This is a genomic window from Arenibacter sp. 6A1 (genome assembly GCF_012272855.1).
Taxonomy (GTDB): Bacteria; Bacteroidota; Bacteroidia; order Flavobacteriales; family Flavobacteriaceae; genus Arenibacter.
Genome location: NZ_JAAXCQ010000024.1, coordinates 1 through 49628, shown reverse-complemented (window position 1 = coordinate 49628; position 49628 = coordinate 1). Strand labels below are relative to the sequence as shown.

The following is a 49628-nucleotide window of genomic DNA, read 5'->3' as shown; positions in this document are numbered from 1 at the left end:
GCCCCTACCTCATATAGTGGCAAAGTATCCTTATTAAACCCTGATCAAAGAGAAAAACTCGTTATCTTTAATAATGAAATTAATATCTAAAAACGGTCAACGCTAATCAGGGAAGTACATAGTTTTAAAATTTGGCCATGTGTTAGCTTTAAGAACGAGCGGTGGTAGAAAAGACTGTCTTATTACTGGAGTCTCCCTGACGGCACAAGCGAGCCCCTTGCCCAAGGGGGAACGGTAGCCATTACCACAGAGAGCTCCTATTTAGGGCCCACTAGAAATTTATTTACTATATTTTTTCGCTGCACTTGCCTGTCATTAAGAATATTGACAGGTTGATTAATTACGACCATTTTCATATGTCGATATCTATTGTTTTTTAATGGTCATTTGTCTTTACGACCAGTTTTCGGTCATGCTCATTTCAAAGCTTGTTTATGGGCAATCTTTCATCCAATTACTAATGCTCAATTGAAAAAGCGTTAGCTATTGCAGCGGCATCCTTTTTTAAGAGGCTATGGCCGTTTAAAAAAGATACAGCGGAAAGAGCGACCCGGAGGGGAACGCCCAAAATAAAATTATTCTCTTAAGAAGTGGTAATATCGGCTTATAGGGAAAGAAATTCTGCAACCGATTCCTTATCACTATTTTTGGAACAACCTTGTCTATAAGAATATTTAGACAAAGGTTGCTCCAGAACCTAGTAATCTTTTACAATAGTATTGTTCTATAAAAAGGGTTCCTTTCTAATAAAACGGTAAAAAAACGTAGCGTGTCGTATACCTTAATAAGTATAGGTACCGAATTCGCTTTCTATAGTAAGCTTTTTATCATCGCTCGCCTCTACTCTTCCAATAATTTGCGCATCTACACCAAAACTTTCGGAAATTGCGATTAAATCCTCAGCAATAGCAGGATCTACATATAGTTCTAACCTATGGCCACAATTGAACACTTGGTACATTTCTTTCCAATCGGTTGCGGACTGCTCTTGTATTAATTTAAACAATGGCGGTACCGGAAATAAATTATCCTTTACGATATGAAGGTTGTCTATAAAATGAAGGATTTTTGTTTGTGCTCCCCCGCTACAGTGTACCATTCCATGGATATCCTGAGCGCTATACTTGCTTAGTATTTTCTTTACAATCGGGGCATAGGTACGGGTTGGCGACAACACCAATTTCCCAGCATCCAATGGCGCACCTGGCACGCTATCTGTTAATTTTACATTTCCTGAGTACACCAATTCTTCGGGTACGGCGGCGTCAAAGCTCTCTGGATATTTCTCTGCCAAGTATTTAGAGAACACATCGTGTCTGGCCGAAGTAAGTCCATTACTCCCCATTCCGCCATTGTATTCCGTTTCATAGCTGGCCTGTCCTGAAGAAGAGAATCCCACAATAACATCGCCTGCTTTAATATTGGCATTGTCTACTACATCTGTTTTCTTGATCCTTGCGGTAACGGTAGAATCTACGATTATTGTACGTACCAAATCCCCAACATCGGCAGTTTCCCCTCCGGTAGAGCGAATGGTAATTCCGTGCGCTGCCAAATCGGTAATCAATTCTTCGGTACCATTAATAATAGCCGAAAGCACCTCGCCCGGGATCAGGTTTTTATTTCTACCAATAGTAGAAGAGAGCATTATATTGTCTGTAGCCCCTACACAAATAAGATCGTCGATATTCATGATCAATGCATCTTGGGCTATTCCTTTCCATACAGAAATATCACCAGTTTCTTTCCAATACATATAAGCCAAGGACGATTTTGTCCCTGCCCCATCGGCATGCATTACCAAGCAATAGTCGTCATCATTGGTAAGGTAGTCTGGTACAATTTTACAAAAAGCTTTTGGAAACAGCCCTTTATCAATGTTTTTGATGGCGTTATGCACATCTTCCTTAGAAGCAGAAACGCCTCTTTGATTGTATCTTTTACTATTGGATGAACTCATGATTAAAACTTTGCTGCAAAAATAGTTCAATCCACAAAAAAAGCCCACTAAATGTGGGCTTTTAATCCAAGAATTTAAAAATTCTTTATTATTTGATAAACAAAAGCTCTCTGTATTTGGTCAAAGGCCATATTTCATCGTCTACCAAGCGCTCTAACTTATCGCAGTGGTATCTGATTTCATCAAAGTAAGGTCTCACCTTATCACAATAAGCAAAGGCTTTTTCAGTAACATCGACCATATTGTTGGCTTTTTTCCTTTCCTCTACCATGGCATCGGTTTTTGTTTTAATAACGCCAATATGTTCTGAAATGCGGTTTACAATATCCAATTGACTGTTTGCCATTTTTTTATAGTCGGCCCCATATATTTCTTTTAGACCTACAATATTTTGTATCAATTTGTTTTGATACTCTACGGCTGCCGGAATTATATAGCTATAGACAAGCTCATTAAAGACCCTACCTTCAATCTGAATATGCATAATATAATCTTCCAACTCTACCTCATGGCGAACATTTACTTCTGTCTCACTTAAAACTTTCATGGATTCAAAAAGTTCTAAACTATCTTTAGAGGTAAGCACCTGAAGGGCCTGTGGCGTATTTTTATTATTGCTTAACTTTCTAGTTTTAGCTTCTTTCTCCCAAGCCTCACTATAACCATCGCCTTCGAACCTTATTCTTTTTGAAGTTTTTATATACTCTCTTAATACATTAAAAATAGCTTCATCTTTTTTAAAGCCTTTTTTATCGATTAAATGATCTACCTCCTTTTTAAAGTCCAATAGCTGTTTGGCAACGATGGTATTTAAATAGGTCATTGGTTTGGCACAATTGGCGGTAGAACCTACCCCTCTCATTTCAAATTTATTTCCGGTAAAGGCAAATGGGGAGGTACGGTTTCTATCGGTGTTATCCAATAATATTTCAGGGATTTTCCCTACCACGTTCAATTTCAATTCCGTTTTTTCTTCCGGCGACAATTTCCCTTTGGTAACCCCTTCTAGTTCATTAAGAACGGCATCGAGCTGTTGTCCGATAAAAATTGACATAATCGCGGGAGGTGCTTCACTAGCTCCTAGCCTATGATCGTTACTGGCCGAACTTATAGAAGAACGCAATAATTCTTCATAGGTATCTACCGCTTTGATGGTATTCACAAAAAAGGTCAAAAACTGCAAGTTCTTCATTGGGGTACTTCCCGGGCTTAATAAATTAACGCCGGTATCTGTTGCCAATGACCAGTTATTATGTTTTCCCGAACCATTTACCCCTGCAAAGGGTTTTTCGTGGAAAAGAATAGTAAAGTTATGTTTATCGGCTTTTTTAGCCATGATATCCATCAGCAATAGGTTATGGTCTACTGCCAAATTGGTTTCCTCAAAAATAGGCGCTAATTCGAACTGATTCGGCGCTACTTCATTATGTCTTGTTTTCACTGGAATACCAAGCTTGGTACATTCTATTTCCAGATCTTTCATAAATTCGAGCACTCTACTAGGTATTACCCCAAAATAGTGATCGTCTAGCTGTTGTCCTTTTGCGGCAGATTGCCCTACTAAGGTACGTCCGGTCAAACTAATATCGGGACGGGAGTCTGCCAAGGATTTATCGATCAAGAAATACTCTTGTTCCCATCCTAGGGTAGCGTTTACTTTGGCGACATTTTTATCGAAATATTTAGCTACTGCCGTTGCGGCTTCGTCTATAGCGCCCAAGGCTCTAAGCAATGGGGCTTTATTATCTAAGGCTTCCCCTGTATAGGCCACAAAAACGGTTGGTATACATAAGGTAGTACCATACAAAAAGGCCGGAGAGGTAGGATCCCATGCGGTATACCCTCTAGCTTCAAAAGTATCTCTAATTCCTCCGTTAGGAAAACTAGAAGCATCCGATTCTTGCTGTACTAGCTGTCCGCCTCCAAATTTCTCCATCCCACGACCATCTGATCTGAGATCAAAAAAGGCATCGTGTTTTTCTGCTGTAGAACCTGTTAGTGGCTGAAACCAATGCGTATAGTGTGTAGCTCCCATAGAAATTGCCCAGGCCTTCATTCCTTCGGCCACCTGATCGGCAACTTTTCTATCTATTTTTGTTCCAGAAACCATTGCTCCTTTTACACGCTCATACGCTTCCTTGGTTAAAAACTGCAGCATTCGTTCTTCATTAAAGACATAGGTCCCGAAATATTCCGAACGTCTCCCACTTTCCTCAATAGATAACTTTTCTCTAGTATAGCTTTTTGCTATGGCATCAAATCTTTGCTTTGACATAAGTGCTTTTAATTTTATTTAAAAAAATAACAATTCATTAAAATTGACAAATAATAATAATGATTTAATAAAATACCCCTATAAAAAAAGGGGTGTACAAAAAAATACAAGCAAATATACCATTAACCCCATTGAAAAACAGCACTTACTCAGAAAAATATTATATTTGTATCATATTAAAATCAACAAAACGTATCATGAGCAAATCAAAATTAGAATACATTTGGTTAGACGGTTATATGCCAACCGCAAACCTAAGAAGCAAAACTAAGGTAGAAAATGATTTTAGCGGGAAGTTGGAAGACTGCCCAATATGGTCTTTTGACGGTAGTTCTACCAAACAAGCTGAAGGCGGAAATTCGGACTGTTTATTGAAACCTGTATCTATATTTCCTGATCCAGACAGAAAGGACGGTTATTTAGTAATGGCCGAGGTTTTGAATGCTGATGGTACGCCGCACAAAACGAATTCTAGAAACATGATTGATGATGAAGACAATGATTTCTGGTTTGGTTTTGAGCAAGAATATTTTATTATGGACACTCATACCCAATTGCCATTAGGATTCCCTGTTGGCGGATATCCTGGTCCTCAGGGTATGTATTACTGTTCTGTTGGTGGAAAAAACACTCACGGAAGAGATATAGTAGAAGAGCATGCTGATTTATGTATCGCTGCCGGACTTAACTTTGAAGGTATTAACCAAGAAGTAGCTTGCGGACAATGGGAATTTCAGTTATTTGCCAAAGGAGGTAAAAAAGCAGGAGATGAAATCTGGGTTGCTCGTTACCTATTAGATCGTTTGACTGAAAAATACGGTTACTATATTGAGTACCATCCAAAACCTGTAAAAGGAGACTGGAACGGATCTGGTATGCACGCCAACTTTTCTAACACTACCTTAAGAACCTGTGGTTCCAAAGAAATTTACGAGAAAATATGTGAAGCTTTCAGACCTGTAACCAAAGAACACATTGAAGTGTACGGTGAGTTTAATGACGAGCGTTTGACAGGCTTGCACGAAACTGCCGCTATAGACGACTTTAGTTATGGTGTAGCTGACAGGGGAGCTTCTATTAGAATTCCGATTATCACTGTAAACAATGGTTGGAAAGGCTGGTTAGAAGACAGAAGACCTGCTTCTAACGGTGATCCTTACAGAATTGCGGCTAGAATTATCAAAACGGTAAAATCTGCCAAAATATAAGGACAACAAAAATTGTCTCTCTATTAAAAACCGCTCCTTTTGCATTTAAAGGAGCGGTTTTTTTATACCTTTTATTTTATAATTATATACACAAAACCGGCATATAACAGCAATAATACTATTCCGTCTCGCCATCCCAATCTCAGTCCTTTTGGAGTAAACATCAAGGGCAAAACCAAATTACCGCAATCAATGGTTAGAAAGATAGGCTAAAGGACAAAAGACCTGCTTCTATTACAAATCATCACAGATGTGTACTAGAATCCTCAAAACGGTACGCCCCCAAAATCAAAGAGCAACAAAAAACCGCTTCTTTCGCATGTAAAGAAGCGGTTTTTTTTATGATATCTTATAAAATCTATTTAATGGTTATATACACAAAACCGGCATATAACAGCAATAACACTATTCCGTCTCGCCACCCCAATCGAAGTCCTTTTGGAATAAACACCAAGGGCAAAATCAAAAATGAAATTCCCAACATCCAAAATACATCACTTGATAGCAAGCCCTGATCTACTACTTTTATGGGCGTTATGATAGCGGTAATTCCCAATACGGCCAATAGGTTAAAAATATTGGACCCTAAAAGATTTCCCAAAGAAATCGCCTTTTCCTTTTTTATGACTGCAATTACAGAAGCCGCCAGTTCTGGAATACTGGTCCCTACCGAAACAATGGTTACCGCAATAATCCGCTCACTTACCCCGTAAAAGGTGGCCAAACCAACCGCACCATTAATCAATAGCTCTGAACCTCCCCAAAGGGCAGTTCCTCCCAACCCTAGAAACAACACTAACTTATATAATGGAAGAGGAATATCGTCTTCTGGCATTTCATCTACAACGGCAGTTTTCTGAAAACGCAACAGGTATACCAAAAACAGGAATAGACTAACCACCATTACAATCCCTTCGGTTCTTTGTATCTCCCCATCGAAATATATAAACCCAAAAAACAATAGCGACGCCAACATCATTACAGGCCAGTCTGTGGTATAAAAACTTTTACGCACATCTATACTCCCCAGAATGATTGTGATAGCCAGAACCAACCCCAGGTTAGCAATATTAGAACCTACTACATTCCCCAAGGCCAAATCTGGAAATCCATCTAAGGCAGCATTTATACTAACAATAAGCTCTGGTGCCGAGGTAGCAAAAGACACCACCGTCATCCCAATTACAATTTTCGGAATATTTAATTTTAAAGACAAGGCCACCGCCGCCTTCAACAACCAATTTCCTCCTAACACCAGAAGGGTCAATCCTAAAACAATATATATTATATCTAGCATTATTAAATTTTTGGACAAATATAACGAAGTCTAAATACTATTACCCCTAGAAAAGCTTTTAGAAAAATAAATTAAAGTTGTAGTCCCAAGACTTGGGCACCCACTAGTCATTCGAATAATTCTTGCAGCAACCCTAGATAATTCACCATATTCGGGCCCTTTTTACTCTGCAGCTATACCTATCATCATTGGCCATCTTATAAAGGCTTAAGAATTTCCGTAACCAGCCAATTAATTAAGTAGCCTACTTTCTTTATATATTTGAAACTTAATCTAGAAGAACCTAATGAAGCTCAACTATTGTATAACAGCAATTTTAAAGTTAGCAAACACCCTAAAATAGGCACCTTATGAAAAAGACCCTTTTTAAAATTATAGCAAGGATTAATAAGTACCTACTACCGTCTTACAGCAAACAACAGTTAAACCTTGCCAAAGCCACAAAACTTCAAATGGCGATAATTGGATGGCGTTATTATATCACCACCAACGCTTTGGATTAGTATTGCATTAGGGAAGCCACTTCATAGCCCGGCAATTTCTCCCTTCCGTTTAAAAACTGCAGTTCCAACAAAAAGTTGCATTGCACCACTTCTCCCCCAAGACGTTCTACAAATTTACAAACGGCACTTGCAGTACCCCCTGTTGCCAAAACGTCGTCATGAATTAGCACTCTATCACCTTTTTGAATACCATCGACATGTATTTCTAACACATCTTGTCCGTATTCCAGATCGTAATTTTCGCTTATAGTATTAAAAGGCAATTTTCCTTTTTTTCTAACAGGTACAAATCCGGCATTTAATTGTGCCGCCAACATAGGTCCAAAAAAGAAACCCCTACTTTCCATCCCCACTACCTTATCGACCTGTTTGTCTTTAAGCAGTTCACAAAGCGCTTCTTTAGCTCCTTGCAAGGCAGTTGGATTTTGAAGCAGCGGAGTGATATCTTTAAAGGAAACTCCTATCTTCGGATAATCAGGCACTTCCCGAATAAATTTAAAATAATTCATTTTTTTTTGCATTCTTATTTGGTGGCAAAGGTAAAAAGAAATATATTTGCAGCCCGTTAGGGAACAAAAAATAAAAACGGCCTCGTGGCGCAACTGAATAGCGCATCTGATTACGGCTCAGAAGGTTACAGGTTTGAATCCTGTCGAGGTCACAAAATAGTAAAAAAGAAGGCGTAGTACCTACAGTGGAAACACTGTAAGTACTACGCCTTCACCGTTTTACAGCCACTTCGAAAAAACCGATTAACATGCAAGTAAGTTTAAAATACCTAGACTTTGTCCCACAACTTGTCCCACAGAATATGAATGGGAAACTTTCATACAAGATTAGAATCAAAAGCGACTACAAAAGGGCGGATGGTACCTGCGCGCTATATTTGGCCGTTTATCTAGATCAGAAGCGAAAAAGGTTGCCGTTAAACATTTCGGTGCCGCCCAAAATGTTCGATAAAAAGGCGCAACGTGTGAAAAAAGCCTTCAAATTCTCAAAGGACTATAATTTGTTAATTGAAAAGCTGCTGGCCGATTTAAACGCTATTGAGGTAAACTATCGTTTAAACGGGGATGTTATGACCTTGGAAAAAGTTATAGAAGACCTGCAACAGCCATCGCTGAGAGTAAACTTCAATACGTTTGCAGAAAATTATCTGGAGCGTACCAAAAATGCCATTAAGCATTCTACCTACAGGCAGCAAAAAGGGGCCTTATCTAAAATCAAAAAGTATAAGGACCCTATTCTATTTTCTGAAATAGACGAATCTTTTTTAACGGACTTTAGGAACTATTTAAAAAACGAACTTAAAAACGTCCCTTCTACCATAGAAGGAACTATTAAGAATTTTAAGAAGTATTTACACGCAGCCAACAAAAGAGGCATAAAGACCAAACTGGCCTTTTCTGATATTACCGTAAAAGCAATGACGGGCAATTTCACCTTCCTTACTCCAGACGAAGTAAAGATGATGCACGAATACTATATGAGCGATTTTGTAAACCCCACTTGGAAGAGCATATTGCAGCAATACCTGTTTTCTTGCTTTACGGGCCTACGCATTAGCGACATTGAGAATCTTACCCATGAAAACATTATAGATGATGTGCTTGCCTTTACGATGGTGAAGACTAATAAGTTTATACGCCTGCAGTTAAACGAGACCGCAAAAGGGCTTATTGGGCACCCGAAAGTGTTTTCAGGTTCCTACACCAGGGAATACATTAACCGCGAACTTAAAAAAATAGCGAGTGCCCTAGGGATTAAAAAAAGACTGTACTACCACAGCAGCCGACACACCTTTGCTACCAACTACCTTATCTCTGGTGGAAGTGTAGAAAACCTTCAGAAAATTTTAGGCCACTCTGAAATTAAGACCACCATGGTCTATGTACATATAGTGCAGAGTATGATAGATAAAGAGGTTAAGCTAATGGATTCTATTATTAAGTAGCTTAAAAAATAACCTCGCTCTCTACTGTAATCTCCAAATCTTCTTCGTCTCCAGAAAAGCTTCGGGTAATTTTCTTTATGATGTGCTTATTATCGTATTTAAACATGCCCGAGTCTATATTTAACTGGTCATTATCAGTCTTATAACGATCCGTAAATAAAGAAGTGTTCAACCTAAAGGCAACCCACTTTTTCCAAAACCTATTAAACACAGCATCCACCGTAAAAGAACGGCCAAACACCGACTGCGGAGAAATATTGTATCCGCCTTGCAGGCCATTGTACAACAAAAGTTTAAAAGACTCCTGGTCTTCTGTTACCTTGGCCGTTGTAAAAGTGTCGTGGGTAGCTTCCTTTAAGACGGACAGCCCCATATCTATGGTTTCTACATCGTTTACCGTGTAGTTGGCGCCTGCTACCAAGTTGCTCTTGGCGTCAATGCTTATTTTATCGTTTTTATCGTATTTAAGGGTGTAGATTTTTTTGTTGTTCATATTGATGCGCACCCCGTCATTCTCCAGATGGCTCATATTAGGGAACGCAATGTTTTTAAAATTGCTCTCCTGGTAATTAATAGTCACAATGTTCTTCCGAAACCTAATGTCTAAGTTTAACCAGTTTTTGATCTTATTAAGGAAAGCCCCAAAAGTCATTTCAGGGATAAAATCTGTCAGCTCAAAACTACTGGGCGGCATGTTTACCTTTTCAGGGGTAAAGTTCTCCAGGTACTTATCTATATAGATCAAAATCTTCTCATTTACCTTGTCCTGGACAAAATTTCCCGTCATCACAATGTTGGCAGAATCGAAGCCTACTTTTAAGATCTCCATAAGATACATGCAGGGCGCCATGACATTTCTATTGGACGGCACATTTTTACCGTCCTCTAAAACTAATGAGTTGGTTATAAAATTGCCATTTTCACCGATCTTGTTTATGATGCCTTCAAACTTGTCATAATTGCTTTTCAGCACAATAGCGTCGTCTATGATCATAGGGAAGTTGTACCGCGCCTCTGGCCAATGCTTTTCTAATTGGCTCTTTGCGTGCCCCAAGATACTTGGCACATCTACTGGCTCAAAAGGCAATTCTCGCAACGGAATCTCTAACAATTGTATGGCCGATTTTCCATAGTTTACAGTACCCTGAACCACGCCTCTAGACACGTAAGACAATAAAAGGTTTCCTTCTGCAAAATTGTTGCCGTATTGAAAATTACCCAAATGCTTCACCTTTCTGTTCCTAGAGTTATAATCTCCTATAAAGCCCAATTTCTTGCTGGTTTCATCGTCCAGTTTAAAACTAAAAGGAAGGGAGTAGTTTCGCAAAAAGGACTTGTGAAAGATGTTATTTTCTTCCACAAGTGTAATTCTTAGGTGAGACATATCTAGCTCAAAATTTTCACCAAAAAACTTAATCATACCGTCGCATTATCAAAGGTTAAACTAAAAGAGGGCTCGTTATCGTTGGTTCTGGAGCGTTGCAGTTTTCTTGTGGTAGGCACCACCTTAATAAATTCGCCATGTAACTGCAGGTATATATTGGTGGCCCCTAACATTTTGGACAGTCCGGTAATTTCTTCTGGAGAGTAGACCCAACCAGTGTCTATTTTATAGTCTGCCGTGGTGGTGTTCTTAAGCACCCTAGTCTCTTGGGTGTTGTGGTTCTTTCTAAAATCGAAGGTTTCTGCCCTATAGGAATCGTTTTCTATAATTTCGCCTTTGCACTCAAAAGCATCCCAAATGCCCCATTGGTTTTCCCAGAACACCATACAGTGATCTATGCCTTCTGGTACTATCTCTATATTAGCCGCAATATCTAACACAGAAACCTTTAAAGATTGCCCCGTCATTAGACTGGTTATTTTAGCTAGAGGCAAGGTTGCGGCATAAAAAGGATTGTTGGGACTACTCTGTAAATAACTGATTTCCTTATCTCCGGTAACCTCTATTTTGGTAGGCGATTGCCCATTAGCCAAAAAGCCAAAGGTTAAAATGCCGTTTTTGGTAAGATGACGGTTTAAAGGCATATCAGACAACCAATTGGTTGCTGGCTTATTTCCTTTTATGAATTTAATACCGTTAGAATTTACCACCTGAAACACCTGATCCGAAACAATATCCTCTTCGGTAATGGTCATATTTATTTCTGCCGGCAAATATGGAATATACAAAGAGACATCATTAAAGTTTCCTGGCAAATTTTGTTGACTGATAATTTTGGACGGAAATTGTCCAATTCTTCTACGTCCCGATCCCTGATAAAAAGGAACTGCAAATTCTCCCGTATAAACATTGCCGTTAAAATTAGAAGCCAAGGAGAGCGACAAAAAGGTATTCTCTCTCTTGGACGACAGTGCAATATTGTTCTCGTCCTCGGTAAAATATAATGTTTCCGGATCCAATAGTTCCTGCACCAGATCGTACACCTCTAACGTGACAAAAACATTCTTTACCAAACCATCTTGGGAGAAGGTTACCTGTGCAATATGGGTGCCCGGTGTAAGGGTTTCTGTGTTTTGAAGCGACAGTTCTATGTTTCCTACTCCTGCAGTTCCTGAAGCCAAGGAAAGACTAACCCATGTCTTATCTGCCACAGCCGACCAATTGCCCGAAGCGTTGTATTCAACATTCTTAATAGGCAAATACCCCTCCAAGGTGTATTCCATATCTATTGATGATGGATTTACATATAAGTAAGTGGTGCCAGTGTCTGCCTCTGATACGGTAAGGTTGACATTTACGGTTTTGGTAAACAGATTATCTGTAACGGTAATAGTGTCTGCGTGGGTCCCAACTGCCAAGCCCGAAGCTTCTACGCTTACCGTAAACTGACCATTGCCACTGCCCGAAGCGTTTGAAAGGGTTACCCAAGTCTTTGTTTTTACTGCCGTCCAAGCGCTTTCACTTGTAACAGAAACCACGGTAGGAGAAGGCACAGCGCCTCCTAAGGTATAGTTGTGGCTTATATTGCTAGGCGCAGCTGTTAGTTCTACGGTGTGCTCTACCGTTAGATTAATAGTAACCTGCCCTAGTGTGTGGTAAGTGAATTTTTCCCCATTTTCAGTGTTTTCGTAGATAGTCATTTTAAGGGTTACCACGGCAGAATACTGCCCTGCCGACAAATTCTTGGCTGTTGAAGCTACCTGTAGTTTAGCTTGCTCTGGAGCAGGTCTATAAATGTTAAGCCAGCTTGGTTGGTTGTCCCAATCTAAAAACCTAGCAACTTCATTTGGTCTTTCTCCAGGTTCTATATAAGACACATATTCTGATAAATAGTCGGTCGTTCCTTTCTTGTAGGTAAGGTTAACCGTATTGGGTGTAATTGCCATGTTTAGTTGATTTTAGCAGATTCTCTTGCGTTTTCTATTTCGAGGATTCTTTCTTGTAGCTGAATAATTTTATTATCGCCAATAAGAATAGGCCCTGTTTTAATGCCGTTGGTCAATGCCTGGTTAAGCATGTATAATTGTTCGTATAACTGCATAAGCAATTCGTTGTCCTGATCCCCTACTGCATCTATAGCAGGCAATGTAGATGGCGAAGTACTGCCACCGTTAACATAACCTTTACCCAGCATTTTTAAACGTTCTTTCTCTAGCCATTGAAAGGTTCTTGCATAGCGCGGATGCTGCGTCATAATCTTAGGACCTACCCATTCTTTGTCGTGCACTACTCCTGTCACGGCTCCGTACTGGTCGTGATACATGGCTTTGCTTCCGGTAGGTCCGCCTTCAAAAAAGCCCGTAGGCGTTATTTTCTTAGAGGCACTGGCAGCCGATTTAATGGCAGAAATGATGCCTACCGCCTGCGCTGCAAAACCAATGAGCAATGGAATGTTCTGAGGGAAACCAACCTTGGCAGTCTGTGCCGTACCTGCCGCAACGTCCGAAGCAGCACTTGCAGCATTGGTCGTTACCTTATTTTTTAACACTCCTAACTGAATTAAGGAATCCTTGGCGGCCATGAGTCGCTTTGCAGCCAACAAGGCTTGGCCTACCTTGGTTTCTTGCCCGGCAAGATCTATGGCGGCATTTATTATCTGTTGCTTTAATTTTTCACGAGCAGCCAATTGGTCGGCATAGTGCTTTTTGTCTCTCTTTAATTCTTCATCCTTTTTCTTTTTATCGTCATTAGCGGCCTTATCGTCCCATTTCTTGGAGATAGCATCGAGCTCTGTTTTCTTGGCGTTTTCTAAGCGCTTCAAAAGTTCTACTTCTCCATTGGCATCGGCTTCTAGTTTGGCATATTTAGCCTCGAGCTCTAATTCTTCCTTTAATTGGGCAGCTTCATCTTCCTCCAGGTCTTTTAAAAGTTCCTTTTCTTTTTGCTCTAAATCCCACAAGTCCAGAAACTCCGTCAACTTCTTTTTAGAGTCTATAATTCTCTGGTCTTCTTTGGTTAGTTTGTTTTTCTCTGAATTCTTATCATTGCTTTCTGCAGGATCGGCTTCCTCCTTATTGGTTCCTGTAGGGGTTGGCGTGTTGGGCGCAACACCGGTAGCATTGTCGGCAACCAAATCTTCTAGAGATATTTTTTTAAACTTATTTTCACCATTAAAGGCACCATACACGTCTAATACGTCGTTTTTTATTTTGTTCTTAAAATCTATAATGGTATTGCCTAAAGCATTAAAGTTAGCGGCATAACCACGTTTTATCCGGTCCCAATCCATCGTAAAAATCCCCCCAACGATATCTCTCAAACCCATAAAACTATCTTTAGCATTAGAAAGCAGGATACTTATGACATCGAAACTGTAAGTAGCGGCTATTCCCAAAGATTTTAATATAGCCGAGAACACACCACTCTGATTATTAAGATCTACAAACCAGTTGTACAGATCTACCCCCCATTTTAAAATAGAAAGAATCCCCTCTGTCACAAACAACTTGCTCTTTTCAATCATCAACCCAAAACCACCATCGGCAGAAGCAAACAATTGCGTGTACACCCCGGAGAGCTCCTTATTAACTTCTAATTGTTGTTTTTGAATTTCCTGTAGTTCTGTTAACGGTTTTTGTTGATCATTTAAGGCAATGTTTACGGCTTCAAAAATCTTAAGAGCACCACCAGCGTCTTCACCAGCGCCACGGAATAAATCTGCGGTTAATTGTTGGGCTTGCTGTGCGTTTAACCCTATACGGTCTGCCTCTTCGGCAATGGATGCCAAAGCTTCTTTTGGAGTCCGCGCGCCCGATTTAATATCGGCAAACAATTTGTCCGTGAAAGATTTTCCAAAGGCATTTATTAAAGAATCTCTAGACGACTTTGTTGCTTCATTTATAGACAGCGTAAATTCCTTAATTGCATCGGGAAGTTTATCCTGGTAAATAGAAAGATCTATCCCTGTACTTACTATATTGGCAAATTCCGAAGCAGAGAATCCTGCATTTTGAAAATGGACTGGATATTCTTTTAAACTATCTAAATACTCATCATTACTAAGCTTGCCACGGATAGCCCCGTCTTCTATAATATCAAAAGCTTCATCATAAGAAATACCAAAGCTCTTTGCCAATGATTTGGCCGTATTAATACTTTGACTAACATCTAGCTCAAAGGTCTTTGCCAACACTTCTGCACGTATACGGATAGCATCAACGGCTTCTCCTGTTTCCTGTGTAAGATCCTTTACCAGTTTATTGCTCTTTTCTACTTCTAGGTTAAAATTTACCCACGCCTTAACACCCAAGCCTATAGCTGCTATTCCGGCAATGGCTGCCCCTATCGGAGTAGCTATAAATGCCCAAGCCGCTTTGGCCATTCCTAGGATATTCCCTCTTATCCCCTCGAGACCCGCCTTGGCCGTCTCTAAGTCTCCAGACATAAAGCCGCCTATTAAATTATCCCAATGCCCTTTGGCTTCCTGCAGAGTATCATTGGTTCCGTTTATTTCGTTCTTAATATCGGCATATTGCGCCCGTGCCTTTTTAAGCTCCTCGGATTTTCTTATAAATTCTTCCGTACCAGGGGTTAGTTTTTTTAGATCTCTATAAAGTACACCTACTTGCTTACCTACTTGGTTTAAGGTCTTATTAACTTCCTTGCCGTTGATCTCAATATCAATTTTCCAAGCACCTTTCTTAGTTACCGCCATTATTTTACGATGATATTTGTGCCCTTAAAGGACAGAATTACTTCTTCCATTCTAATTTTTCCTAAGGCATCTACCAAGTATTCAAACGCTCCAGAATCTTCCAGACCCTCCGTGATAAACGGTTTTTGCTGCAGCATCATGGTATGTTCCCTAACAGAGTATTTGCCTCCTCGTTTTCGAAGCTTCTTTTCATGACTGGTACGCTTGGTATTTACCCCTTGCTGTAGTATATATCCGTGCCGTTGCATTCTGGTTATAATTCCGAATAGCCGAAGATCTCCCATTTTCTCCTCTGATTTGATCGATTTTTTTAAACCGCCCGTATCATCTAAGCCATACTCTAGCAAAAGCGAATGAACCCGAGTTTGAATCATCTTAGCGGCTACCTTTCCCGCTTTTTCTTCCTCGTCTCTAATTTTGTTGTAGTCTATTTTGGGACCTGACATGCCTTGTAATTTTAAAGCAATTTAGGAGTAGCGGAGAGGCGATACTAGGACATAAAAAAACCACCTGATTAGGGGTGGTTTTTGGTAATTGTAATACTAATAGGTACTAACCAAAAAGCGGAATTACTTTAGGGCTTTTGTGAATGCATGGCGATTTTAACCCTTCCTTTAAAATACGGCATTTGTATTCTAGGTTTTGGGTGAATATTTCCCTTACCGATAAGATGGTGGTAAAAGATAATTGTCCTTTAAGATAAAGTTCTTTTAATTCTTGTAACGCCTGCTCCCTATCTAAGGAAGACGCTGTTTTGAAAATCTCGTTGTTGCTGTGCATAGCTTTGAGTTTTAAAAATACCTACGAGTGGTGCACAGCAACAACGAAAGGAAGTTGAGAACGGACTTTCACCGTAACTCTCGTAGGATTTATTATTAAAAATATGTTTTTCGGGTATCATGAACCTCGTTATTTACTGTGCAAGACAAATATATATAAAAAAACCAATCAAATGATAGTTTAATGATATTTTAATGACATTTATAAATCTTTCCACTTAGAAATGTCCGGAACGGTAGGTATTTGATTTTTCAAGGTTACCTCGCATCGATAGCCAAAAAGCCCGTCTACAAATATTGGCCCCACTTTTACGTGGTGAAAACTATTCTCGTCTACCAAGCCGTACAGCCAATTTTTTACATTGTTATCATCCCTGGCCACACTCGCAGTAAACAGAATTCTATCTTCAACGTCAAAACAGATTTGTTGGCACGCATTCAACACCTGGTTCTGTGCCTGGTACTCGTCCAACATGCCCGAATTAGTGTCTGGCTTATCTAAAATGGTAAAGGCGGTTGAATTACCATGAAAGCGCTTAGATTTATCTCCGGAGCTTTGGGTTTCTACGGCATCTATAAGCATCACCGGCAACTCAACGCCCTTGCGCATTTTTCCCGTGAACTCTGCCACGTTCCAACGGTAAGAACCTTTAATATCTTGGTGAGCTTCCGCCAAGCTTTCTAGGAAGCTTACTATATCTAAAAATGAAATTCTAGGCATGTTTTGGTTGTTTTTTCTGGTTCTTAAATTGCTCTTCAAATTCGGAAAAGAAAGTGTATACATTGGTGTTTTTGGTCTCGTTATAGGTCCCGAATTTACCACCTGAGAAGGACAGTATTAATTTTCCCAATCCGCTACTGCTTACTTCTCTTTTTGTTTTATTCTTGGTTTTAGGGAATACAATAGGATTCATATTAACCAGATTGTCCCGGCTTCCTTGGTAGCACAAATAAATAGCCAAGAGGGTTTTGGGCGATAGTTTTTTGAACCATTTGGCACGCTCTTCCAGATCTTCCTTAAAAAAAGGCAATCGCTTATTGTCCGAACCTAATTCCCTATACAACACAGCGGCTAAATACTGCAGATATTCCAAGTCCTTAGTATTGTAAAAGCCAATAGCCAAATCATCTGCATGGGCAAATTCATCTATGGTAGCATTGGTCATCCTATCTGCAGGGGGGAACATCTTTCTGCCTTTTAATTTTTTGATAGGAACAAAGATGGTAAGATCTGTTTTTTCGTACACCCAAGCATAATGTTCCTTAAGGCCAGAAATGCCAATAGCTTTCAGGACCTTGTACACTTTGCGGTACTTGCGGAACTGCCACCAACGAACATCTACCAATACAAAGAAAATCATTAGGTCTATTGTTTTGGAAGATTTCTCGGTACCGAACAACCACGCCAATTTTTTAATTTGACGTGGCTGGAGGTCGTTCCACTTCTGCGGGATAGTTATTTTTATTGCCATTATTTCTTATTGTTTCCAAAGAGCCTTTTAAAAAAGCCAGGGCTTTTAGTTTCTGGCACAAATGAAGAGTCGGAATCTTGTTCTGTCTGGTGTATTTCACTATTCCAATTAGGATCTATGTTGATGTTTACGGGATCGGTCTTTTTGCCTTTAATCTTCCGAATTTCCGTGGTAACAGAATTGGTAATATTGGTGGTTTCCTTACGGATGGCCATCTCAATAATTTCCTTTTGCTGTTCTATCATTCGTTCTGAAGACTGAATAGAAATAAGGTACCCGGCAATAAGCCCGAATGTAGCGGCTATAATGATAAGGCCAAGATTTTCCGCGGTGTTCTTCCAGTTAATCATTTATTCGTTTATTACGGTTAGTTGAAATTCTTCTGGGACCACCTCTAGCATTTTCTTCATGGTTTCCTTACTGCTTACCACATCTCGATATCCATCCTTATTAATATCCGAAAAGCTTTTCCCTGCCAAAATACATCCCAAGGTATCGGTGTAGTAATTTCCAAAATGAATAAGAATAAGGGTGCGCCCTTCAACATCTAATATGTGATAATGATTTCCGTATTTTGCGCTATGACGCTTTACAACACGGTAGGTTCCATCGTTTATGCGGCTTATTCTGTTCTTATTGCCTCTGTCTGGTAATTCAAGAATTTTGCAGTCAAATATTTTATCCAAGCCTTTATAAACAAGCATTTCCCCAAGGGTTTGAACGGGCTCTTGCACCAGCCTCAGTAATTTCGCTTTTACTTCCATTTTATTTTACTTCTGTAATTTATGTTTATCAATATTTTCCAACATTCTGGTGACGGTTTCATTGGATATAAGCCCCACTATATTCATGTTTTTAAGGATGCTAATTACTTGAAATAAGAGTATTGGAAGTAGAATTGCCTCACTTAAAAAACTAGCAAACGGGAAGCCTTTTTCTATCACTAGCACCGTGGCCAATAATCCCCAAAAAGCTACCAGCCGAAAGACGGACTTAAACGTTTTTTGGGTTTCAAAATTCTTAAGATACAGCGCTTTTGCCATCCCAAACACGGAGTCCAAAATCACCACAGCCGCAATAGCCAAAAACTGGTATTTATGGTCCAGTAAATGGGCTATTAGATCTGATAGGATTGCTCCTATAGAGAAAGTGGCGAGGGTAAGGGTGGTTTGGTTAGGGGTCATTTGCTTAATAATTATCTACAAAAGGTCTTTTTTCAACTCCTTCAAATTGGCCTATACCATGCACATACTGCCAATCTTTTTGCAGAATGTCCTCCACTTTTCTTCCGCTCACATCCAAATCTTCGATGAATGTTCTATAAAAAGCCGCACCTGTGGGGGTTCCAACATTAGAATTAAACAATCCGAACTTATCCGCAGGAATAAACCCAGAAGACACAACACTTCCATCGCCTATGAAGTTTTTATTTAAATAAACCTTATTTTTTTGACCAGAGGTGAATTCTATTGCAAATTGGAACAACTCCCCTTCATTAATCGGTATTTGGTATGACCCCCCCCCAAATGTAGGAGTGAGAGTGTTATAGGTTATGTTGCTCCTGATGTTTTTAATAGAATAATCACCACCCGACACTGATCTTACAAGCTCGTTATTGGTGTCGTCTGCATTTATCTTTCTTCTTGCCCAACCAACCCATACACAATGCGGTTGATTGTTAACAAGATAACTCATTAGATCGGCAGCATTGAAGTACAGTCCTTGATTTTTGTTGACAGGGAGGTTTGGATTTTCCAAAGTAAATCCTTTACCATCTGTTAACGTTAGATCTATATCTGAGATTAAATTAACGCTTCCAGTTGTTGTTATACCTAATGGAATTGATGACTCTCTAGAGAGGTCGTATACTAAAGAATCTTTCCTAATGTTGAAATTATTAAGTGAACCCCTGTTCGAGAAATCGACATGAAAGAGCGTACCATTAACTACAAGAGCATCTCTATATAATTTTTTAGCTCCAGATGGAGCTGTTGTTCCTAATGATTTAATTACTAGTGTCATAGTGTCTGTGTTTAATTGTTTATATTATTTGATGTGTTTGTTAATTTCAGGGCTTCGCTTATACACAAGAACAGCCATCTTGTTGCATCTGTCGATTGCTTTACCGTGGCCTCCCTCAGACCACTTCCCCACTCTAGTGTGTAGAATAATTTACCCTGATCTCCATAATAATTTAGCGGATATGGTGGTACATCCCAAGCAGGCCCTAATTTTTCAAAATCCGAAAGTGAGAAAATTGAGGCATATTCTTTTATATTATCATAAAACTCTAAAGATCTAGGTGTTTCTAGAACTTTTGGATAACTTAAATAGTGATCCCTAGCAGGGGAATGACAATCAATAATAAAATCAAAATACTCGACGTCCGTTATTGACTTTAAGGCTCTGTTTTCGGGAAGAGAAAAAGGCATAGTCCCTTTTTCGTCATATACTCCATACTTAAAAACATCTCCCTGCTTAGATGTGAGAGTTGGTGTAAATGATTCCCAGTTGTAGTCTGCGTTTCTATTTGCATCTACCCACACTTGCAATTCACCCGTACCAGATTCATCACCTAAATCATCTGGCGCATCTACTATTATGGTGTTACCGTTAACCACTTCTTTTATAGTGTAAGCATTCCTAGGGAGTCCTACAGTGTCGGAAGTTGCCATTATACCTACAGTAGTCTTCCCTTCCAAACCTAACGAGGAAGTAAAGTAGGTATTGACGTTAAAGTATGTTGATGGAAAACTTAACTCATCTAATACAATTGTTACCTCGGATCCATTTTTTATCCAAGAAACAGGTATAGGGTCTGTCTCTGCGCTAGTTCTAGAGCCAAAAGGTCGCTCGCTCCAAGAGAGAGAATTTGGACACCTAACTGGAATAACCGTAAAATCTACATACCTTCTAAAATATTCTAATACGGGGCTTGTTGTCCAATCCTCGGTTATTATCTTCATAACCGAAAACAAGTGCTTTATATACATTTTTTCATTAGCATGTGTACCTGCCATCAGTAGCACCCTGTGTAGGGGTTTCCTTGGCTTAAAGTTATACCTATATATAGGCTTATCACCTGCCCCTGACCTACCTATCTCTGCTTTGGTTATATAAGGTTGAACCTCTGGGTTAGTGGGGTTGTCATTTACTAGTGAATCCCAATTTTCTATACATAAGTCATAGTCTATTAGCCACGAAGGATCCACTTCAACATTGAATGCTTCCTGAACTGGTGGATTATAAAATTCGCTTACATATTTAAGCTCTTTTGGAGGGACTTCTTCTCTGGGTGTGGCTTTGCTTTGAACGTATATAATATTTCTATAAAGATCTACTAAAGCAAAGCCTAAATCAGGTCTATCGATTTCTCCAGAATCTTTGACAAATAAATTTTCTGGATTATTTACAGTACTTTTTATATTGAAGTTTAAAGCTAAACCATCTTTATCCACCGTTACACTTTCTATATCAGGCCTATCAAACTCCTCGCCCTTTATAATTTCCTTCGACAAATCATTTAGTATATTGAGGTTTTCATCTACACTAATAATTTGACCATATATTTTAGCTAGATCAGGTCTGTCTACATTAAGAAATTCTTTTCCTTCATTCAGTAAGCGTGGTGCGATTTCTTCTTTATATGTATTAAATCCTGAGTTTACAACCACTTTCGAATAATTATCACCTTGCTTTACAATAGTAGTGGCTCCTTCGCTTAAATCAACAACCAAGCCGCCTGCATTGGCATAAGTACCGCTTTCTGTAGCAGAGTAATACCCATCTTCCGTAGGTGTGTCAGCAATAGCAAGCGTGCCTTTAAAGCCACTCACCGCACCATCAACCTTACCATCTACATCATTTACTTTCTGGTCAATAGTCTCAGCTAAATCTTTTAAAAAATTATCGTTGTCAATAAGCTTTTTTAAGTTGGTTCTTAGTCCAGCGCCTTTACCGTCTCCAGGAACAGTTCCTAATCCTATTTCGTCACTATATGCCATATTAATCTATATCACAGGTTACATCGTCACGGTCGCAAGTGATTGCTTCCGTGTCCGATTTTAATAAAAATACTTTGGTGCCTACGCCTTGGGAAAGCACGCTATAAACGTTTATCATATTACTAAATTCAATAATTTGACCATTTTAAAATAGGACAGATTTTACATACCAACGAGACCTTTTGTTTTAATCAACGGATCCACTTTTGCTACTTCTGGAGTAGTGTACTCTGGGAAGTCGGCTGTGTTTTCTTTTATGATATTTAAGGCCATTTTTAAATATTCCTCACCTTCTATTTGTTTGGATTTCTCGGTGTGTTCCAAGAAGTCGTTCCCTTTTGTATTGCTGTTAGACCCCGTGGTTTCATAAGGCAATAGATCAAACCTCATGTGCATTCCAGCTGCATCCATCACAAAAAGGCCGTTGTATACCGTCTTCATGATCGTGAAGGCCACAATGGATTGCTGCAATAGTTTCTTTACTTCTTTTCTGGTCTCCTCGGTTTGGTCTGACTTTAAATCACGCAATAGAGCATCCCCAATAACAGGTTTAATGAACTGGTCCTCGACCACCTTTATATTTGGGCGGAGTGCCAAAAAGGTTTGGCGACTATTAAAAATATGATAGTAGCTGTTGAAGGTTGCAGTGTCTTTTACGAGCAAATCCTTGTACACCGTATAACTTGCAGATGTGGTCCATGGCTCAAATTTTGCTGCATTCTCTTCCATGAAGGACAAGAGGTCGTCCAGAGCTTCATGGCCACCTCGCAAAAGGGAACGTTGCAATTCTTTAAACTGCTTATCGGTTGCAGTCTTGGTGTTTTCGCTATCTACGGTGTAAAAACCGTTGTCGCTAACTTGTAAAGCGCCAATGGGCATGTGCAAATAATAACCAAAATTGGCCACGGCCTCCTGTGCTAATGCTAGGGCCTCCCGTATAATAGGATCTGTAACTTCTGCCTCAAAGACTGCCAGTTGTGCCGTGCCAATAAATGGTTTTAAATAATTTCTTTCGGCCTTCCTAAGTGCCGGTTTAACATTGTCTATATCAATTGATCCGTTAACGGATAAATATTCCTGTAATGTTGGAGTGTTTTTTATGATCATATCTGTGCAGCTTTTTGGGTGCCGGTTGGATTCTTATCTAAAGTCGTTAGTACGGTGTCTTCAAAGGCTCCGGACAATGTTTGGTCCCAACCGTTGTATTCCTGAATAAATTCAAATGGCTCTAAAGTGGTGTCTCTGTTCGTCTTCATTAAGGCCGACAGGATAAACCATGCCTCGCGCTTATCTGATCCGGAACCTGCTCCCAATTTCCCTCCTGGTATTCCTGCACCAATCAAAGAAGGATCTACACCAATAGCGGTTAAAATCTCCTGATTCCCTGCCGATGTATCGTCCAAATAGGCGCCATCCTTCAGTTTGTTGTCTACAGCTGTAATTTTTAGTCCAGGCAAAGGCTGTCCGTTGTCATCTTTGTAAACAATAGACATAATACTTTTGCCCGCATTTTGGGAATCCCTTAAGGTAGAATCTAGTTCTTCTACAAAATTGGTTCTTATTTCTTGGCGCTTCTCTGGTGTAAATGTTTGCCAGTCCTCCTTATATTTTCGGTCAAAATATTCTTCACTGACCTCAATTAAGAATTTAATGTTCAACTGGTTCTCCAGGAACGCTTTTTTGAATTGTGGAATACTGTTCGCAATATCCAACCATCCGCTATTTTCCACAGATTGCCATTCGGCCTTAGGATAGTAACCTTCATCTACCAATGGGTAGAATATTGGACGCACAAAGTTTTGAATCTTATGCTTCTTGCAGTGCTCCCTTACTTCATCGGCAGACCAATAACTGTCTATTAACGGGACCTTTGCCACGTATTTTGAAGTAAGTTCTGGGTCTTGCCCCCATTTAGATGAGATGTATACATTTTTGATAAACCCCGTTTTTTCGTCCATCAATTCAAAACGGCATTCCGCTGTTTTTTGGCGCTTAGCCCTTGTAATCTTGGAGAAATCCTTGCTTAAAACATACTCAGGGAAGCCAATAGCGAAATATTCCAAATCCGTGATGGTTTCCTTATGAAAACGCTTCATTTGGTTGCGTTTAAAGAAGTTGTGTATCTCTGGGTATTCGTGAAGGCATTTTTGCTCTACGATTCGCTTGCCTTTTTCGTGCTTTTCGGAATATAAAATGAATCCAGAACCATAGTGTGCTTTCCTAGAAACACGCAAACCGGACAGCGCAGCACTGTTTTTGCGGATTTTAGCCAAGATTTTCTGCGGAAAGTCGTTGTTCTTTCCCCAACTGGCTACAAGGCCAACGGAATCTTCGGTGTAAATCTGAACGCTAGACACTTTGGAATCTGTTTTTTTTGCAGAAGCAAAGGAAACCAACGCCTTGGTGTCTCCTCCTGTAATTGCTATATCGCCATGGAATACTGTACTCATTAGTAGGTGATTTTTTTACCGTTAATGGAAATGATTAAACGGATGTGTATTTTTTTAATATCTCCATTTTGCAGCTCTAGATTTCGGGTTCTATTGGAAAAATGGTTTGGGTTTTTTGAGACAGAATCTATAGACTGAACGGCCTTTAACATATAAGATTCTCGGTTTTTTACGGGTTTGGGTCTCCTTTTCTTTACCTGATCATACGTGTAAAGTTTGCCGCCAGTCTTAGAATTTCTTTGTAGTGATCTAAAGGTTATATCGAAAGGAAAGGCATTCCCTGCCTTATCCTTTCGGTCTATGATTTCGATAGCCTCCTTTAAAGAAATTGTTTCTTTCATATTGCTAAATTCGGCCTCTTCCCATTTTTAAAATAGGACATAAAAAAAAGCAGTGTTACAGTATCAAAATGGCGGTATTTTACTCGGATACCATCATTTTTTCTGTAGGAAACGCCTATTTTCTTGCTATAACCCTCATTTTTTTGCGTATAATCTCATTTTTAAAAACACAACTACTTGCATTACAATTAAATAGCTATCAAAAAAAGCCCTGAAAATATCTTTTTCAGGCTTGTGGTACGACGGCCCCTAAGCAGAACGACAATTGCCGTGTCGGTTTTTAGCGATATATGAAATTTTGTTTTGAAATTTTAAACCGTCACCGGCAGATCCCAACGCTCTCTCTCGGGCTTCAATAAGTCTTTGTACAAAGCATAGATTGGTATGTCAAAGGCATCCGGTAGGTGGGTGGTATGCTCCTGCTTCATGGATGCATTGCGCTCATCCTTCTTTACCTTCTGCACTCCGTTAGGACCTTCGGTTGCTTCGGAGCGTTCCAGACCAATGATAAGATCTGGATTGTTTTGCTCGTTGATCTCTATACCAGGATAACGAGAACTACTTCCCTTCAGCATCATATTGAGCAAAATGTACTTATCGTTGTGCGGAGCTACCGGCTTTCGCTTGCTCTTGTCGTAGACCGTCCATCCTTTTGCTTGTAATAGCTTTACCAGTCTGTCTCCATAGGTTTCGTTGGTTCCCTTCATCACCTTGGCATTGCCATCATGGCCATAATAAAGATGCACCCTTTTAGATGGCAGCGCGCTGTAGTAATCGTCAAAATCATTCACCAGGTCTTCTACGTCTTGAGGCTGTTTGGCCCACATAGATTTTAGTACCCGGTATTTGTTGGGCAACTGCTGACTGATTACAGCAGAAAGGAATACACCCCAGTCAATGGACAATATCAATGGACGGCCCTTGTCTATATCATTGTCCTGTCTGCAGTTGAAAGAAGCCTGAGTATAACTTCCGGTGATGCTCTCCAGGTACTCGTTGTCATAGTCTGTATAGTAATGTTTGTCAGCCTTTAACTGCGGATAGAAGCCGTTAAGGATCTCCTTGGGTCTAATATTCAGTATCTCCGCATTGTAGATAAGATCCGAAGGGGATTCGTCCTTCATCTCCTCGAACCATTCTTGCCTAAGATTTAATTTATTGATAAGAGCAGATGCCTTTATAAAGGCGTACTTCTTAGGACGCTTCTTGGCTACTTCTTCCATGTCCGTGAACCAACGGCCCTTTTTGGTTAGCGGAGTAGACGAAGCATATATCTCGGCCCCTAATAGACTGGCCTTTTCAAATCTTGCTTCCTTGGCCCTGTTGGTAGTCTTTACGTTGTTGAACAATTTCTCGGCATCGAACAGAGCGGCTTCATCGCCCAAAATACCAAAGGAGTTAAGACCACGGCCACTATTGGGATTGTCTAACGATACCAGCTGAAAGATGGCGCCATTGCTAAAATGTATAATGTTATCCCACTTGTCTGGCGGATAAATGGGTTCTGCAAAGCCAAAACGAGCGCCATTCTTCCCTACCACATAGTCATAACCTTCATGTATGCCAAGAATAGAAAGACCTTTCTTGGTCGAGGGCAAGGTACGCGCCAATATCTGTTGGTAAGTAGAACCGACCAACGCAAAGGAGGCACCCGGCATTTGCTTCACCATCTCCTTCATAAAGAAGGCAAGTATAAAGGACTTGCCAGTGCCTCGCCCCCATTCCAGATAGATCTTTGTTTTCTTTAATACCGTCACGGCCAATACTGCAGCTAATTGGGCAGCGTTTAAAACAACTTCTTTGTAGCGACTAATTTTTCTCATTACTTATTTTCACTTTCATTATGAGCATCCATTTCGGCAAAGTCACGAGCTGGAGAACCATACTCTAAATCTTCATCTTCTACTTCTTCATGGTCCACGTCCTCTACCTCTAGGGTATTTAAATCTATTGTTCCGCCCGTCAAGGCCTTTAGGATAGCATCGGACACTTCTTTTGGGACCGACATTTTAATTGGTTTGTTCTCTAGCTTCTCAGGGTTGAAATTGATAGAATTTTCTTTGTCAACTTCAGCATATTTACCCATAAGCTCCAGAGCCTTCCCTATAGATTTTAGGTCTTTTGCTTTCACAGCCATTAGTAAGAATTTATGGGAATACTCCAAAAGTATAGCCAGAGAACCATCCCTATCTGCTTTCATAACATTGCCAAACAAACGTTCGGCATTTTTTAAATCTCTATAAGCTTGAGCGCGACTGATGTTGTATTTTTCCATCAATACATTGGCAGCCTGCTCCCTAGAATGCCAATTTTGGCGCAAAGCAAAGGCTGACAACCAACGGTCTTTTAGTTCCGTTTGCTTCTCTGTTAGTGGGTATTTTGCAGCGTCTTTATAATAGGCGTAAATCTTATCAAAGGAAGAGTCGCCTGTTTTTATTGTGGGTAAGTGTTCTATTGCCATAGTACAAACATGGCAATAGTCAATAGGCTAGAATAGGACAGAAAAAAAGCCCCTAGAAAGAGGCTTTTTTTATATTAGGGATATTTTATTAGAAGTTTTTTATTTCAGCTTCAACCATCCGCCAATAAGCTTTAGTCTGAACAATCATTGTTGTTAAATCATCAGAATTGCCTTTAATAGTTGGGTTTGTTTGCTGCACTTCGTTAACGCAAATTAATGCTAGTTTTTTAGACAATTCAGTTTTTTCTTTAGATTCCCAACCCTCTAATAAAGGCAAGAACTCCCATATTAATTGTTTAGCTTTTTCTTTTGGATCCATATCATTCATCTAATAACTGAAAATTCAAACCACGGCCAGTATCAACTCTATCTAAGCCTTTAAATGTTATAATGGTTTCATTTTTAAAACGAATGGAGCTATTGGAATTTTTCAATAATTCCAATGTTTCTTGCGCTACCTCCGTAACTTCTTCAAACCAAAAATTATTATCTGTAATTGTCATGCCTAAATTTAATCAATTTCCAAGAGGCACCAAACAAAATCTAAGCTGTCCTTTTTTTGAGGAGTATATCCAAGCTGACCAAGTAACATTTGAAGATCGTAATCATCTATACAACCTACAGGGAAAACTTGAAAGAGAAGCTCTAGAATAGCATGGTTATTCAATTGCAGTTCTGGCTTGGTATTATTTAAAGTGCCAGGGCAATAATTCGCTTTTATAAAAGCTTTAATTTCTAATGTCTTATCTATCATAATTTATGAATTAAGGCAGGCGCTGTCAGGCTCACTCAAACCAAATAGGCAGGGTAAAACCCCGGGACATTACTGTACACCGACACCTGCCTATATCTATATTAATAGCGTTCATTAGTATTTGTTTGAGTGATTCGACGCTTCAAATATACTATTTATCTAAATATATACGCCATTCAATTTCGCTCAAAGATTTACCGTTCTTTTTAACTTCAAATTCCAAATCATTATCTAACATATAACTTATCCATCGTCGAATATCTACATCGGCATAAATTGGATCTAATTCCATACCGTAACAGTTTCTCCAAGTTTGCTCACAAGCAATTAAGGTAGAGCCGGATCCTAAAAACAAATCACCCACAATATTCTTTTGTTTAGAACTGTTTTTTACTATGTACATTATAATTTCCAACGGCTTCATTGTTGGATGATCTCCATTCCTTAGAGGTTTATCAAACTCCAGTACAGTAGTTTGTTTTCGATCGCTATACCATGGATGGGCAGCCCCCTCTTTCCATCCGTATAAAATAGGCTCATGTTTCCAATGATAGTCTTGACGCCCCATCACCAAACTATTTTTAAGCCATATTAAACATTGAGCAAGCTTGTATCCTGAATCTTTTAAGGCATTTCTAAAGTTTGCTCCTTCACTATCTGCGTGAAAAACATAAATAGACGCTCCTGGTTTAGCGTTTAGAAAAGTTTCTTGGTAAAACATGTACAGAAAAGTATAGAAGTCGTCATTAGACATCTTATCATTCTGTATGGTAAGCTTTTCTTTGGTACCTCCCTGGTAGTTTACATTGTATGGAGGATCCGTAACCACAAGATCAAATAATTCTCCGTTTAAAAGAGTTTTGTAATCTTCGGTATTGGTACTATCGCCACAAACTACACGGTGTAATAAGCCTTTTTCCTTGCTCGACAGCTCGTAAACATCTCCAAAAATAGTAATAGGCGTTTTGGCAGGTGTAGGATCAAAATCCTGTTCTTCTTCCTGTTTAAAACCAGATGGCACTACATCCTCAGGGAGCTCTATGTTATTAACATCTAAACCTAAGTCCATTAAATCAATATCAGCAAAACACTCTTCTAATATCTCAGTATCCCAATATCCAACGGACACATTCGATACAATATTATATTCTTTGAACTCCTGTTCTGTCATAGCTCGGTTAGGGACACGAACATCAATTAATTCTTCTCCACGACCCAAAGCCATAAGAACCTTAACCCTTTGATGACCAGCAACAATAATGTTTTCGGTATTAATTACCGGTATTTCGGCTAGGTTGTATTTTTCTAAACTGTTTTTAAGCTTTTCTAAACGTTCTGGTGAAATTTTACGAGGATTGTAGTTATACGGCACCAGGTCCTTTACAATTCGCTTTTCGGTATGCCATTCTAATGGGGCTAAAATATCTATCATTTATTATTGATCATTTCATTAAGTTGCTGCAGCTCTAATTGATGCTGCATTAATCGTTCTGTTGTTTTTTGTAATTGCGTATTGGTCTTGGTTTGCTCTGCCAAAGGCAAATTGGTAGCTAGTTTTTTATGATATCCCTTAATTCGCCCTTTTAGCTTGGTAATAGAAGACCGCTTGTTTAGTTGGCGCTTCACCAGTTGTGCAGGGGTGAGGCTATTGAAATCCCTAGGCGATACATCCAACACCACCTTATGTTCTATATAATAGCTAAGAATCTTTTGGGCTTCCTCTATGGAATCGAACAAGTTTTCTATCTGGAGACACAGTTCCAAGGCCACGCCTTCTTCATCTGGGTGCAGGTCGTTTAGTTGTAGTTTTAAGGAGATAGCGGTTTGGTAGTCAGATCGCTGTTTAATCGCCAACGGGTGCAATTCTAACGGCAACTGGTTAAGCCGGTAAAAATGCTGATTGCTTTTTTTTGCCTCAGAATTAACCTGTAGGTTAACTTTTGGCTGGGAATTGTCTTCAACCATGGACAGAACCGGTGCACTCTCCGTCCGGTGCTTCTCCAGTTCGTACTTTAATTTCTCCCTATTTCTAGGGCTATCTTTTAAACAGAACAGCCGCACCAAGTTTTTGCTATGCCCTTTTAAGGTAGCATAAAGGGAAATTCCCTCTTCATAATCGCAGCCGTTTTTAAACCAATTTTCTATTTCCATAGTACAAACATGGCAATTGTCAATAAGCTAGAATAGGACAAAAAAAAGCCACCCGGATACAAGGTGGCTTTTACATATAAAAAATATAGGTTAACTATTCAAAACAATCCAATCGTCCGAAAGAACATCAGACGGCGATGGAGACCACCCACATATAACATTGTCGGGATAGACCATAGCAAATTGATCTCGGTATTTAATGGATTGATAGGAGCAATTAATCGTATTGTTTTTTTTTCGTTTCAAAAACTCATCCTTTACAGATTGTGGTAATGATGTCATTTTAGGAACAATATCCATTGGTATCTGGCTTGGCACCTGCATAAAAACAAACAGCCCTTTTCCAATCCAATCTTGTCTACACACTCGCTCTCCTTGTTTTAAAGCTTCGTTCGCTTTTGCATAACTTACTGTTTTCATTTTTACTTTATTTAAACTATTATCAATAATTAATTCCGCGCTAAAATCAAGATCAGCACTAAATTCGGTTTTCGTTTTTTCCTTGTGGTCTGATCCTGTAACAGCCACAGCACTCATATTAAAACCTAACACGAGAGCAAAAAGGAATAGAATTTTTAATTTCATAGTGTAAAAATGACAATTGTCAATTTTTTAAATTAGGACACAAAAAAGCCACCCGGATATAAGGTGGCTTTTAATCAAACAATCAAAAAAAGGAACAAGAAAAGCTATACAGTAGGCATTAGGGTAATGTCTCCTTTATAAATTGGGGCATCGTACATTTGTTTGTCCTGGACAACAAAGGTTGTTGCATTTTCACCTTCTACAGTACCGTCTATTTTAGAGGTACTTTCTATCACAGCCGCAGCATATTTTGCAGAGCCAATTTGGCGAACATTGCCAGAAGCAAATTCTTTACCAAGAACAATAAGGTCTTCGCCTTTTACATGGCGTTTAAATCCTAAAATCTCAGCATCGGAGCCTAACATCTGGAACGTCATTTTATTCTCCTGTACCGGAGAAGGTTTGTTGCCAAGTTGGGCGGTCTCTAGAATTACGGATTCCTGAATAGCCTTCACCTTGGTAAATCCAAACCCCACTTTAAAAGTGTGAGGAGCAGAGATCTCTACCAATTCTGCCAAGGTAGTAGCGGCATCCGTACCATATTTGCCTTTAGGCTCCGTTAGGGTTTCAAAATCCCTAAGCAGACCTACATAAATTTCGGTGTGCGAAAACGCTCCGGAGACTTCCGAAGCGGCTGCACCAATAGTTTCTACTTTTATAGCCATGGTCTATTGTTTTTTAAGGTTTGGATGTTTGGATTTAATAAGGGCCGTCATAAGCTCCTCATTTTTCACCGCTTCTTCAGCCGTGTATTTAACCCCCTTAAAACGTATGGCTTTACCTGTAAGCTTGTACACTGCCTTACCTTTTTCATAGGTAACCGCTTCAGGATCTTCCGCAGCTTCTCCCAGAGCATTTATTTTGGCCTCTTGGGCTTCAATAAGTTCGTTGGCCGTGGCAAGTTCATTGGCAAGCTCCTTGTTTTCTGCCTTTAACAAAGAATGCTCTGCAATCTTAATAAGGTCTTCTATCTGTGGGTTGGTAGCGCCATCAGGAACTTGAATACCAAGTTCCTGTGCGCGCTTTAACAATTGTTCTTTATTCATATCAGAAGTAAAGTTTTATAATTAATAGATTAAACCCATGTAGCTACGTACACAAGCTCGTTGTAGCCGAAGCCAATTCCTTCCCACCAATCGGTCATCAAGAATACTTCTCGTTTGCTTTCCTCTACTCTTGGCTTCTTCATTCCGTTCTGTCTTCTTAAATAAAGAAGATTCGTTTCTGGAGTGGCGAAGAAATACTTTTCTCCTGCCATAGACGGCAAGCCTACCAACTCGCAAGTAGAGAAGTCTACTACTGGTTTTTCTGGATTGTAGTTCACATCAGAACCGTGCGTATTACGCTTGTCTTGGTGGTACCAACGTAAAATTTTTGGATCGCAATAGAAGCGCATTTTAGTCCCTTCTAACAACGGATCAAAATTATCTACGAATTCCTCTACCATATCAAAGGCATTGGTTTTAGATACGGGAGCAGACAAGGTTACAGACTGCATAGAGCTATCAGATACACCAGCATCTAACAATTTCTTAATTCCGTCCAAACTTCCTGCAGCGGTTCCCGGTGTTCCTGGTGTAGGAGCAACATAACTACCTTTAAAGTAAGCCTTCAACTCCATATCGCTATGCAACTGAGGAACTACTTCTTTCTCTAACATATACCTAACGATAGGCCATTTGGCGCGCTCTTGCTCATCCAATGAGCTTAAGAAGCCCAACCAAGATCCTTTTACATCGTCTGGGTAAAGGCCAAGATCTATCTTGATATTTCTAAGCGGAATAGAATTTGGCTTAAACTCAATATCGCCCTTAGCGGTAAACTTCTTTTGAAACTGCTGTACAATCTCCCCCAAAACAACATTGGAAAACTTGTACAACTCCCCATCGTGCACAATTGGCTTGGCGTAGGAGGTGGTCACTGATTTTTGACGAATAGCGCTTAAAAGCCTGCTTTCGTTCTGCCCTTCTGGGTTGTAGTAGCCTCCAAATTGGCTTACTAAGTCTGTTTTTTCTATAGACATTTTAGATTGGTATTAAATTAATAGTTCATGGCAGCGGAAATGTCTAGACCTCCAACTACATTAAGATTGGTTTCTTCTTCGGTTTCTTCCCCGTTGTTAAGGATGTTGGTTGGCTTTCCGCCATCTTCACCACCGTACTCGGCTACAAGGGCAGACAGGGCGTTAATCCCTTCTTCGTTGCTCATAGTTTCGGCGCCTTCTACGCCAGCAGCTACCAAAGCATTCTGAACGGCTGTAGTTGTATCGGCAGCAGCAGTTTGCAAGCCGCTAATGGTTCCTGCAGCAGTAGTTGCAGCGGTGTTTGCAGCATCTAAAGCAGCCGCATTTTGCACCAAAACACCTTCTAAGGCGGTGGCTTGGGCATCTGTAAGCAAGATGCCGTTTTCTGTTTCTCCCTCGGAAAATTCTGCACCAATAGCAGCCTCAATCGAAGGAACATTTAATTTATTCATCGTAGATCTAGATTTATGTGATTGTGTTTGTGTTGTGTCTTGTTTTTGGGATTCCTCCTCGCTTAGTGCCATCACCTTATCGACAGCCGTTTGCAAAGTGCCTATTTCATCGATAAGCCCTTTTGCCAGGGAAACGTCCGCGCCATAGGTTCCGCCCTCCAGAACATCCTTGCTAATGCCGGGCCTAACACCCAACATATCTTCGTGGAAGGTATCCGTGATTGGGTCTAGTACATTTTTAATATACCCTTTGGAATCACCTGCAAGAAGGTCCTGAAAGTCTTTGTTTTTTTGGGTCGATTTTGTGGCGTATTCAGTGATCACCTTTGCACCCATCTTTTCGTAAGCCCCGGTAAAATCGATAAAATTGATCATGGTTCCGATACTGCCAATGTCATCGGCTCTTTTGTTGGCCACTATGTGCTTGGCGGCACTACCAATGTAATAGGCAGCAGAGCACATTAAACCGTCCGTATAGCTCACTACTGGCTTAGGGTACGATTTAATGTAATCGTGAAACTCTGGCGTGCCAGATACCTGTCCGCCACCGCTATCGATGTCCAACACCACGCCTGCACAATTAGGATCGCGCCTAAAGCTTTCCATGGTGCGTTGCTTGGCCTTGGTTCCCCTTGGGCCACATTCTTGGCTGTACTTGGTAATAGGGTCTTTTAGCGGAATTATGGCCACATAGGAATCCGTATTACTCGAGGCATCAAAGGAAGACGCATTTACAACCCCAAACGTAGCAGAGGCTACAAAAGCCTCTGGTTGTTTGTTGCTGGGGACCGCCAATGGTTGGTTGCCGTTAAGCAACGTAAACAGGGTAGGTAAAAGAGATTGGCCGTAATGTTCATCAATGAACCAACGGCCGTTTAATAAGGAATGTAAATTATTGATACTCATTCGTAAGGTTTAACCACCTTACAAACATATAAGTACCTCTATTTTTAAAATAGGACAGAAAATCACAGAGGCTTAATCGCTCATAATCACGGGTTTTTGGGGTATTTTTCCAGCTATTTCTATACGGGTGTAGCTACCGTCTTCAAAATTTTTACCGTTGCTGTACTGATAGGAAAACGTGAGGGGGAATTTTTTACTGCCGTACATTTTTTGGAGTCCAGACGGTTTTATGCCAATGATCACCACTTTTTGGCGGTTGTATTTATCCAAAAAAGAATCTAGCGCCTTGGATTGCACGCCAAATTCCACTGCCGCCTTTATATTGTACATGGTTCCGGAGGTGGTTTCGCTCGGGGTCTCATTTATGCTGATAGACTCCCCAACGGGCAGTACGTCCAACACATCTTGCGAAGGTGCTATATTAACCAGATGCGCATTTTCGTTGGTTATATGCGCTGGACATTTGGCCAGTTCTTCCAAGGTAACTATGTGAAGGTGAAGCCATCCGCCCGGTTGTTCTTTATTAATAGTGTCTAGGGTAGTCATATTCTTTTTTAAATTAGGACAAATAAAACATTTGCGAAAACTGTCACACTCGGAAGCCTTGTTTTCATTGGGCTTAACCGTTTTTCTGCACGCCCATGTTACGGGTTTGTCACTTTCTTGTGCCTAAAGAAGTCTCTATAGATAGATTCTGGCGATAATTCGTCCTCGGAAATGTTGTAAAACCTTAAGAATTGGTTGATCGCCTGCACTGTACTTTGCTTGTTAAGGCTATTGTGCTCGGGGTTTATAAACTTTAGATCGGCACCCATAGAAACTTCTATATAGCCGTACATGTCGTTACGGAAAACCTTCTCTATCATTTCCTCCAGACTCTTTTGCTTTACGGAGGAAAAGGAAAACCCTTCCCTGTTGACGATCGATGGCGGAATGTTTAGCTGGTAGTACGATTCTTTGCTCAGGTTTACCGGTTTTCTACGGTATTGCTTATCTAGCACATCTACAATGTACTTTCCTAACCAGGATCGTCTGGTTACACAGTGAGACCCTCCGTACTTTTGAGACAGGTACTTGGTCAGATACGATTTAAGCGGCACGTTTACAGTTACAGTTCCAGGCATAATTCAGGGCGGTTTTTAAACCTATTAAAGTACGAATTATCCCTTAATAAAGGAAGTTTTTACCTCGTAATTTTGCCCCGAAAGACCAATAGAATAGGCAGTTTTAGTGTTTTTATGAGTGTCCACAACTTCAAAATATGGATGCTTGTTTTTTCGCAACGATTTTATGGCACTGGCAATGCTTGCCGGGTCCCCTGCAGTCTTAATTTCTCTTAAATAAGAGGTAGGTCCGTTTTTAACGCGTTTTTGCTCTCTTTTGAAAATTTTTACAAGATCTTCCATGTGCTTCTTTTTAGGATTAAGTGTTAAAAAATTAACTTTTATCAGAAAACAAAGAAAAAAAAACGCGCGCAGCTAGATTAGGACGTCATTTTAGAAACAGGAATAATTTTTGGCAGGAAAAAAATTTAAAAGCTCTCAAACGCAACATAAAACTGTAACTCTGTAACCTTTTACTTATTTAGTTTGTAACTATTTTATTTTTAAATAGTTAAGTAGTTACAGTTTAATAAATTCTTTTTGTAACCAGTTCTTTTTATAGAAAATAAAACTGTAACCGGTTTATTCTATAGTTAATTGGTTACAGTTTTTTTGTAACCTTTAATAATAGTTACAACTTATAAAATAAAACTGTAACCAATAGAAACCCAATAAAAACGGCTCTTCCCAAGCATTTTTTCAAGTCGGTTACAAAGTTACAGTTTTTTTTACCTTTTTATTGGTGGGGGGAGGGGAGGAAAACAGCCCCGAAAAAGAAAAACTTTTAGGTTGAAATCTGAAAACAAAAAAAGCCCTAGACGAATAATCCAGGGCTTTTCTGAGGTGATAGATTTAATTACTTATTCAGGGTCGTGAAAACCTTCTTAGGTATTAAGGTTTTCTTTTTGGCTTATCTTCGGAAGCCATTTTTTTATACCCTTGTTTTAATTCTTTTCTTACCTCGGGCAATTGTTTTTCTTGAGGGAGGTTTTCCGGAGATTTACCAACGTTCTCTGCTACTATCTTTCTTACTTCCCTTCCTACTTCGTAATGGGTCTGCTCCAGGTTCGATTGTCCTTTTACATCCTTGTTTTTAATACGTTCTTCGGTTTGTGTAATACGGAATAAATTTGCAGCCAATTCGGTACGCCCCATGTTATCCATTAACTTCCCTTTTTTTACACCTCTTTTCTTCTCTAATTGCCAAGACTTCATATTATACATACCAACATATCCGGCATTTTGAAAATTAGCATAGTTAACCACTCCAGCGCTCTTTGCTGCAGAAGCCAAGGACTTGTTTCCTTCTGTTAACTCTTCCCGTATTAACAGCCTATCAATTTCCGTATTGTCCTGAATATACAATTCGAATTTTCTAGTCTGTTGAGCAAAATAAGATTGTGCTTCTGCTACCTGTATTTTCTTAGGATCACCATTCATCACCGTTATGTAGCAGGCAAAACGGGTAAGTTTAAAATCTTGCGTATCCTGCCCGTCAACTTCTCTTTGTTTGGCCACGATATTATCGTAGTGCGGAATGTTTAAAGAAACAAGTGCTTTAGTGGCTCTGTCCAAAACTTTCTGAAAAGATTTCATGTTTGGGTATCCAAGCATTTTCATTAAATCGGAAGCCCACCAATAGGTCATTCCGTTTTCGTTTTTAAAATCCTCAAATGTCGGATTCGTATTAGGGTTTTCTGTAATATCAGTCATGATAGTTTGTTGACATTAATCTGTTTGCGAATGTACAATTTAATAAAATTACCTGAATGTATTTCGCTTAAATTATTATAGTTCTATATGTAACTGTTTTAACCACAAAACCCCCGACAAATTGCCGAGGGTTTTCGTTTTAGATGTATGGGGGCCGATTAAAAAGGCAAATCGTCTTCTTCATTGTTGGCGGTAGTTTGCACTCCTTGTGGTTCTGGTGGCGTGCTTTGGGCTCCAGGAGCGTTTTGCGGCTTGTTGTTTAGCATAATCATATCTTTTACCACAATCTCGGAAACGTTCCGGTTGGTGCCGTCCTGTGCGGTATAGGTTCTATGGGTAAGCTTCCCTTCTACAAAAAGCCTATCGCCCTTCTTTACGTATTGCTCGGCTATTTCGGCAAGCTTAGCCCATAGCACCAGATTGTGCCAATAGGTAGTACTCTGCTTTTGTCCCTGGGCATCCTTATAGGTTTCTGTAGTGGCCATAGACATGGTGGTTACCGTAGTGCCCGATTCTAATTTTCTAACCACTGGCTCTTGCCCTATGTGGCCTATTAATTCTATTTTATTTAATGATTTCATTTGTGTATTGTTATTTTAATGATACTTTAGTGATTTTTGATTAATAAGTTATGGAAGAGATAAAAAAACATACTGAAGGCGAGGTTAAAGACATTATTCTTAAACACGCTTTAGAAAAGAGCAACAAAACCATTTCGGCAAGGGAAATAAAAATTATTTTTCCAGGAATAACTTTTGAAGAAATTCAATTTTTGTTGGAAAAAATGCAGAACACGGTTGATAAAGTTGCTGATGTTAGAATAAGTAAAACAAATTGCTTTTTAATTGCAAATGAAATTACCAATCAATTTTTAACTCAAGGGGGGTTTTCAAAAATTGAAAAAGATGCTGCGGAACAAGAAAAAAAACGAGCCCATAAAGAGCATTTAGAGTTAGAGGGTTCCATAACTAGTTTAAGATTAAATAAATGTAAACTGAAAACATTTCCTTGGTTTTTTTCTTTTGCCTTGATAGGGGCCGGGCTGAGTGTTTATAACTTTATACAAAGCCTACGGCCAACAAAAACTGCAATACAGCATTCAGAACGACTAGAGAAAATGCAAGCGGAAATAGAAACATTGCATACTTATATTTCACTCCAAAAAAATCAAGATTCTTTGCAATCGACCAAGGTTTTATATGAAAATACATATACGCCAACATTGAAAAGTAAAGGAGAATGAACGCAATAAAGATAGTTGATAACATACTGTTTTATTTTAAATTAATTTTTATTGTTTTAGTTGCAGAATCAATAGACAACATTGCTTATTGTAAGGATGCAAAATCCGTCTTGCAATCCGTATACACCTCCCTCGAACACATCAATAATTTTTCTTCTATACGTCATACCTGTTGGGGTGTTTCGATTAGTGACTACAACAAAAGTTATAAAATCGCCCTCTTTATAGTTTCTGTCATTCTTCCTTAATTCCCAAGGCTTAACACCTCTAAGGTGTTTGCTTGCGTAATCTGCTAATATTTTAATTTTGTGATCCATTTTAAGTGTTTTTACTTTTCAATTCATTTATAAATATTGGCCAAAATTTGCTCCAAAAATTATCAAACGATGGACTTATGGTTTCCACTAAATCTGGACAATTATTTTCCATTTCTAAAATCTCATCGCAATTCCACATTTTACGAATAAACTCCTCTTTATTAGAGGAATTCTTTAATGTTTTCAATTCTCTTTTAAGTTCTTTTTTTTCATAGCTATCTGTAGCGTACTCATTAATCCTGTCCTTTAAGGATGATATTGTTTTTTCCAGATCAAAGTATTTATCCTCCCCAAACTTACCTGCCACATAATGCTTGTCTAGTCCAATAAGAAACTCTTTAAATGGTATGCCGCATGCTCCCCAGTAAAAGGACCATGACCCATAGTCAGAAGATATGGATAGTCTGCCTTGGTTTTCGCTATAGTCAAGGTAAAATTTAGCAAAAGAATAGTGCTTACCTATTATTTCTATGCACTCTATCTGTGTTTTAGTTATTCTATATTCTAAACTCATACTTTTAGTTTTCTTGGTTTAATTATTAATCCATATCACGTACACTAATCCTGCCGTTGCCCCTATTGAATTAGCTATCTTGTCTTTGATGTCTTCATTTCCTGCAAGCTCTCTTATAGCTCCTATGACTATGGTTATTACAAAGGCTAATAAAGCTGCTAAATTGTTGCTTTCGATGTAAGGAGATAATAATCTATGAATCAGTACCACTCCTATTAAACAGGTCTCTGCATGGACTATCTTGTCCAGACCTATTATTGATATTAAATTATTTAAATGCTTCATGGTTTGTTTTTAATTGGCTTTAGTTTAAATTCTTCTCTATGAACGTGCTCTATGGTCCGTACCATGGCATCTTCCCACTCGTTTACTTTAACAATCTTTTTAAAGGTGTGTGGCATTCCCCATTTCCCAGAGTTTAATTTACGCTCTACACGTATCTGATACCCTTTTACCGTGTTGCCGTAGCTAACAACGGGCTCGGGAAACACCCGAACCCCTATTTTTAGAAGTTCGGACGTTAATTTCTGTGTTTCCAAAGTGTTAGTACGGAATGTCGTCTTCATAATTTGGAGTTTCTGGCTCCTCTGGGAGCTCTGTTAATATGGTGTCTAGCTTGGTCTTTATGTAGAAGAGTTCTTGGGACTTTCCTTCAAATTTTTGAATAATACGCCCATCTCCAGATTTGTCTATTTCTTTGGGATTTAGAATGAAGTTATTTAGTTTGCAATAGGCTTTTACGGACTTCTTAAAATTGTTGGCCGATTTCTTTCCTTGCGCTACACGCTGGTAGTCCTGAAAAGCATCTACACGGCTAATAAGACGGTCTAGCTTATCATTGCTCTCAGAGAAATATACAGTAGCCCAGTTGCGGAATGCATCTCCCATTTCGCTCATTAGGTTACGCTTGTTTACGTTGTCCATTGGCGGGTTAATTTTAGTAGGGCTAGCCAAAAAGAACTGCACGCATTGCGCACAAAAAACATAAAAAGAATTATACTCTTCTTCCGTAAAATCATCAAACAAGTTTCTACCTCCAAAATCATCGCTCACACGCCTAGTCTGCATATATTCGTTGTCTTTATTCTCATGGTAATAATCGCTGTTTACGGTAAAAAGAATTCTTCTTGAACTTGAAGGATCCAATGCCAAGGGCGGAAAGTTAGAGGTGCCGCAAAGCTTAGGAGAATCTATAAAGTCTATAGTATACCCTTTAGAGTTCTTTGGGTTTACCTTCATCTTGCCGGTGATTTCTGAAAAGAACTGTTGAAAAGGAAAGTACTGATTCATGTCGTCAATAAAGATATAATCGGTTTCTTGCGTAACCCCGTCAAATAAGAACTCGCTATCTACCGCTTTTTTGCTTCGACCAGGAATAAAGAACTGGTTAAACATTATTTTTTGCAGATAATCGTACATCAAGGACTTTCCAGAGCCTCCGTGGCTTTCGCCCATGTCGCTCAGCTTATTATCCATTCCAAAAACAAACCACGCTTTACTTTTATTCTTAAACTTATGCAGCAAATACCCTAAAGCATATATTTTATTTATAAGGTGCTGCTTTTGCTCTAACTGCTCGTCCGGACTTAGGTTTGGACCCGATATACTAAATTGATGCTCTTTAAAATACGCTTCTCTATCGGCATCGTTTTTCCCTTTAAAACTATCCTCTAGCTCCTTTCGCCAGTGTATACGACTGGTATTTATAAGGTAGTTTAAAAAAGGATTGTCCTTCTTAAGAATCTCTATAGTATCATCCCCGTCTACGTCTTTGGAGATTTTAAAATGTGGCTCTTCAAAACTAGCTTCAAAATTTCGCTCCGAAATATTGGTGGGGTGCTGAATCACCTTTTCTTCCATCACCATTTTATCTATGATGCCTTTTTTATGAACCGTAATTCCTTCCTTTTTAATCTCGACCACGTTTTTCTTAAAGAACCAGTATTGCGTATAAGCGTCACAGTCCTTAAAGTCTATATCTACCATAGGCAGCTTAGAAAGCATGGCCTCCTTTAAGTAAGGGGTTTTTTTAACCATATTCCTCAGCGGAACAGGCATTTGCCTTTCTTCTAAAAATTTATTTACAAAATTCTCTATCTTGTTAGGAGATGCCCGGCACACCGTATTACCATCAATATGTATATAACAGTATTCGTCTTTCTCAAAAGGTGTATCTAGTCTAAAAAAGCCCTGGTGCTGTAAAAAATGTTCGGCATGTACAATATTGTAATGATACTTTACGCCTTTATCTGTCTTTTGCTCTTCCCAAAATTTCATTGGCAAGGCGTTGTCTATCATTTTCTTTAGAAGCTTGCTAAACTTAGAAGGGTCTTTACTGTTGTATTTTAAATTAACGAAATCTAAAAAATCCTTCCTAGGGTTTCCTCTCCAGTCCTTAGATTTAAGCATATATTGAGGCAGCCAGATGGTTTTAATATCTAAAAACTGCATCCCTAATCTTACACCTTCGCGCACTCCGGTATTATCTATATCTGGCAAGTTGTAAATGTTATAGGACAAGCCGCTAAGAACCTTGTACTGGTTGCCGTTTAGGCCGGCAGTCTCACTGTTTAGCCAAATAACATTATACCCAAAAGAAGCCATATTTAAGGCATCCCTGTCTCCGGAGCAAAGGATAAGATTGTCTAGTTTAAACTTAACATCCTTGGCCGGACTCTCCTCGTCCACGTCTTTTTCTGCCTGTTTTTTAAGCCTAGCGAACTCTGATTTTACATCGTCTAGCCCAAAAATATGATCTTGCGGCCTACCTCCGGCATACCTAAAGCGGTAAGACTTATCGGCAGATTTTGGCTGGTATATTTTTTGCCAAGTCCCAAAATCGTACACAAAAATAGGATACTCTTCCGTAGACGCTGTTGTTATTACTTCATTGTCCTTAACGTAACTATAACTGTTTACGGCTTTTAAACAGAACCTTTTAGCTATTGCATTGGTTACCTTGGGGCCAATAACAGCAAGCTCGCTGTCGGTCAGTTCTTTTTTATAATCAAACAAATAAGACCCCTTAGTTTCTTCCGCAGTTTTAGGACGCTTGCTAATCTCTGGTTTTGCAGTATGTGTAAAATCCTTGTACGCTACATTGTAAAGTTTCGCTAGTTTTTTACATGCTTCCCCAAAGGTTAAATTATCTTCGAACATGCAAACTCCTATGCCGTTTTTAGGCTTATCCCAAGCTCCCCAATCAATGACAAGCCATGTTCCTTTATCTGTTTGCTTAAGGGACGAGGAAGCGGTTTTATCATCGCTTCGCATTTTAAACTTCTTGCTTTTATTTTGCTCACTAATATGAGCTTCTGGATAATAATCTAGTATTATCTGTAGACCGCCATTGGTTTGCTCCAATATGGCGTCTGCGAACGGAAATTCTTTCATTTGGTTAGTTGTGCGTTGAAATTAATTCTGGGTTAACAACTTCTATTTCTTTAATTGCCTTCCAAAGCGGCACCTTGCCTTTATCTGTTGGAACTGATTGTCTTTTCTGCAGCAAACTCTTTAATTGAGACTGATACCCAACCCTAATAATTTCCCTATCCTTTAAAGGAATGTTGTTGTTATGGTCATAAGTGGCAGCAATTTGCGCTTTGCAACGGTCTATAGACTTTTCTAAGGGCGTCATAGTTTCCGTTTCATATTTATGCTCAAAAAATACGCGGTAAGAGAAATCTATTCTAGGACTGCCACATTTAGGGCAACAAACTACCTTGGGGAACATTTCTTTTATAGTGTCTTGGGTGTGCTTGGGAACCGGAAAAGATTCTATGGTTACCAACAGGTTTTTTTCTGCTATAAACTGGCTGCAATTAGCGCATTGGCACTTTAATTTTACATTCTTTAAACTCATGGCTAGGCAATTATATGTTGTTGAAGAGATAATTTTAATAGAGCGGTTTTGGTAGACACCCCTACAGATCTAAAAAGGTTGGCTTTATGAAAGTCTAAGGTTTTAAGACTAATACCAAGGGCATCTGCAATGGCCTTGTCTGGCATGTCGCTCCCTATAAGGTCTATTATAATAAGCTGTCTGGGCGTTAGCTCGTGGTCGTTAATGGTAATTTTCTTAGAGTTCCACAAAAGACTTGGGCAGTTCTGGGAATCTCTAAAGTTTTCTGAGGGTGCCAATTCTCCGTTTACAATATCCGGGGTATTGTCTAGCTCCCCATATATATAATAGGTATATAGCTCTACCTGTCTGCGCAGGTCTTCGGAAACACCCTGTAAAAACTCTACCGCCTTATGGTCTTTTAGGTAGGAATTTCTTAGAAGTTCGTAAAAGTGAAAAGGGAGATCTGTAAAGTAGCGGCTTTGGCCGTTCTGCAACCAAATAACCTCTTTGGTCTTGCGGATTCCGACAAATTCTACGTTACAATCGTTGGGCATCACCCCTGCTACTTGCGGGGTATTGGTAAAATGGGTACTTTTGTAATTGTTAATCATTGTGTAAATGGTTTTTGATTAATGATATTTAAAGCCCATAGCTCCTAACTATGGGCTTTTTTGTTTTATATTGTTTTCTGAACAAGAAAATTATTTAAAATGGACATTAAAATTAAATTACCCAACGTCACTACCACGTTGGAGATTGACAGAGACTCTAAGCCCAGAGACATTATCCTTGAGACCAATGGAATTTTGCAGTTCCGTATTATTGATCGTGATAGAGAAGAGGTCGCTATCAGTCTCAACAGAGAAGAAGCCCTTAATCTGCGAAACGCCCTCGACTTCATAGTCAACTCTAACACGCTTGACGACCTTTAGGTACTTACCAGTTGTATCAGTATCCCTTATTGGAGTAAGGGGCTTATTGCACTGACAGCATTCTGTTCTATTTGCCCTTGTTACTCGTCTGCAATGAGGGCATCTTATTACTAGCGGACCATCCGTTTGCTTCTCCTTTTTCTTATTCTTCACAGATTTAATAGCCTCTTGCAATACCTCAAGAATAGTTTCTGTAGAATTTTGATGCTGATTTTTTTCTTTATCTGACATTTTGTGTAAGTATTAAGTGATTAATGATTTTAGTAGTGGTTTAAAACATTTTAAGCTGATTCCTAATAGCTTTGGTCTTGTCGTTCTTGGCTAATTTTAATTGACGTTCCAGTTCAAAATAAGCCGCGACACTTTCTTTGGTAGGCTCTCTATAAAGTATATCTCTTAAGGTCTCCATAGCTTCCTTGGCCTCTTCTTGCCTTGCATGGGCTTCCCAGTGCTTTTTATAATTGCCAAATACTATTTCGTCAATAGTTGAATAAACCCAGAACTCGAACTCAACATCTAACCAAGCCGCAAACTTTAAAGCTAAGCGACGGTCAAAATAAATACCCATATGACCTCTGTTGTCTATTATTTTTCGATCTGAACGACCCCCATTTGGGGTTTGTTCAATGTGATTTTGAAACACTTTTATAAATGCCTTTGCATGGTCTGATTTTGTAAAGTGGTCAACTCTTTTGCTGAATAGTTTAGCCATTTCTGTAGCGTTCACCATAACGTTTCCGTCGTTTGGATTCACTAAAAAGTGAATGGTCGATTCTTTGTAGATAAAATCTAATGCTTTCATGTGCTTGTTGTTTTTAATGAAATTGTCTGAAATGTCTTTATGAAGGAAATTCTTAGGCTGTAAGAATTATTTTAAAAGACTTTTACGTGCCTTTATAATTTCTTTCTTTCTTTTTAAGGCCATATAAATAGCATGCTCTATGTCTTCATGGGGGTAGCCGTTCATTACATTTATAATCATAGACCTAGAGTGTTCCTCGCCCCTGGCATTTACAATCTTTAGCTCGCTAAGCATGTCTTGTACCGGGGCCACGTACCGGTAGCCCAACACGGCTACAATCTTCTTTTTTTCGGCTTCTTTTATCATAGTTTTACCCTATTTGTTTACTGATATTTTTATACTACCTTACTGATAGTTTAGTGATGCTAAATAAAGACAATTATACCTACCGTGCAAACAATTATATCTTTTTATAATGAGTATAAATAATAAAATTATACAATATCTTGATTTTAAAGGAATTAGCCAAAGACAATTTACTTCTAAATGTAAGTTATCAGAAGGAGTTTTAAGGCGTGGGAAGAATATAGGAAGTGGATATTTAAAGACAATAAAGACAAATTACCCTGATTTTAATATTAACTGGCTCCTCTTTGATGAGGGAGAAATGATCATTAAGCCGTCTATGCCTCTAATGCAAGAGCCTCAATCAGAACAAAAAGTAGCCAACTGTATTAATTGTAAAAATTTGGAAAGATTGCTAGAAAGCAAGGAAGAACTATTAAGGTCTAAAGACGAAACCATTTCAGCTTTAAACAAACTTTTAGGAACAGATAATGGTGGGAAAAGTAAAGCTTCCTAACGATTGTATAAGGACGGATTTTCTGACGAGCGCGAAAATAGAATTAATAAATAACCAAAAAAACCAAAACATATGTATGAACAAAGTGAATTCGAAAACAATGATTTCTTGACAGTTCTAAAAGGTGGCTTTGAAATATCCGCTTGGAGCGTTAGCACTATTAAAGAAACACTAGATATAGACGATATGACCTTTGCTTATTTAATACAAAGAGCTACAAATGAGTGTAAACACCAAGGAATAAAGAAGGCTTTTAACGCTGGATTCATCTTTCACAAAAATGAATTGCAAGAAATTACCTCAATAGGAATGCACCTACTGTGCTCAATAAACTACGCTCTTAAAGGTCAAGATTTTTTAGTCGATCATTTGCATTATTTTAAAGAGAAGGCGCTTAAAGATCTAATTAGGTATCACGGCTTTAGCCAACACGCTAGTCGCCCGAAACGAAAAAACAATGTCCCTGAAGAGTTTAGAGCAAAATCTTTTGAAGACATTGCTGTATATCAAGGAAAAGTTATTTCAGATAATTTAAGAAATCCAAATCTTGACATCCAGGATAAGACTCACAAGTTCTATAATAAGAAGGTTTTAATTACTGGAGACTTTGAATTATTGAATAGGGCTCAAATGGCCTCATTAATTCATGAAGCTGGCGGATTCAATAAAGGTATAGCTAAAAGCTTGGACTATGTAATAATAGGGATCAACCCTGGTCCTTCAAAAATGAAAAAAATTGAGCAATACGGAATACCTACTTTAAACGAATCTGAATTTTTAAAATTATTCCCAGATATAAAAAATTAACAACATGATAAATACCCACATAGAATTCACTTTTAAGATCACCGAAGAAGAAAATGGGGAACTGAGCAAGGCCATAGATAGGGTCGTAAAAAAAGAGCAAGACAACAACGATAAGTAAAGAAATTACCCCCTTTGTCCCACTCGTGTCCCAATAAAATATTAAAACGTTAATTATTAATAACTTATAACGCATGTATAATCCTGTCGAGGTCACATCACTCAAGAAACCACACTAATTTTAGTGTGGTTTTTTTGATTTTAGGAGCTTCAAAAGCAGTATTGCTGGATCAAGCTCAAAAGTTGTGTGTAGTTAAAATTATCAGGTAACACAATAACAATAATCAACCTTTGATCGGTCTTTCAATACTTTTTTCCATCGATGAAAAAAGTATTCAAAAAAATCAAGACTGATTTCTCCTTTTTTGAAATCTACGGATTTTCCACCCCCACAGCACCCAGGCCGCTTTCACTAAGGTAAAGATGGGCTGCCGGACGCCTTTCTTAAGCCAATTTGAAAACTCCTTGATTTACTACCAAAGGAGAAAGTAAGCCGAAAACTTTTGGCAGATGCCACTTGTGAGGTCTTCAAATGCTGTTTACCACTATTTAGGAGTACTTCAAAGCAACAGACTCAAGTTGTGGGTTTTTAATTAAATTAATTTAACAAGCTAGAGTCCTATTACCATCTTAAAGGATACTGAATTCGCTGCTTCTTCGGCAGAACTCTTCGCTCACTTATAGCGTTTTTAAGCCGCTTCATCAGATTGCTTCAAGCAAGGGCCCAAAAAAAAGAAAAAACACTAATAGCAACTGGCTAACGCTTTATTTTTTAACCAACTTCACATATTCAATAACTTTTTTAATCGTTTTATTTGGTTCATTCTTTCTCCAGTTGATGTATAAATCTATTTCCTCATCTAATTCAACAAATCGCACATTCGGTACCTTCGCTAATTTAAATGACAACGGAAGAATAGAAATTCCAATTTCTTTAGACACCAGATTTAAAATCATCCCTCCAAAATCAGATTCAATTATTGTTTTTGGCTCAAACCCATGTTTGTTAAAAAAATTTCTTAACAGTGAAGCAAAGAATGTTTTTTGATGCAGACCAGAAATAATAAACTTTTCATCCTGCAATTCATTGAAGTCCCTTAAGGATTTTTTGTTCAGCCAGTGATTATAAGGAACTACCAAACAAATTGGTTCTGAGAATAATTTTAAGGAATCAATGCTAGCATTACTTATTTTATCTCTACTAAAGGCTATATCTGTTCGATAATCAGATAATAACTTTTCGTGATTTTCATCTGTCGGCTCCGTCAATTCTACTTTTAAGTCGGGCAAATTTGCATTCAAAGTTTCTAAAAACCGTGGCAGAAATCTAAAGGTAATGGATCCCGGATAGCTTATTGAAACAAACCCGGACATACCTTCATCAATTTTTTTTGCCTGCCTATGAATTTGGTCCAGCTCATTAATGGTAGCCGACCAATGTTCTTTAAGAAACTTCCCGGCATCGGTGAGTTTTACATTTCTTTTATCCCTTTCAAAGAGCTGGATTCCCATCTCATCTTCGAGAGATCTAATTTGTCTGCTTAAGGTAGATTGGGAAATAAAGACCTTTTCGGCTGTTTTCCAAAAATGCAATTCATTCGCAAGCTCTAAAAAGTTCTTTATTTGCTGAATAGTCATAATTAATGCGTTTTCTGCATTATACTATCAAAAATATGTATTTTTCTACGGGTAGCAAAACAGTTCCTTTGGCCCAAGATTTAATTTTAAAAATAAGGAACTGATGGGTATTGAAAATTTCATCACTTTTATGCTTACCGCGTTGATTTTTATAATGACGCCAGGAATGGATACAATTTTTGTATTGAACAAGTCTATTATTCAGGGCAGGCGATCTGGGATCTTTGCTACATTAGGTATTAATACAGGCGTATTAACCCATACCCTATTTGGAGCCTTGGGCTTATCGGTTTTACTTTCCAAATCTGAATTTGCTTTTTCTATGATTAAATATATTGGGGCTATTTATTTAATTTATCTAGGATATTTGAACCTTAGAAACAACAAAAATGTATTGAGTCCCCAGGAAACACCCCAACCACAGAAACGTGTAAAAAGTGATTTTTGGTCTGGATTTTTAACAAACTCTTTAAATCCGAAAGTTGCATTATTCTTTATAGCTTTCTTCCCTCAATTCATTAATCCTACACAAATAGAAAATCCTGTGCCTTTCATTTTATTGGGCTTCACATTCGCCATAATGGGTATAGCATGGTATTTAAGCCTCACTATATTTGCTAGTTTTTTTTCTGATAAAATCCTGAACAATCCAAGCACTAGCTTATGGTTAAATAAAGGAAGTGGTTTAATTTTTATATTAATGGGAATTAAAATTGCACTCCCTTAAAATTAAATACACTCCCACTTTTTGTTTATAAGGGAGTTTTACTTCAAAATTGATGTCCCTGCTGGGATAAAGCAAACAAGGGGAATTGAATAACTATATTCTAGAATCACCATTTAATCTTTCTGTAAGAACAATTTCCTTATGTAAAAGGACATCCATTGCACTATAATAAAAAGGCCAAAATCAGCATCTTACCACAATAAAAACATTGTAAGACGCCCATTTTAGCCTTGGTAATTCACGATCGATTAAGAGTATTAATCGTCTAATAAATCTATAATATCCTTAAGTTTTTCTTTCAATTGGGCAGCAATTTCATTGTTACCATCTTTATCTTCAGGGCTTATTTCAATAATCCCGTCTTGATTTCCATCAGTCGCCTGGGAAAGATCTACCCCTCCTACTCCATTAAGAAGTTGGGTCATATCGAATTGAATGGTTAAGCTTTGTTGATTTTCTACAATAACGAGATCCATTTTCGGATCTTCAAAATCGACTTCAATATCTTCATCAAAGTCGTGCCAAAAGATAAAGGGCACATTGTCAATCGTACCTTTTATTAATATAGATTTTCCAAAGAGGTCGCTGGTAGCATCTGCACTTTTATCTATTTTAAACTCTAATTCTTCATATGTTCCCACAGGAATTTCTGCATTTATAAAAGAAATCTCCCCTTTTAACAGATCTAACTCAAAAGGACCTTCCAATTCTATTTCATCTTCATAATCATAAAAGCCATCGTCATCCCATTGTTCATTTTCATCATCCTCGTAATCAAGGTCAAATTCCAGTTCAAATTCCTTAAGGTTGATTAAGAAATCACTCAGCACTACATTAGCACCCATTTCTTTTCCTGTTTTGGAAGATTCACCGCTATTATCGTCAAACTTAGCTTTGGCACTAATAGCCATGTTACCCTGTTTGTAAGATGTGCTGTCCTTGTCGCAACTCACTACAGTTAGCAACCCAAGAATTCCAACACCTACCTGAAAGAAGGTACTTTTTACCACGGATAAAACATTTCGATTTTCTGTACTCATCACTTTTAGTTTTATAATTGATTAGATATAACAACTGAAAAAGGAAATACCCTACCATAAAATAAAATATTTATAAAGACATCTCTTACACACATAAAATACATGTAGTTACCTTAAACAAGGTATACTATTCATGATCATTGAGACCATTCAAGTCGCTTATTTATTACATCCCCTATTCCCTTCTTTTCAAAATGTTTTTAGAGTTTAAAAGGAAGACTTCCAAGCTATAAAAGCTACAATCTCAAAAAATAAAAGATATGGGGCAAAATTTTTCGAAATATGTGGTGCTGTATTTCAAGATAATTATATATTTGCAGTCCGAAAAAATAGCAACTGTTTTATTAGAACAACCGCTGATATTTTCTTCGGGGTGTAGCGTAGCCCGGTTATCGCGCCGCGTTTGGGACGCGGAG

55 protein-coding genes and 1 tRNA gene are annotated in these 49628 nt (G+C 38.8%); 8 read left to right on the top strand and 48 right to left on the bottom strand.

Features of this window, described 5'->3' with window-relative positions; translation table 11 throughout:
- Positions 1-781: 781 nt before the first annotated feature.
- Both HCG49_RS17140 and HCG49_RS17135 read right to left on the bottom strand, forming a co-directional pair.
- On the bottom strand, positions 782-1960 hold the full coding sequence (locus HCG49_RS17140; protein WP_168470742.1) for an AIR synthase related protein: 1179 nt from the start codon (positions 1958-1960) through the stop codon (positions 782-784).
- A gap of 88 nt (positions 1961-2048) precedes the next feature.
- Positions 2049-4235 (bottom strand): glutamine synthetase III, encoded by a 2187-nt coding sequence (locus HCG49_RS17135; protein WP_168470741.1) that lies wholly within the window; start codon positions 4233-4235, stop codon positions 2049-2051.
- A gap of 197 nt (positions 4236-4432) precedes the next feature.
- Here HCG49_RS17135 and HCG49_RS17130 point away from each other — a divergent pair, with 197 nt between their 5' ends.
- On the top strand, positions 4433-5443 hold the full coding sequence (locus HCG49_RS17130) for a glutamine synthetase beta-grasp domain-containing protein (protein ID WP_168470740.1): 1011 nt from the start codon (positions 4433-4435) through the stop codon (positions 5441-5443).
- Positions 5444-5801: 358 nt separating this feature from the next.
- Here the strand turns inward: HCG49_RS17130 and HCG49_RS17125 are convergent, their stop codons facing one another.
- Positions 5802-6740, bottom strand: a complete 939-nt coding sequence (locus HCG49_RS17125; protein ID WP_168470739.1) for a calcium/sodium antiporter — start codon at positions 6738-6740, stop codon at positions 5802-5804.
- A gap of 350 nt (positions 6741-7090) precedes the next feature.
- Here HCG49_RS17125 and HCG49_RS17120 point away from each other — a divergent pair, with 350 nt between their 5' ends.
- Entirely contained in the window at positions 7091-7243 is a 153-nt protein-coding gene (locus HCG49_RS17120; RefSeq protein WP_168470738.1) for an SsrA-binding protein, read from the top strand.
- Here HCG49_RS17120 and HCG49_RS17115 read toward each other — a convergent pair.
- Entirely contained in the window at positions 7240-7752 is a 513-nt protein-coding gene (locus tag HCG49_RS17115; protein ID WP_168470737.1) for an adenine phosphoribosyltransferase, read from the bottom strand. The two genes, HCG49_RS17120 and HCG49_RS17115, sit on opposite strands and share 4 nt — an antisense overlap.
- A 78-nt stretch (positions 7753-7830) precedes the next feature.
- On the opposite strand from HCG49_RS17115, the gene HCG49_RS17110 reads away from it, so the two are divergent.
- Positions 7831-7904, top strand: a tRNA-Arg gene (locus HCG49_RS17110).
- A 96-nt stretch (positions 7905-8000) separates the two neighbouring features.
- Positions 8001-9197, top strand: coding sequence for a site-specific integrase (locus HCG49_RS17105; RefSeq protein WP_168470736.1), 1197 nt, complete (start codon positions 8001-8003; stop codon positions 9195-9197).
- A gap of 1 nt (position 9198) precedes the next feature.
- On the opposite strand, the gene HCG49_RS17100 is transcribed toward HCG49_RS17105, so the two are convergent.
- From HCG49_RS17100 to HCG49_RS16945, 32 genes are all read right to left on the bottom strand, one after another.
- Positions 9199-10617 carry a hypothetical protein gene (locus HCG49_RS17100; protein WP_168470735.1) on the bottom strand — a complete coding sequence of 473 codons (1419 nt, stop codon included), beginning with the start codon at positions 10615-10617 and terminating at the stop codon, positions 9199-9201.
- Positions 10614-12527: a BACON domain-containing protein gene (locus HCG49_RS17095; protein ID WP_168470734.1), complete on the bottom strand. Its 1914-nt coding sequence runs from the start codon at positions 12525-12527 to the stop codon at positions 10614-10616. The genes HCG49_RS17100 and HCG49_RS17095 overlap by 4 nt, the downstream gene beginning before the upstream one ends.
- A gap of 2 nt (positions 12528-12529) precedes the next feature.
- Entirely contained in the window at positions 12530-15295 is a 2766-nt protein-coding gene (locus HCG49_RS17090) for a phage tail tape measure protein (RefSeq protein ID WP_168470733.1), read from the bottom strand.
- Positions 15295-15741, bottom strand: coding sequence for a hypothetical protein (locus tag HCG49_RS17085; RefSeq protein WP_168470732.1), 447 nt, complete (start codon positions 15739-15741; stop codon positions 15295-15297). Before HCG49_RS17085 ends, HCG49_RS17090 begins: the two co-directional genes overlap by 1 nt.
- Positions 15742-15847: 106 nt before the next feature.
- Positions 15848-16075 carry a hypothetical protein gene (locus HCG49_RS17080; protein WP_168470731.1) on the bottom strand — a complete coding sequence of 76 codons (228 nt, stop codon included), beginning with the start codon at positions 16073-16075 and terminating at the stop codon, positions 15848-15850.
- Positions 16076-16276: 201 nt separating this feature from the next.
- On the bottom strand, positions 16277-16795 hold the full coding sequence (locus tag HCG49_RS17075) for a hypothetical protein (protein ID WP_168470730.1): 519 nt from the start codon (positions 16793-16795) through the stop codon (positions 16277-16279).
- Positions 16788-17546 (bottom strand): hypothetical protein, encoded by a 759-nt coding sequence (locus HCG49_RS17070; protein WP_168470729.1) that lies wholly within the window; start codon positions 17544-17546, stop codon positions 16788-16790. The genes HCG49_RS17075 and HCG49_RS17070 overlap by 8 nt, the downstream gene beginning before the upstream one ends.
- Positions 17546-17896, bottom strand: a complete 351-nt coding sequence (locus HCG49_RS17065) for a hypothetical protein (protein WP_168470728.1) — start codon at positions 17894-17896, stop codon at positions 17546-17548. Before HCG49_RS17065 ends, HCG49_RS17070 begins: the two co-directional genes overlap by 1 nt.
- Positions 17897-18310 carry a DUF5675 family protein gene (locus HCG49_RS17060; protein ID WP_168470727.1) on the bottom strand — a complete coding sequence of 138 codons (414 nt, stop codon included), beginning with the start codon at positions 18308-18310 and terminating at the stop codon, positions 17897-17899.
- 6 nt (positions 18311-18316) lie between these two features.
- The gene (locus tag HCG49_RS17055) at positions 18317-18730 is read right to left on the bottom strand and encodes a phage holin family protein (RefSeq protein ID WP_168470726.1); all 414 of its coding nucleotides are present in this window, start codon (positions 18728-18730) and stop codon (positions 18317-18319) included.
- Between the two features lie 4 nt (positions 18731-18734).
- On the bottom strand, positions 18735-19568 hold the full coding sequence (locus HCG49_RS17050; protein ID WP_168470725.1) for a hypothetical protein: 834 nt from the start codon (positions 19566-19568) through the stop codon (positions 18735-18737).
- A gap of 11 nt (positions 19569-19579) precedes the next feature.
- Entirely contained in the window at positions 19580-21550 is a 1971-nt protein-coding gene (locus HCG49_RS17045; protein WP_168470724.1) for a hypothetical protein, read from the bottom strand.
- A gap of 162 nt (positions 21551-21712) precedes the next feature.
- Positions 21713-22657: a DUF6712 family protein gene (locus tag HCG49_RS17040; RefSeq protein WP_168470723.1), complete on the bottom strand. Its 945-nt coding sequence runs from the start codon at positions 22655-22657 to the stop codon at positions 21713-21715.
- Positions 22654-24000 carry a phage portal protein gene (locus HCG49_RS17035; protein ID WP_168470722.1) on the bottom strand — a complete coding sequence of 449 codons (1347 nt, stop codon included), beginning with the start codon at positions 23998-24000 and terminating at the stop codon, positions 22654-22656. Before HCG49_RS17035 ends, HCG49_RS17040 begins: the two co-directional genes overlap by 4 nt.
- Complete coding sequence (locus HCG49_RS17030) at positions 24000-24341, bottom strand: hypothetical protein (RefSeq protein ID WP_168470721.1); 342 nt, start codon at positions 24339-24341, stop codon at positions 24000-24002. Before HCG49_RS17030 ends, HCG49_RS17035 begins: the two co-directional genes overlap by 1 nt.
- 311 nt (positions 24342-24652) lie before the next feature.
- Positions 24653-26164, bottom strand: coding sequence for a terminase large subunit domain-containing protein (locus HCG49_RS17025; RefSeq protein WP_168470720.1), 1512 nt, complete (start codon positions 26162-26164; stop codon positions 24653-24655).
- Entirely contained in the window at positions 26164-26802 is a 639-nt protein-coding gene (locus tag HCG49_RS17020) for a hypothetical protein (RefSeq protein ID WP_168470719.1), read from the bottom strand. The genes HCG49_RS17025 and HCG49_RS17020 overlap by 1 nt, the downstream gene beginning before the upstream one ends.
- A gap of 88 nt (positions 26803-26890) precedes the next feature.
- Positions 26891-27121 (bottom strand): hypothetical protein, encoded by a 231-nt coding sequence (locus tag HCG49_RS17015; protein ID WP_168470718.1) that lies wholly within the window; start codon positions 27119-27121, stop codon positions 26891-26893.
- 1 nt (position 27122) lies between these two features.
- Positions 27123-27305, bottom strand: a complete 183-nt coding sequence (locus HCG49_RS17010) for a hypothetical protein (RefSeq protein ID WP_168470717.1) — start codon at positions 27303-27305, stop codon at positions 27123-27125.
- Positions 27306-27313: 8 nt separating this feature from the next.
- Positions 27314-27556 (bottom strand): hypothetical protein, encoded by a 243-nt coding sequence (locus tag HCG49_RS17005; RefSeq protein ID WP_168470716.1) that lies wholly within the window; start codon positions 27554-27556, stop codon positions 27314-27316.
- A 151-nt stretch (positions 27557-27707) separates the two neighbouring features.
- Positions 27708-28988, bottom strand: coding sequence for a DNA modification methylase (locus HCG49_RS17000; protein WP_168470715.1), 1281 nt, complete (start codon positions 28986-28988; stop codon positions 27708-27710).
- Complete coding sequence (locus HCG49_RS16995; RefSeq protein WP_168470714.1) at positions 28985-29707, bottom strand: hypothetical protein; 723 nt, start codon at positions 29705-29707, stop codon at positions 28985-28987. The genes HCG49_RS17000 and HCG49_RS16995 overlap by 4 nt, the downstream gene beginning before the upstream one ends.
- A gap of 90 nt (positions 29708-29797) precedes the next feature.
- Complete coding sequence (locus HCG49_RS16990; RefSeq protein WP_168470713.1) at positions 29798-30292, bottom strand: MW1434 family type I TA system toxin; 495 nt, start codon at positions 30290-30292, stop codon at positions 29798-29800.
- 104 nt (positions 30293-30396) lie between these two features.
- Complete coding sequence (locus HCG49_RS16985) at positions 30397-30957, bottom strand: hypothetical protein (RefSeq protein WP_168470712.1); 561 nt, start codon at positions 30955-30957, stop codon at positions 30397-30399.
- Positions 30958-30960: 3 nt separating this feature from the next.
- Positions 30961-31338, bottom strand: coding sequence for a hypothetical protein (locus HCG49_RS16980; protein ID WP_168470711.1), 378 nt, complete (start codon positions 31336-31338; stop codon positions 30961-30963).
- Between the two features lie 29 nt (positions 31339-31367).
- Positions 31368-32315, bottom strand: coding sequence for a hypothetical protein (locus HCG49_RS16975; protein ID WP_168470710.1), 948 nt, complete (start codon positions 32313-32315; stop codon positions 31368-31370).
- Positions 32316-32332: 17 nt separating this feature from the next.
- Positions 32333-33673, bottom strand: coding sequence for a S49 family peptidase (locus HCG49_RS16970; protein ID WP_168470709.1), 1341 nt, complete (start codon positions 33671-33673; stop codon positions 32333-32335).
- A gap of 72 nt (positions 33674-33745) precedes the next feature.
- The gene (locus HCG49_RS16965; protein WP_168470708.1) at positions 33746-34219 is read right to left on the bottom strand and encodes a hypothetical protein; all 474 of its coding nucleotides are present in this window, start codon (positions 34217-34219) and stop codon (positions 33746-33748) included.
- Positions 34220-34317: 98 nt separating this feature from the next.
- A complete protein-coding gene (locus tag HCG49_RS16960) occupies positions 34318-34797 on the bottom strand; it encodes a hypothetical protein (RefSeq protein WP_168470707.1) in 480 nt (159 codons plus the stop codon).
- A 36-nt stretch (positions 34798-34833) separates the two neighbouring features.
- Positions 34834-35079 (bottom strand): hypothetical protein, encoded by a 246-nt coding sequence (locus tag HCG49_RS16955; RefSeq protein ID WP_168470706.1) that lies wholly within the window; start codon positions 35077-35079, stop codon positions 34834-34836.
- Positions 35080-35667: 588 nt separating this feature from the next.
- Positions 35668-36489: a BRO family protein gene (locus tag HCG49_RS16950; protein WP_168470705.1), complete on the bottom strand. Its 822-nt coding sequence runs from the start codon at positions 36487-36489 to the stop codon at positions 35668-35670.
- 158 nt (positions 36490-36647) lie between these two features.
- Positions 36648-37070: a single-stranded DNA-binding protein gene (locus HCG49_RS16945; RefSeq protein WP_168470704.1), complete on the bottom strand. Its 423-nt coding sequence runs from the start codon at positions 37068-37070 to the stop codon at positions 36648-36650.
- Positions 37071-37120: 50 nt separating this feature from the next.
- Here HCG49_RS16945 and HCG49_RS16940 point away from each other — a divergent pair, with 50 nt between their 5' ends.
- A complete protein-coding gene (locus HCG49_RS16940; protein WP_168470703.1) occupies positions 37121-37732 on the top strand; it encodes a hypothetical protein in 612 nt (203 codons plus the stop codon).
- A 68-nt stretch (positions 37733-37800) separates the two neighbouring features.
- Here HCG49_RS16940 and HCG49_RS16935 read toward each other — a convergent pair whose 3' ends face one another.
- The 10 genes from HCG49_RS16935 to HCG49_RS16890 form a co-directional block, all read right to left on the bottom strand.
- Positions 37801-38049 carry a DUF3850 domain-containing protein gene (locus HCG49_RS16935; protein WP_168470702.1) on the bottom strand — a complete coding sequence of 83 codons (249 nt, stop codon included), beginning with the start codon at positions 38047-38049 and terminating at the stop codon, positions 37801-37803.
- A gap of 1 nt (position 38050) precedes the next feature.
- On the bottom strand, positions 38051-38563 hold the full coding sequence (locus HCG49_RS16930; protein ID WP_168470701.1) for a hypothetical protein: 513 nt from the start codon (positions 38561-38563) through the stop codon (positions 38051-38053).
- Between the two features lie 18 nt (positions 38564-38581).
- On the bottom strand, positions 38582-38848 hold the full coding sequence (locus HCG49_RS16925; protein WP_168470700.1) for a hypothetical protein: 267 nt from the start codon (positions 38846-38848) through the stop codon (positions 38582-38584).
- Positions 38845-39129, bottom strand: coding sequence for a hypothetical protein (locus tag HCG49_RS16920; protein WP_168470699.1), 285 nt, complete (start codon positions 39127-39129; stop codon positions 38845-38847). Before HCG49_RS16920 ends, HCG49_RS16925 begins: the two co-directional genes overlap by 4 nt.
- Positions 39107-41956 carry a hypothetical protein gene (locus HCG49_RS16915; RefSeq protein WP_168470698.1) on the bottom strand — a complete coding sequence of 950 codons (2850 nt, stop codon included), beginning with the start codon at positions 41954-41956 and terminating at the stop codon, positions 39107-39109. The genes HCG49_RS16920 and HCG49_RS16915 overlap by 23 nt, the downstream gene beginning before the upstream one ends.
- Positions 41957-41960: 4 nt before the next feature.
- Positions 41961-42425, bottom strand: a complete 465-nt coding sequence (locus HCG49_RS16910) for a hypothetical protein (RefSeq protein WP_168470697.1) — start codon at positions 42423-42425, stop codon at positions 41961-41963.
- Positions 42426-42427: 2 nt separating this feature from the next.
- Positions 42428-43018: a helix-turn-helix transcriptional regulator gene (locus HCG49_RS16905; RefSeq protein WP_168470696.1), complete on the bottom strand. Its 591-nt coding sequence runs from the start codon at positions 43016-43018 to the stop codon at positions 42428-42430.
- A gap of 117 nt (positions 43019-43135) precedes the next feature.
- A complete protein-coding gene (locus HCG49_RS16900; protein ID WP_168470695.1) occupies positions 43136-43570 on the bottom strand; it encodes a hypothetical protein in 435 nt (144 codons plus the stop codon).
- Between the two features lie 40 nt (positions 43571-43610).
- Positions 43611-44141 carry a KilA-N domain-containing protein gene (locus tag HCG49_RS16895; RefSeq protein ID WP_168470694.1) on the bottom strand — a complete coding sequence of 177 codons (531 nt, stop codon included), beginning with the start codon at positions 44139-44141 and terminating at the stop codon, positions 43611-43613.
- A gap of 66 nt (positions 44142-44207) precedes the next feature.
- Complete coding sequence (locus HCG49_RS16890; protein WP_168470693.1) at positions 44208-44447, bottom strand: hypothetical protein; 240 nt, start codon at positions 44445-44447, stop codon at positions 44208-44210.
- Positions 44448-44556: 109 nt separating this feature from the next.
- On the opposite strand from HCG49_RS16890, the gene HCG49_RS16885 reads away from it, so the two are divergent.
- Complete coding sequence (locus HCG49_RS16885; protein ID WP_168470692.1) at positions 44557-44943, top strand: hypothetical protein; 387 nt, start codon at positions 44557-44559, stop codon at positions 44941-44943.
- Between the two features lie 72 nt (positions 44944-45015).
- Positions 45016-45750: a BRCT domain-containing protein gene (locus HCG49_RS16880; protein ID WP_168470691.1), complete on the top strand. Its 735-nt coding sequence runs from the start codon at positions 45016-45018 to the stop codon at positions 45748-45750.
- A gap of 822 nt (positions 45751-46572) precedes the next feature.
- Here the strand turns inward: HCG49_RS16880 and HCG49_RS16875 are convergent.
- Positions 46573-47445 (bottom strand): LysR substrate-binding domain-containing protein, encoded by an 873-nt coding sequence (locus HCG49_RS16875; protein ID WP_168470690.1) that lies wholly within the window; start codon positions 47443-47445, stop codon positions 46573-46575.
- A 103-nt stretch (positions 47446-47548) separates the two neighbouring features.
- Here HCG49_RS16875 and HCG49_RS16870 point away from each other — a divergent pair, with 103 nt between their 5' ends.
- Positions 47549-48172, top strand: coding sequence for a LysE family translocator (locus HCG49_RS16870; protein ID WP_168470689.1), 624 nt, complete (start codon positions 47549-47551; stop codon positions 48170-48172).
- Between the two features lie 257 nt (positions 48173-48429).
- Here HCG49_RS16870 and HCG49_RS16865 read toward each other — a convergent pair whose 3' ends face one another.
- Complete coding sequence (locus tag HCG49_RS16865) at positions 48430-49212, bottom strand: hypothetical protein (RefSeq protein ID WP_168470688.1); 783 nt, start codon at positions 49210-49212, stop codon at positions 48430-48432.
- Between the last annotated feature and the right edge of the window lie 416 nt (positions 49213-49628).

Coding starts and splice junctions, on each gene's coding strand:
- HCG49_RS17140 (WP_168470742.1), bottom strand. CDS start 1,960: ATGAGTTCATCCAATAGTAAAAGATACAATCAAAGAGGCGTTTCTGCT.
- HCG49_RS17135 (WP_168470741.1), bottom strand. CDS start 4,235: ATGTCAAAGCAAAGATTTGATGCCATAGCAAAAAGCTATACTAGAGAA.
- HCG49_RS17130 (WP_168470740.1), top strand. CDS start 4,433: ATGAGCAAATCAAAATTAGAATACATTTGGTTAGACGGTTATATGCCA.
- HCG49_RS17125 (WP_168470739.1), bottom strand. CDS start 6,740: ATGCTAGATATAATATATATTGTTTTAGGATTGACCCTTCTGGTGTTA.
- HCG49_RS17120 (WP_168470738.1), top strand. CDS start 7,091: ATGAAAAAGACCCTTTTTAAAATTATAGCAAGGATTAATAAGTACCTA.
- HCG49_RS17115 (WP_168470737.1), bottom strand. CDS start 7,752: ATGAATTATTTTAAATTTATTCGGGAAGTGCCTGATTATCCGAAGATA.
- HCG49_RS17105 (WP_168470736.1), top strand. CDS start 8,001: ATGCAAGTAAGTTTAAAATACCTAGACTTTGTCCCACAACTTGTCCCA.
- HCG49_RS17100 (WP_168470735.1), bottom strand. CDS start 10,617: ATGATTAAGTTTTTTGGTGAAAATTTTGAGCTAGATATGTCTCACCTA.
- HCG49_RS17095 (WP_168470734.1), bottom strand. CDS start 12,527: ATGGCAATTACACCCAATACGGTTAACCTTACCTACAAGAAAGGAACG.
- HCG49_RS17090 (WP_168470733.1), bottom strand. CDS start 15,295: ATGGCGGTAACTAAGAAAGGTGCTTGGAAAATTGATATTGAGATCAAC.
- HCG49_RS17085 (WP_168470732.1), bottom strand. CDS start 15,741: ATGTCAGGTCCCAAAATAGACTACAACAAAATTAGAGACGAGGAAGAA.
- HCG49_RS17080 (WP_168470731.1), bottom strand. CDS start 16,075: ATGCACAGCAACAACGAGATTTTCAAAACAGCGTCTTCCTTAGATAGG.
- HCG49_RS17075 (WP_168470730.1), bottom strand. CDS start 16,795: ATGCCTAGAATTTCATTTTTAGATATAGTAAGCTTCCTAGAAAGCTTG.
- HCG49_RS17070 (WP_168470729.1), bottom strand. CDS start 17,546: ATGGCAATAAAAATAACTATCCCGCAGAAGTGGAACGACCTCCAGCCA.
- HCG49_RS17065 (WP_168470728.1), bottom strand. CDS start 17,896: ATGATTAACTGGAAGAACACCGCGGAAAATCTTGGCCTTATCATTATA.
- HCG49_RS17060 (WP_168470727.1), bottom strand. CDS start 18,310: ATGGAAGTAAAAGCGAAATTACTGAGGCTGGTGCAAGAGCCCGTTCAA.
- HCG49_RS17055 (WP_168470726.1), bottom strand. CDS start 18,730: ATGACCCCTAACCAAACCACCCTTACCCTCGCCACTTTCTCTATAGGA.
- HCG49_RS17050 (WP_168470725.1), bottom strand. CDS start 19,568: ATGACACTAGTAATTAAATCATTAGGAACAACAGCTCCATCTGGAGCT.
- HCG49_RS17045 (WP_168470724.1), bottom strand. CDS start 21,550: ATGGCATATAGTGACGAAATAGGATTAGGAACTGTTCCTGGAGACGGT.
- HCG49_RS17040 (WP_168470723.1), bottom strand. CDS start 22,657: ATGATCATAAAAAACACTCCAACATTACAGGAATATTTATCCGTTAAC.
- HCG49_RS17035 (WP_168470722.1), bottom strand. CDS start 24,000: ATGAGTACAGTATTCCATGGCGATATAGCAATTACAGGAGGAGACACC.
- HCG49_RS17030 (WP_168470721.1), bottom strand. CDS start 24,341: ATGAAAGAAACAATTTCTTTAAAGGAGGCTATCGAAATCATAGACCGA.
- HCG49_RS17025 (WP_168470720.1), bottom strand. CDS start 26,164: ATGAGAAAAATTAGTCGCTACAAAGAAGTTGTTTTAAACGCTGCCCAA.
- HCG49_RS17020 (WP_168470719.1), bottom strand. CDS start 26,802: ATGGCAATAGAACACTTACCCACAATAAAAACAGGCGACTCTTCCTTT.
- HCG49_RS17015 (WP_168470718.1), bottom strand. CDS start 27,121: ATGGATCCAAAAGAAAAAGCTAAACAATTAATATGGGAGTTCTTGCCT.
- HCG49_RS17010 (WP_168470717.1), bottom strand. CDS start 27,305: ATGACAATTACAGATAATAATTTTTGGTTTGAAGAAGTTACGGAGGTA.
- HCG49_RS17005 (WP_168470716.1), bottom strand. CDS start 27,556: ATGATAGATAAGACATTAGAAATTAAAGCTTTTATAAAAGCGAATTAT.
- HCG49_RS17000 (WP_168470715.1), bottom strand. CDS start 28,988: ATGATAGATATTTTAGCCCCATTAGAATGGCATACCGAAAAGCGAATT.
- HCG49_RS16995 (WP_168470714.1), bottom strand. CDS start 29,707: ATGGAAATAGAAAATTGGTTTAAAAACGGCTGCGATTATGAAGAGGGA.
- HCG49_RS16990 (WP_168470713.1), bottom strand. CDS start 30,292: ATGAAATTAAAAATTCTATTCCTTTTTGCTCTCGTGTTAGGTTTTAAT.
- HCG49_RS16985 (WP_168470712.1), bottom strand. CDS start 30,957: ATGGCTATAAAAGTAGAAACTATTGGTGCAGCCGCTTCGGAAGTCTCC.
- HCG49_RS16980 (WP_168470711.1), bottom strand. CDS start 31,338: ATGAATAAAGAACAATTGTTAAAGCGCGCACAGGAACTTGGTATTCAA.
- HCG49_RS16975 (WP_168470710.1), bottom strand. CDS start 32,315: ATGTCTATAGAAAAAACAGACTTAGTAAGCCAATTTGGAGGCTACTAC.
- HCG49_RS16970 (WP_168470709.1), bottom strand. CDS start 33,673: ATGAGTATCAATAATTTACATTCCTTATTAAACGGCCGTTGGTTCATT.
- HCG49_RS16965 (WP_168470708.1), bottom strand. CDS start 34,219: ATGACTACCCTAGACACTATTAATAAAGAACAACCGGGCGGATGGCTT.
- HCG49_RS16960 (WP_168470707.1), bottom strand. CDS start 34,797: ATGCCTGGAACTGTAACTGTAAACGTGCCGCTTAAATCGTATCTGACC.
- HCG49_RS16955 (WP_168470706.1), bottom strand. CDS start 35,079: ATGGAAGATCTTGTAAAAATTTTCAAAAGAGAGCAAAAACGCGTTAAA.
- HCG49_RS16950 (WP_168470705.1), bottom strand. CDS start 36,489: ATGACTGATATTACAGAAAACCCTAATACGAATCCGACATTTGAGGAT.
- HCG49_RS16945 (WP_168470704.1), bottom strand. CDS start 37,070: ATGAAATCATTAAATAAAATAGAATTAATAGGCCACATAGGGCAAGAG.
- HCG49_RS16940 (WP_168470703.1), top strand. CDS start 37,121: ATGGAAGAGATAAAAAAACATACTGAAGGCGAGGTTAAAGACATTATT.
- HCG49_RS16935 (WP_168470702.1), bottom strand. CDS start 38,049: ATGGATCACAAAATTAAAATATTAGCAGATTACGCAAGCAAACACCTT.
- HCG49_RS16930 (WP_168470701.1), bottom strand. CDS start 38,563: ATGAGTTTAGAATATAGAATAACTAAAACACAGATAGAGTGCATAGAA.
- HCG49_RS16925 (WP_168470700.1), bottom strand. CDS start 38,848: ATGAAGCATTTAAATAATTTAATATCAATAATAGGTCTGGACAAGATA.
- HCG49_RS16920 (WP_168470699.1), bottom strand. CDS start 39,129: ATGAAGACGACATTCCGTACTAACACTTTGGAAACACAGAAATTAACG.
- HCG49_RS16915 (WP_168470698.1), bottom strand. CDS start 41,956: ATGAAAGAATTTCCGTTCGCAGACGCCATATTGGAGCAAACCAATGGC.
- HCG49_RS16910 (WP_168470697.1), bottom strand. CDS start 42,425: ATGAGTTTAAAGAATGTAAAATTAAAGTGCCAATGCGCTAATTGCAGC.
- HCG49_RS16905 (WP_168470696.1), bottom strand. CDS start 43,018: ATGATTAACAATTACAAAAGTACCCATTTTACCAATACCCCGCAAGTA.
- HCG49_RS16900 (WP_168470695.1), bottom strand. CDS start 43,570: ATGTCAGATAAAGAAAAAAATCAGCATCAAAATTCTACAGAAACTATT.
- HCG49_RS16895 (WP_168470694.1), bottom strand. CDS start 44,141: ATGAAAGCATTAGATTTTATCTACAAAGAATCGACCATTCACTTTTTA.
- HCG49_RS16890 (WP_168470693.1), bottom strand. CDS start 44,447: ATGATAAAAGAAGCCGAAAAAAAGAAGATTGTAGCCGTGTTGGGCTAC.
- HCG49_RS16885 (WP_168470692.1), top strand. CDS start 44,557: ATGAGTATAAATAATAAAATTATACAATATCTTGATTTTAAAGGAATT.
- HCG49_RS16880 (WP_168470691.1), top strand. CDS start 45,016: ATGTATGAACAAAGTGAATTCGAAAACAATGATTTCTTGACAGTTCTA.
- HCG49_RS16875 (WP_168470690.1), bottom strand. CDS start 47,445: ATGACTATTCAGCAAATAAAGAACTTTTTAGAGCTTGCGAATGAATTG.
- HCG49_RS16870 (WP_168470689.1), top strand. CDS start 47,549: ATGGGTATTGAAAATTTCATCACTTTTATGCTTACCGCGTTGATTTTT.
- HCG49_RS16865 (WP_168470688.1), bottom strand. CDS start 49,212: ATGAGTACAGAAAATCGAAATGTTTTATCCGTGGTAAAAAGTACCTTC.